The sequence below is a fragment of the Hymenobacter sp. genome, from assembly GCF_031398885.1.
In the GTDB taxonomy this organism is placed as follows: domain Bacteria; phylum Bacteroidota; class Bacteroidia; order Cytophagales; family Hymenobacteraceae; genus Hymenobacter.
Genome location: NZ_JANNOD010000070.1, coordinates 1 through 56,594, shown reverse-complemented (window position 1 = coordinate 56,594; position 56,594 = coordinate 1). Strand labels below are relative to the sequence as shown.

At 63.8% G+C, this 56,594-nt stretch carries 49 protein-coding genes and 1 pseudogene (1 of these 50 running past the window's edge); 21 read left to right on the top strand and 29 right to left on the bottom strand.

The features are described 5' to 3' along the window. The 4 genes from aroF to RMO51_RS14640 all read left to right on the top strand — a co-directional run. Positions 1-505: the 3' portion of a 3-deoxy-7-phosphoheptulonate synthase gene (aroF, locus tag RMO51_RS14655; RefSeq protein ID WP_310395810.1), read on the top strand. 500 nt of this gene lie to the left of the window's left edge; the window shows 505 of its 1,005 coding nt (coding positions 501-1,005); its start codon lies off the left edge, out of view; it ends in the stop codon at positions 503-505. Between the two features lie 231 nt (positions 506-736). Then, positions 737-1,453 carry a phenylalanine-4-hydroxylase gene (locus tag RMO51_RS14650; protein WP_310395809.1) on the top strand — a complete coding sequence of 239 codons (717 nt, stop codon included), beginning with the start codon at positions 737-739 and terminating at the stop codon, positions 1,451-1,453. A gap of 123 nt (positions 1,454-1,576) precedes the next feature. Continuing rightward, positions 1,577-2,881, top strand: coding sequence for a helix-turn-helix transcriptional regulator (locus tag RMO51_RS14645; RefSeq protein ID WP_310395807.1), 1,305 nt, complete (start codon positions 1,577-1,579; stop codon positions 2,879-2,881). Between the two features lie 95 nt (positions 2,882-2,976). Next, positions 2,977-3,825, top strand: a complete 849-nt coding sequence (locus tag RMO51_RS14640) for a DoxX family protein (RefSeq protein WP_310395806.1) — start codon at positions 2,977-2,979, stop codon at positions 3,823-3,825. 71 nt (positions 3,826-3,896) lie between these two features. Here RMO51_RS14640 and RMO51_RS14635 read toward each other — a convergent pair whose 3' ends face one another. From RMO51_RS14635 to RMO51_RS14610, 6 genes are all read right to left on the bottom strand, one after another. Further along, positions 3,897-4,367, bottom strand: a complete 471-nt coding sequence (locus tag RMO51_RS14635; protein WP_310395804.1) for an Mpo1-like protein — start codon at positions 4,365-4,367, stop codon at positions 3,897-3,899. Positions 4,368-4,479: 112 nt separating this feature from the next. Beyond that, on the bottom strand, positions 4,480-5,352 hold the full coding sequence (locus RMO51_RS14630; RefSeq protein WP_310395803.1) for a dienelactone hydrolase family protein: 873 nt from the start codon (positions 5,350-5,352) through the stop codon (positions 4,480-4,482). A gap of 185 nt (positions 5,353-5,537) precedes the next feature. Further along, positions 5,538-6,848, bottom strand: coding sequence for an AarF/ABC1/UbiB kinase family protein (locus RMO51_RS14625; RefSeq protein ID WP_310395801.1), 1,311 nt, complete (start codon positions 6,846-6,848; stop codon positions 5,538-5,540). A gap of 109 nt (positions 6,849-6,957) precedes the next feature. Next, positions 6,958-7,587: a TetR family transcriptional regulator C-terminal domain-containing protein gene (locus RMO51_RS14620; protein ID WP_310395800.1), complete on the bottom strand. Its 630-nt coding sequence runs from the start codon at positions 7,585-7,587 to the stop codon at positions 6,958-6,960. Between the two features lie 198 nt (positions 7,588-7,785). Beyond that, the gene (locus tag RMO51_RS14615) at positions 7,786-9,105 is read right to left on the bottom strand and encodes a deoxyribodipyrimidine photo-lyase (RefSeq protein ID WP_310395798.1); all 1,320 of its coding nucleotides are present in this window, start codon (positions 9,103-9,105) and stop codon (positions 7,786-7,788) included. Between the two features lie 101 nt (positions 9,106-9,206). Then, positions 9,207-9,923, bottom strand: a complete 717-nt coding sequence (locus RMO51_RS14610; protein ID WP_310395796.1) for an SDR family oxidoreductase — start codon at positions 9,921-9,923, stop codon at positions 9,207-9,209. 324 nt (positions 9,924-10,247) lie between these two features. On the opposite strand from RMO51_RS14610, the gene RMO51_RS14605 reads away from it, so the two are divergent. The 7 genes from RMO51_RS14605 to RMO51_RS14575 all read left to right on the top strand — a co-directional run bounded on the left by RMO51_RS14605 (position 10,248) and on the right by RMO51_RS14575 (position 20,303). Further along, on the top strand, positions 10,248-11,087 hold the full coding sequence (locus RMO51_RS14605; RefSeq protein ID WP_310395794.1) for a helix-turn-helix domain-containing protein: 840 nt from the start codon (positions 10,248-10,250) through the stop codon (positions 11,085-11,087). 109 nt (positions 11,088-11,196) lie between these two features. Then, entirely contained in the window at positions 11,197-11,694 is a 498-nt protein-coding gene (locus RMO51_RS14600) for a nuclear transport factor 2 family protein (protein ID WP_310395792.1), read from the top strand. A gap of 37 nt (positions 11,695-11,731) precedes the next feature. Then, complete coding sequence (locus RMO51_RS14595; protein ID WP_310395791.1) at positions 11,732-13,618, top strand: hypothetical protein; 1,887 nt, start codon at positions 11,732-11,734, stop codon at positions 13,616-13,618. Then, positions 13,569-13,946, top strand: a complete 378-nt coding sequence (locus tag RMO51_RS14590) for a hypothetical protein (RefSeq protein WP_310395790.1) — start codon at positions 13,569-13,571, stop codon at positions 13,944-13,946. The genes RMO51_RS14595 and RMO51_RS14590 overlap by 50 nt, the downstream gene beginning before the upstream one ends. A gap of 169 nt (positions 13,947-14,115) precedes the next feature. Next, positions 14,116-17,556 carry a pyruvate carboxylase gene (locus tag RMO51_RS14585; RefSeq protein WP_310395788.1) on the top strand — a complete coding sequence of 1,147 codons (3,441 nt, stop codon included), beginning with the start codon at positions 14,116-14,118 and terminating at the stop codon, positions 17,554-17,556. Between the two features lie 171 nt (positions 17,557-17,727). Further along, the gene (locus RMO51_RS14580; protein ID WP_310395786.1) at positions 17,728-18,663 is read left to right on the top strand and encodes a hypothetical protein; all 936 of its coding nucleotides are present in this window, start codon (positions 17,728-17,730) and stop codon (positions 18,661-18,663) included. Between the two features lie 233 nt (positions 18,664-18,896). Beyond that, positions 18,897-20,303 carry a M20/M25/M40 family metallo-hydrolase gene (locus tag RMO51_RS14575; protein WP_310395784.1) on the top strand — a complete coding sequence of 469 codons (1,407 nt, stop codon included), beginning with the start codon at positions 18,897-18,899 and terminating at the stop codon, positions 20,301-20,303. A 40-nt stretch (positions 20,304-20,343) separates the two neighbouring features. On the opposite strand, the gene RMO51_RS14570 is transcribed toward RMO51_RS14575, so the two are convergent. Together RMO51_RS14570 and RMO51_RS14565 are read right to left on the bottom strand one after the other, a co-directional pair. After that, complete coding sequence (locus tag RMO51_RS14570; RefSeq protein ID WP_310395782.1) at positions 20,344-20,829, bottom strand: META domain-containing protein; 486 nt, start codon at positions 20,827-20,829, stop codon at positions 20,344-20,346. 182 nt (positions 20,830-21,011) lie between these two features. Continuing rightward, a complete protein-coding gene (locus RMO51_RS14565; protein WP_310395780.1) occupies positions 21,012-21,830 on the bottom strand; it encodes a transporter in 819 nt (272 codons plus the stop codon). Positions 21,831-21,970: 140 nt separating this feature from the next. Here RMO51_RS14565 and RMO51_RS14560 point away from each other — a divergent pair, with 140 nt between their 5' ends. Further along, positions 21,971-22,900 carry an alpha/beta hydrolase gene (locus RMO51_RS14560; RefSeq protein WP_310395779.1) on the top strand — a complete coding sequence of 310 codons (930 nt, stop codon included), beginning with the start codon at positions 21,971-21,973 and terminating at the stop codon, positions 22,898-22,900. A gap of 53 nt (positions 22,901-22,953) precedes the next feature. Here RMO51_RS14560 and RMO51_RS14555 read toward each other — a convergent pair whose 3' ends face one another. Together RMO51_RS14555 and RMO51_RS14550 are read right to left on the bottom strand one after the other, a co-directional pair. Continuing rightward, positions 22,954-24,297, bottom strand: coding sequence for a leucine-rich repeat-containing protein kinase family protein (locus tag RMO51_RS14555; protein ID WP_310395777.1), 1,344 nt, complete (start codon positions 24,295-24,297; stop codon positions 22,954-22,956). Positions 24,298-24,357: 60 nt separating this feature from the next. Next, positions 24,358-27,870: a UvrD-helicase domain-containing protein gene (locus RMO51_RS14550; RefSeq protein WP_310395775.1), complete on the bottom strand. Its 3,513-nt coding sequence runs from the start codon at positions 27,868-27,870 to the stop codon at positions 24,358-24,360. Between the two features lie 60 nt (positions 27,871-27,930). On the opposite strand from RMO51_RS14550, the gene RMO51_RS14545 reads away from it, so the two are divergent. Continuing rightward, positions 27,931-28,158, top strand: coding sequence for a hypothetical protein (locus tag RMO51_RS14545; protein ID WP_310395773.1), 228 nt, complete (start codon positions 27,931-27,933; stop codon positions 28,156-28,158). 33 nt (positions 28,159-28,191) lie between these two features. Here the strand turns inward: RMO51_RS14545 and RMO51_RS14540 are convergent, their stop codons facing one another. After that, on the bottom strand, positions 28,192-28,605 hold the full coding sequence (locus RMO51_RS14540) for an acyl-CoA thioesterase (protein WP_310395771.1): 414 nt from the start codon (positions 28,603-28,605) through the stop codon (positions 28,192-28,194). 157 nt (positions 28,606-28,762) lie between these two features. Between RMO51_RS14540 and RMO51_RS14535 the strand changes: the two genes are divergently transcribed. Both RMO51_RS14535 and RMO51_RS14530 read left to right on the top strand, forming a co-directional pair. After that, the gene (locus tag RMO51_RS14535; protein ID WP_035564390.1) at positions 28,763-28,957 is read left to right on the top strand and encodes a cold-shock protein; all 195 of its coding nucleotides are present in this window, start codon (positions 28,763-28,765) and stop codon (positions 28,955-28,957) included. A 422-nt stretch (positions 28,958-29,379) separates the two neighbouring features. After that, positions 29,380-31,407, top strand: coding sequence for a DEAD/DEAH box helicase (locus RMO51_RS14530; protein ID WP_310395766.1), 2,028 nt, complete (start codon positions 29,380-29,382; stop codon positions 31,405-31,407). A gap of 209 nt (positions 31,408-31,616) precedes the next feature. Here RMO51_RS14530 and RMO51_RS14525 read toward each other — a convergent pair whose 3' ends face one another. The 3 genes from RMO51_RS14525 to RMO51_RS14515 all read right to left on the bottom strand — a co-directional run bounded on the left by RMO51_RS14525 (position 31,617) and on the right by RMO51_RS14515 (position 34,325). Continuing rightward, the gene (locus RMO51_RS14525; RefSeq protein ID WP_310395765.1) at positions 31,617-32,069 is read right to left on the bottom strand and encodes a PA2169 family four-helix-bundle protein; all 453 of its coding nucleotides are present in this window, start codon (positions 32,067-32,069) and stop codon (positions 31,617-31,619) included. A gap of 63 nt (positions 32,070-32,132) precedes the next feature. Then, a complete protein-coding gene (locus tag RMO51_RS14520; RefSeq protein ID WP_310395763.1) occupies positions 32,133-33,407 on the bottom strand; it encodes an NAD(P)/FAD-dependent oxidoreductase in 1,275 nt (424 codons plus the stop codon). Positions 33,408-33,446: 39 nt separating this feature from the next. Next, positions 33,447-34,325 (bottom strand): NAD(P)-binding domain-containing protein, encoded by an 879-nt coding sequence (locus RMO51_RS14515; protein ID WP_310395762.1) that lies wholly within the window; start codon positions 34,323-34,325, stop codon positions 33,447-33,449. A gap of 186 nt (positions 34,326-34,511) precedes the next feature. Between RMO51_RS14515 and RMO51_RS14510 the strand changes: the two genes are divergently transcribed. Beyond that, entirely contained in the window at positions 34,512-35,384 is an 873-nt protein-coding gene (locus RMO51_RS14510) for an SDR family oxidoreductase (protein ID WP_310395760.1), read from the top strand. An 8-nt stretch (positions 35,385-35,392) separates the two neighbouring features. On the opposite strand, the gene RMO51_RS14505 is transcribed toward RMO51_RS14510, so the two are convergent. The 8 genes from RMO51_RS14505 to RMO51_RS14470 all read right to left on the bottom strand — a co-directional run bounded on the left by RMO51_RS14505 (position 35,393) and on the right by RMO51_RS14470 (position 42,770). Continuing rightward, entirely contained in the window at positions 35,393-36,268 is an 876-nt protein-coding gene (locus RMO51_RS14505; protein WP_310395758.1) for a DUF1571 domain-containing protein, read from the bottom strand. Between the two features lie 51 nt (positions 36,269-36,319). After that, positions 36,320-36,619 (bottom strand): hypothetical protein, encoded by a 300-nt coding sequence (locus tag RMO51_RS14500; RefSeq protein WP_310395756.1) that lies wholly within the window; start codon positions 36,617-36,619, stop codon positions 36,320-36,322. Between the two features lie 315 nt (positions 36,620-36,934). Further along, the gene (locus RMO51_RS14495) at positions 36,935-37,468 is read right to left on the bottom strand and encodes a YkvA family protein (protein ID WP_310395755.1); all 534 of its coding nucleotides are present in this window, start codon (positions 37,466-37,468) and stop codon (positions 36,935-36,937) included. Positions 37,469-37,553: 85 nt separating this feature from the next. Beyond that, positions 37,554-38,744, bottom strand: a complete 1,191-nt coding sequence (locus tag RMO51_RS14490; RefSeq protein ID WP_310395753.1) for a hypothetical protein — start codon at positions 38,742-38,744, stop codon at positions 37,554-37,556. 30 nt (positions 38,745-38,774) lie between these two features. Next, positions 38,775-39,599: a glutamine amidotransferase-related protein gene (locus RMO51_RS14485; RefSeq protein ID WP_310395752.1), complete on the bottom strand. Its 825-nt coding sequence runs from the start codon at positions 39,597-39,599 to the stop codon at positions 38,775-38,777. 110 nt (positions 39,600-39,709) lie between these two features. Beyond that, a complete protein-coding gene (locus RMO51_RS14480) occupies positions 39,710-40,813 on the bottom strand; it encodes a carboxylate-amine ligase (protein WP_310395750.1) in 1,104 nt (367 codons plus the stop codon). A 112-nt stretch (positions 40,814-40,925) separates the two neighbouring features. Further along, positions 40,926-41,993 (bottom strand): hypothetical protein, encoded by a 1,068-nt coding sequence (locus RMO51_RS14475; RefSeq protein WP_310395748.1) that lies wholly within the window; start codon positions 41,991-41,993, stop codon positions 40,926-40,928. A gap of 72 nt (positions 41,994-42,065) precedes the next feature. After that, complete coding sequence (locus tag RMO51_RS14470; protein WP_310395746.1) at positions 42,066-42,770, bottom strand: alpha/beta fold hydrolase; 705 nt, start codon at positions 42,768-42,770, stop codon at positions 42,066-42,068. Positions 42,771-43,039: 269 nt separating this feature from the next. Between RMO51_RS14470 and RMO51_RS14465 the strand changes: the two genes are divergently transcribed. Further along, entirely contained in the window at positions 43,040-44,608 is a 1,569-nt protein-coding gene (locus RMO51_RS14465; protein WP_310395744.1) for an alpha/beta hydrolase-fold protein, read from the top strand. A 333-nt stretch (positions 44,609-44,941) separates the two neighbouring features. On the opposite strand, the gene RMO51_RS14460 is transcribed toward RMO51_RS14465, so the two are convergent. Beyond that, on the bottom strand, positions 44,942-45,568 hold the full coding sequence (locus tag RMO51_RS14460) for an ATP-binding protein (RefSeq protein ID WP_310395743.1): 627 nt from the start codon (positions 45,566-45,568) through the stop codon (positions 44,942-44,944). A gap of 107 nt (positions 45,569-45,675) precedes the next feature. Then, positions 45,676-46,098, bottom strand: coding sequence for a DUF3127 domain-containing protein (locus tag RMO51_RS14455; protein WP_310395741.1), 423 nt, complete (start codon positions 46,096-46,098; stop codon positions 45,676-45,678). A gap of 127 nt (positions 46,099-46,225) precedes the next feature. On the opposite strand from RMO51_RS14455, the gene RMO51_RS14450 reads away from it, so the two are divergent. Further along, positions 46,226-47,149: an isoaspartyl peptidase/L-asparaginase gene (locus tag RMO51_RS14450; RefSeq protein ID WP_310395739.1), complete on the top strand. Its 924-nt coding sequence runs from the start codon at positions 46,226-46,228 to the stop codon at positions 47,147-47,149. 138 nt (positions 47,150-47,287) lie between these two features. Here RMO51_RS14450 and RMO51_RS14445 read toward each other — a convergent pair whose 3' ends face one another. Both RMO51_RS14445 and RMO51_RS14440 read right to left on the bottom strand, forming a co-directional pair. Then, complete coding sequence (locus tag RMO51_RS14445; RefSeq protein ID WP_310395737.1) at positions 47,288-48,217, bottom strand: cyanophycinase; 930 nt, start codon at positions 48,215-48,217, stop codon at positions 47,288-47,290. Positions 48,218-48,326: 109 nt separating this feature from the next. Continuing rightward, positions 48,327-50,120 (bottom strand): M1 family metallopeptidase, encoded by a 1,794-nt coding sequence (locus RMO51_RS14440; protein ID WP_310395735.1) that lies wholly within the window; start codon positions 50,118-50,120, stop codon positions 48,327-48,329. Positions 50,121-50,569: 449 nt separating this feature from the next. Here RMO51_RS14440 and RMO51_RS14435 point away from each other — a divergent pair, with 449 nt between their 5' ends. The 3 genes from RMO51_RS14435 (at position 50,570) to RMO51_RS14425 (ending at position 54,554) form a co-directional block, all read left to right on the top strand. Next, complete coding sequence (locus RMO51_RS14435) at positions 50,570-52,315, top strand: L,D-transpeptidase family protein (RefSeq protein WP_310395733.1); 1,746 nt, start codon at positions 50,570-50,572, stop codon at positions 52,313-52,315. Positions 52,316-52,626: 311 nt separating this feature from the next. Then, complete coding sequence (locus tag RMO51_RS14430) at positions 52,627-53,319, top strand: helix-turn-helix transcriptional regulator (RefSeq protein ID WP_310395732.1); 693 nt, start codon at positions 52,627-52,629, stop codon at positions 53,317-53,319. 1,058 nt (positions 53,320-54,377) lie between these two features. Next, complete coding sequence (locus RMO51_RS14425; protein ID WP_310395731.1) at positions 54,378-54,554, top strand: hypothetical protein; 177 nt, start codon at positions 54,378-54,380, stop codon at positions 54,552-54,554. Between the two features lie 156 nt (positions 54,555-54,710). Here RMO51_RS14425 and RMO51_RS14420 read toward each other — a convergent pair whose 3' ends face one another. The 3 genes and pseudogenes from RMO51_RS14420 to RMO51_RS22615 all read right to left on the bottom strand — a co-directional run. Then, on the bottom strand, positions 54,711-55,208 hold the full coding sequence (locus tag RMO51_RS14420; RefSeq protein ID WP_310395729.1) for a hypothetical protein: 498 nt from the start codon (positions 55,206-55,208) through the stop codon (positions 54,711-54,713). A gap of 245 nt (positions 55,209-55,453) precedes the next feature. Then, positions 55,454-56,386 carry a helicase-related protein gene (locus RMO51_RS14415; RefSeq protein ID WP_409025048.1) on the bottom strand — a complete coding sequence of 311 codons (933 nt, stop codon included), beginning with the start codon at positions 56,384-56,386 and terminating at the stop codon, positions 55,454-55,456. An 18-nt stretch (positions 56,387-56,404) separates the two neighbouring features. Further along, positions 56,405-56,545: pseudogene (locus tag RMO51_RS22615) on the bottom strand (hypothetical protein); the annotation flags it as partial. Between the last annotated feature and the right edge of the window lie 49 nt (positions 56,546-56,594).

Below are 56,594 nucleotides of genomic sequence, written 5' to 3'. Positions count from 1 at the left end.
GGTGGAGGAAATGCACGACTATGTGGACGTGTTCCAGGTGGGCGCCCGCAACACCCAGAATTTTAACCTGCTGGACGCTTTGGGCGGCGTGGACAAACCCGTGCTCATCAAGCGCGGCATTTCGGGCACCATTGAGGAGCTGCTGTCCTCGGCCGAGTACGTGTTTTCGGGCGGCAACGAGAAGCTGATGCTCTGCGAGCGCGGCATCCGCACCTTCGAGACGGCCAGCCGCAACACGCTGGATTTAAACGCTGTACCAATCTTGAAAGAAAAAAGCCACCTGCCGGTCATCGTGGACCCTTCGCACGGCATTGGCTTGCGCGAGTACGTCTCGCCGATGGCGCTGGCGGCGGTGCTGGCCGGGGCCGACGGCATTGTGTACGAAACCCACGAGACGCCCGAAATGGCCGTTTCGGACGGGCAGCAGACGCTGGACTTTGACGAGTCGGCGCGGCTCATTCGCAATCTGCGGCGCGTGTTTGCGCTGCGCGGCGAGTTGGAGTAAGCTAAAAATTAACACGCCCAAGCGCTTGTTTTTCCAAAATCAAGTCTTAAATTCGTTTCATTCATGCGCCACCAACACGTCAACCGTATTGTGCTAGCGACTTGCCCCAAACAGGGCGGGAACGGGCTGCGGTTGGCGCTAAGGAAGGACAAGGCATGAAGCCCGACCTGCACTGAAACCTTCAAAAGCCCGATTCCGCCAGGATATCGGGCTTTTTTTTGCTCCACCGCTATGTTTACAACGCCTTACCCCGCCAACGCCCCCGGCCAGGACCAACTGGTCTGGAAAATACTGTTTGACCGCCAGACGGCGCTGCTGCACAAGCGGGCGGCCCCGGCGTTCTGCCAGGGCCTGGCCCGGCTGGGCCTGCGGCGCGAGGCCATCCCCGACATCGGGGAGCTCAGCGCCACCGTGCGCGAGCACACCGGCTGGCAGTTGGCGCCGGTGGGCCGACCGTTCGAGCCGGCGGCGTTTTTTGAGTTGCTGGCCGAGCGGAAATTCCCCATCGTGACCCGCATCCGGCTCATGCGCGCGTTCGACTTCAGTCCCGAGCCAGACCTTTTTCACGACCTGTTTGGGCACGTGCCCATGCTGCTCGACGAGGGCTTGGCGAATTTTCTGCACACGTTGGGGCTGGCGTACCGGGCGCAGCCGGTGGGCTCGCCGGCCCGGGCGCGGCTGTGGGCGCTGTACTTCTTCACGGCCGAGTTTGGGCTGGTGCAGCACGAGGGGCAGCCGCGGCTGTACGGGGCGGGCCTGCTGTCGTCGGCCGGCGAAATTCACCACTGCATCAACGAGCACACCCCGCGCCCGACTTTCAACCTGGCCACCGTGCTGCAAACGCCGGTGACGGGGACGCGCTACCAGGACCAGTACTTCGTGCTGCCCGCCTGGGAACAGCTCACCGATTGCGTAGCTGAGCTGGCCGGCCTGCTGGCCGCGGCGTAGCGGGGGGCGAGTCTGCGCGCCGGCCGGCCCAAGGCTTCGCCGCGGCCTGGCAAACGGGGCCGCGCTGCATTTCAGCCGCAGAAGGACGAGGCTATTACGTGGGGCCGGCCGTAGTTTCGCGCCATGCTGTTCGAATTCGGTCCCCGTAGCGCGTTGCTGTTGCCGTTTGTGGTACCGGGGGCGGTGCTGGCCGCGCACTTGCTGGGGCGGGCGGCCCGCCACGGGGCGCTGGCCGACGGCTTGTTGGGGGTGCTGCTGCTGCTGAACGTGCTGCCCGTGGCGCAGTGGATGCTGGGCTACGCCGGCTGGTACGACAGCCACGACGGCTATTCCACCGTCATGTTCTACGTGCCCTGGCAGCCCTGGCTGGCGTGGGGGCCCGTTTTCTACCTCTACTTCCGCAGCCTGACCAACCAGGAATTCTCGTTGCGGCGGCAGTGGGGGCACTTGGCGCCGGGGCTGCTGTACGTGGGCCTGTACGCCGGGGCCGCGCTTTATGACCTGGGCTGGGGCCGGGCCTTGCACGGGCAGCCGCTGCCGCACCATTTCGGTACCAAAGGCGCGGCGGCCCAGTGGCTCGATGGGCTGAGTCCGGCCACCGACCTGCTGAACTACGCCCTGATGCTGGGCTACGGCCTGGCCACGCTGCGGCTGTTCCGCCGCTACCGCCGCTACCTGGACGACAATTTCTCGGACACGGCGCGGCTGCGGTTTCGGGGGCTGCGCAACCTGCTGCTGGCGGCGCTGCTGGGGCTGCTGCTGTGGCTGGGCTTTGAGGTGCTGAACCGAGCCGTCGGCCCATTGGGGTACGACGGCTACTGGTACGCTTACCTGGCCAATGGCGCGCTCATTTATTACCTCAGCATCGTGGGCTTGCACGCCAACTACGCCGCCGTGGCGCCCCTCCGGTTCGAGCCCGAAGCCGAAGCCCCGGAAGTGTTCCGGCTGGCGGCCGTGCCGCCGCTGCCAGCTCCGGCCGCCGCGGCAGCGGTTTCGGCGGTTTCCGTCGCGCCCGCCGGGGCGGTTGCGCTTGGGGCCCCGGCTGTTGCCACGCCAGAAAATGCGCCCGCGCCGGACCTGGCCCCGGAGCTGCTGCCGTGGCGCGAGAAGCTGCGGCAGCTTATGGCCGAGGAGCAGCCCTGGCTGGAGCCCGAGCTCACCCTCGCCGAGCTGGCCCACCGCCTGCGCACCAACACTTCGCTGCTCTCGCACGTCATCAACACGGGCTGCGGGCAGAACTTCAACGACTTTGTGAACAGCTACCGCGTGGCCGAGGCCGAGCGCAAGCTGCAAGACCCGCGCTTTGCGCATTATTCGCTGGTGGGCATAGCGTTGGAGGCCGGATTCAACTCCAAATCCACGTTCAACCGGGTGTTTAAAAAGCTCACGGGCCGCACGCCGGGCGAGGTGAGCCGGCCCAAATCATAAGCCGGGACGGCCCAAGGCATAAGTTGAAGCGCGGGCGGCGGGGAAGTGGGGGACTTTTGGGGCATCGTCTCACAACTCCTCATTCTCCCTGCACCATGAAAAACGTCCCCCCTTTCCCGGCCGCCTGGCGCGGCCCCGCTGCCGCTCTGGGCATGCTCATTTTCCGGCTGCACCTCGGCGTGGTAATGGTCGAAGCCGGCTGGCCCAAACTGGAAATGACCGATTGGTTCACCAAGCAAGTGGCCGACCTCGGCTTCGCGTACCCCAGCCCGGTGCTGTGGGCGGGGCTGGCCGCCTGGGGTGAGCTGGCCGGCGGCCTCCTGCTCATCCTCGGGCTGGGCACGCGCTTCGCGGCGGCGCAGTTGGCCTTTCAGTTTTTCGTCATCTCCTTTCTCTGGTACGACAAGCCGGAGTTTTTCACGGGCATGTACGTGCAGCAGGAGCTGTTCTGGGGCTTCGTGCTGCTGATGGGCACGGGGGCGGGACGCTGTTCGCTCGATGCCTGGCTGCGCGGCAAGTCGCTGCGGAACCTAGTGGGGCGGCCGGCGCTGCGCAAGCCCGCCCTCACGTCCGTGGCCGTGCTGCTGCCCCTGCTGGCGCTGGCCGGCGATGTTCACTCCGTCTTGTTCATCGAGCCCGGCAAGCAGTTTATCCTGGGCGGCGGGCAGCGGGGGGCCTTCAGGGTAGTGGCCAAAAACATCGGCACCGTGCCCGTCGAAATCCGCGAGCGGCCCCAGGGCGGCGGCACGTTTGGCAAAGCCACCCTGGCGCCCGGCCAGTCGGGCGTGCTCAAATTCGCTGCCGGCTCCACGGCCGTGCTGCTCAACCCCAGCCGCGTCCAGGCCAACCTGGACCTGATTATCACCGGTGGCCGAAACCTGGCCATGACCTACGAGCCCGTGCAGGAATACGGCAAACCGGCACTGAAACAGAATGTGGAATGAAGAATGAGGAATTATGGGACCGTAAGCAAAATTCCTCATTCCTCATTCCTCATTCCTCATTAAGCGCAGCGTCAATACCCCCAGCCCAGGCGGCGGTACACGAAGTGCAGCAGCCAGAGCGGCCCAATGAGCAGAAACTGGAGGTCCTTGAGGAAGCTGGGTTTCTTGCCTTCCACCCGGTGACCCCAGAACTGGCCCACCCACGCCAGGGCAAAAACGATGAGGCAAATGCCCCACAGCGGCAGCACCGCCGCGCCCGCCACCACCCGCAGGGCCGCCGCCATGGCCGCCCACACCAGCACCATGCCCAGGGCCAGCCGGCCGCTCAGCCGCACGTAGTACACCAGGGCCAGGGCCATTACCAGGGTGCCCCAGTTCAGCCAGGGGCTGATGTTCTGGATGGCCGCTGGCACGGGCACGGCCCACAGCAGCCCGAGCAGCGAGAACATAATCAGGGGCACGCACACCCAGTGCACCAGCTTGTTGGTGGGGTTCTGGTGGCTTGCGCCGTATTCGGCAAGGAGGTCGGCGAGCGGGGCCATGGCGGAATGAGCTAGACGAGGAACGGAGTAGACGGGCTTGAAATTAACAAAAAAGCCTTCCCCGTCCGGGGAAGGCTTTTTGCGTTGAATACCAGCGTGCGCTGCGCGTCAGTTAGGCCTTCACCTTGAACTTGGTGCGCAGGTAGGTAAGCGCCTGGCCGTGGGCCTTGGCGGCGAATTCCTGGTTGAACTTGGGGTTCGAGGGGTTGGCGAAGGCGTGGTCGGCGTCGTAGCTCTCAACGGTTACTTTCTTGCCGGCCGCGGCCATGTCCTTCTTGAACTGGGCGGCTACTTCGGGGGTAATCCACTTGTCCTGCGCGGCGAAGATGCCCAGCACGTCGGTGTTCAGGGTTTTGAGCTTGGCCACGTCTTTCTCGGGCATGCCGTAGTACATCACGCAGCCCACGGTCTGCTTGCCGCCGAGCAGGGCTTCCTGCAGGCTCCAGCCGCCGCCGAAGCACCAGCCCACGCTGGCAAACTGCGCCTTGGGGCCGGCGTAGGCCTGCGCTCCTTTGAGAATGGCCACGGCGCGCTCGGTTTTCACCTCGCTCATGTACTTGCCGGCGTCCTCGGCGGTGGTGGCGATTTTGCCGTCGTACAGGTCCACGGCGATGACGTTCACGCCCGGCATCTCGGCGGCGAAGGTGGCGGCTTCCTTCTTGATGTAGTCATTCAGGCCCCAGTACTCGTGAATCACGAACAGGTACTTGTTGCTGGGCGTGGCGCTCTTGATTTCAAAGCCCTTGCCGGTGCTGCCGTCGGGGGTCTTGAACTCCACCATGGCGCCTTCGCCCTGGTAGCCGTAGGGTAGGGGCGCATCGTGGCCGCGCGAAAAATCTTTGTCGGTGCCCAGCATGGCGAAGGCCTCCGTGGCCGTGGCGCCGGAGTTGCCGGCGGGCTTGGCGCAGCAGCTGGCCATCTTCTGGGCCGCCGCCGAGTAGGTCAGGCCCAGGAACAGGGCGCCGAAAGTGAGAAGTTTTTTCATGAAAATGAAGACTTGTTAAAAATGAAACCGGTGTACCAACAGCAAAAGGATAAAAACTTCCTTGAAGTTGGCGAAAAAACCCAGCTGTATTCGCGGCGGCGCCGCCCATGCAAAGCGCAAGAGCCGGAAAGCCAGCCCGTTCAGAAGTTGCCAAACGAGCCGGCCTTTCCAGTTATGCCCGGCTGTTAGGCCACCACCAGGTGGGTTTTGATGGCTGCGCCCAGCTCGGTGAGCAAGGCAAACAGGCCCACGTAGGTCCGGTTCAGGTAAATGAAGTGCTCGGAGCCGCGGGGCTCGCGCTGCTTGCGCAGCTCGGGGTCGGCCATCAGGTCGTCGCCCAGCGCGTAGAGCGCCGCCAGGTAGGCGGGGTCGCCAAAGTCGAAGGTGGCCTGGCGGAAGGGGCGGCCCACCAGTTCCAACGACACGCGCATGGTGCGCAGGTAGAGCGTCCGCATGGCCGGCGCGTCGGTCGGACGCAACACCCCGGCTTCGGTGAGCAGCGCCGCCAGGCGGGCCTCATCGGCCAGGGTGTCGGCGGCCAGCAGGTCGGTGAAGAGTTGGGTTACGTCGGCGGGCACGTCCTTCACGCAACCAAAATCGAGCACCGCCAGCGTGCCGCCATTTTCGGCCCGCAGCAGGAAGTTGCCGGGGTGCGGGTCGGCGTGCAGCTGGTGCAGGGTGTTGAACTGGAACTGATAGAAGTCCCACAGCGCCTGGCCGAGCTGGTTGCGCACTTCCTGAGGAGGATTAGTGGCCAGGAATTCCTTCAAATGCTGGCCGGGCAGCCAGTCCATGGTCAGGATGCGGGCCGTGGAAAACTCGGGGTAGTAGGCCGGAAACTCCAGGTGCGGCAGGGCCGCGCACCGGGCCGCAATTTCCTGGCCGCGGCGCAGCTCCAGGGCGTAGTCGGTTTCTTCGAGCAGCCGGGTTTCGACCTCCTCCAGGTACGGCCGGACCTGGGCCTCGTTCAGGCCCATCACACGCAGGGCAATGGGTTTCACCAGGTTGATGTCGGACTTGATGCTGGCGGCCACGCCGGGGTACTGCACCTTCACGGCCAGCGCCTTGCCGTCTTTGCGCGCAAAATGCACCTGCCCGATGCTGGCCGCCTGCCGGGCTTCGGGCTCGAACTCGTCGAACAGCTGGTACGGCGACTTCCCAAAGGCATCCCGAAACGCCTTGACTACCAGCGGGCCGGAGAGGGGCGGCGTGGAGTACTGGGCCTTGGCAAACTGGTCGGCGTAGGCCGCGGGCAGCAGGTTTTTCTCCATGGCCAGCATCTGGGCCACTTTCAGCACCGAGCCCTTCATCTCGCTCAGCGCGCCGTAGAGTTCGGCGGCGTTGGCGGCGTGCAGGTCGTCGGTGGTCGACGCGGCGCCCACGGCCCGCTTGGCGTAGTGCTTCACGTAGTTGGCCCCCACGCTCAGGCCGGTTTTGGCAAAGCGGGCGGCGCGGGCCACCTTGGTGGTGGGCAGGGAGGTTTGGGGTTCGTCCATTAAATCAGTTATCAGTGAACAGTTATCAGTGAACAGTTATCAGTGAGCTGCTGAAACGAGGTTGTTCACTGCTCACTGCTCACTGCTCACTGATAACTGTTCACTGTAATTACCGCCGTACCAAAAAACGAACGAAGTCCACGGCCGAATCCAGGGTGTTGCGGCCCACCAGGTCGAAGCTGAGCGTCACGGCTTTTTCCACGGCGGCGTCGGTGCGCTCGAAGTTCACCGAGTCGTCCTTGGCAAAGAAGCCCAGCACAAACAGCACCTGCTGCCAGAAGAAGCGCGGATAGCCGTCCTGCAGTAACGGGCGGTTGGCAATTTCGCCGCTCACCCGACCGGCGCTCAGCAGGTCGCTCACGAAGTATTCGAAGTCCTGGCGGAAGTCGTCGAGCACGCGGGGCGAGAGGCCGGGCATGCGGCTGAGCGAGCGGCGCAGGCTCATCAGGGCGTAGGAGCGGTTGTTTTTCAGGATTTCAAGCAGCGTGTAGTAGAAGGCCAGCAGCTTCTCGCGGCTGCCGTAGCCTTCCCACACGGGCTCGGCGGCGGCCGTTTCGCGCGCCTGCCGGCCGAAATCCGCCCAAATCTCGCGGTCGATGGCCTCGAAGTTGGGGTAATGCTTGTAGAATTCCTGCTCGGCCAGCCCCAGCTGCTGGGTCAGCTTGAAAACGGAAGCGGGGGGGCGGCCTTCGTTGAGCACAAAGGCCAGGTATGCTTGTTTGATGCGGTCTTTTTCCATGCCCGTGTAACCGAAGCGAGGGGCGGTAGGTTCGGGCAAAGGTGGGACGCAGCCTTCGCCGCGTCGGGCGTTTCGGGGCAAGGGCAAAGGTGGGACGCAGCCTTTGCTGCGTCGGGCGTGCACGCTGTTACATGTCTCAGTGCACGATGACTGACTCAATGGTGCGGGTGCCCGACGCAGCAAAGGCTGCGTTCTACATCAGGCGTTGCGCGCCGCGCGGATGGCTTCCACGGACCGCTCGCGCGCAAACTTGTGGTCCACGATGGGGGCGGGGTACTCCTTCGTGCCCACTTCCGGCACCCAGCGCTTCACGTACTGCAGCTCGGGGTCGACTTGCTCCAATTGGCTTTCGGGGCTGTACACCCGGAACCAGGGCGCCGCGACGGCGCCGGTGCCGGCCATCCACTGCCAGTTGCCGGTGTTGTTGGCCAGCTCGTAGTCCAGCAGCTTGTCGGCGAAATACTTTTCGCCCCAGCGCCAGTCGATGAACAAATGCTTCACCAGAAAGCCGGCCACGGTCATGCGCACGCGGTTGGGCAGGTAGCCGGTGGCGTTGAGCTCGCGCATGCCGGCGTCGACGAGCGGGTAGCCGGTGCGGCCCTCGCACCAGGCCCGGAACTCGTCCTCGTGGTTGCGGTAGGGCACGGCGCGCATCTTGGGGTCGTAGGCTTCGGTGGCGGTGTGGGGGTAGTGCCAGAGCAGCATCATGAAGAAGTCGCGCCAGATAATCTCCGATAGCAGCTTGGGGTTCAGGGCTTTGGCCTGGCGCATGACCTGGCGCACGCTCAGGGTGCCGAAGCGCAGCTGCACCGAGATGCGCGTCGTGCCGTTCTGCAGGGCGGGGGTGTTGCGGGTCTTGTGGTAGTCGCGCACCACGGCCTCGGCCGGCAGGTCGGCGCTGGGCACGAACTGCTCCAGGCGCTCGAACCCCATGCTGGTCAAGGTGGGGCGCGAGCCGGCTTGCTCCTTGGCTATTACCGTCAGGTTTTCTTTTTTGAACGCGTCGGCGGAGCCATAAGGCAGCAAATGGTCGTCGGTGAGCTTGGCCAGGTAGGTTTTTTGGTACGCCCCGAACACCTTGGGCACCGTGCCCGACTTGGTCATGATTTCCTCCTTGGCGAAGATGACCTGGTCCTTGTAGAGCAGGAAATCCACGCCGTGCCGGGCCAGCATGGCGCCCACGGCGGCGTCGCGCCCGGTGGCGTAGGGCTCGTAGTCCTCGTTGGTGTGCACGGCGGCCACGTCAAATTCCCGCACCAGCTGCTCCAGCACCTCCACCGGCTTGCCGAAGCGGGCCAGAAAGGTGCCGCCGGCGGCGTCAGCGGCCTTGGCCAGCCGCTCCACCTCGTCGTAGATGAAGGTGAGCCGGGCATCGGCCTTGCTGGGCAGGTGGTCGAGAATGTCCGAATCGTAGATGAAGAGCGGCACCACGGGCAGGCCGCTGGCCAGGGCGGCGGCCAGGCCGGCGTTGTCGTGCAGGCGCAGGTCGCGCCGGTGCCAGAAGATGCAGATTTTCATTTTAGTTGTCAGTTGCTCGTTGTCCGTTGTCAGGGTGATGTTGAGCAGGTTGTGCAGAGGTCAAAACTAACAACTGACAACGAGCAACTGACAACTAAAACCTATTTCAGCTTCCCCATGCCGCCGTCCACGGCCAGGGTCTGCCCGGTCACGAACGAGCTGTGGTCCGAGAGCAGGAAGGAGGCCGTGTAGGCCAGGTCCTCGGGCTGGCCAATGCGCTGCAAGGGGTGGCGCTTGCCGCCGGCCTCCACCTTCTCGGGCGAACTGAGCAGGGCGGCGGCCAGGGGCGTGTTGGTGAGCGAGGGCGCGATGCAGTTCACGCGCACGTTGCTGGCCGCGTACTCGGCCGCCAGGGCGCGGGTCAGGCCCTCCACGGCGGCTTTGGCGGTGGCAATGCTGGCGTGGAAGCTCATGCCGGTGTCGGCGGCCACGGTGCTGAAAAGCACCACCGACGCCGTGCCTTCGGCCTTTTTCAGGCGTTTGATGGTGGCCTGCAGCACCCGCACGGCGCCCAGCACGTTCAGGTCGAAGTCGCCCAGGAAGTCCTCCACTGGAATCCGCTCAAACGGGCGCAGCTTGATGCTGCCGGGGCAGTACACCAGGCCGTGGAGCGCGTCGGGCAGCGCGTCGAAGGCGGCGCCCACGGGCTGGGTGGCGTCGTAGGTAACGTGCGTGGTGCCCAGGGCTTCCAGCTCGGGCGAGAGGTGGCGCGAGGCGGTGAACAAGCGGGCGCCAAGGCCGCTCAGCAAGGTGGCCGTGGCCAGGCCGATGCCCGACGAAGCGCCGACGAGGAGGATGTTTTTCTCAGTAAAATTCATGCCCGACTAACCCGCGGGCCGGGCGAAGGTTTGGCCGTGCCGCGGACACCCTTTCTCTTCAATCATGGGGGTAGGGTACTACCCCGCACTCACGAGGATGACCCCGCGAGGTAACCGAAGGTCAGCGAAGCCATTGCGGGAAAGAGCAACGAACGAGATTACGAACGTCGAAAGTGGGGTAGTACTCTATATTTGTTTTCACAGGAATTTATAGGCTTTTTTAGCGGCGGTGCGGCGGCCGGCCCGCTCACCAACGCGCGGGGCCGGCTTTGCGCGGGTTTTCAACCCTGACGCGGCCGGCGCCGGCGGCCGACCTCCCAGCTTATGGTATACGCACCTTTTGTCCCGCACCCGGCCCTACTCGAGTTCATCGACAGCGTGTTTGTCATCGATATTGATTTTCGGGCGCGGCCGGGGTTGTCGGCCATCTACCCGTTCGTGCCCTCCCACAACCGCTTTTTGTGCTTTTACCTGCACGACCGGGTGCGCGTCAAAAAGCAGACCGGCGGCTTTGTGTCCCGCGCCCGGTCCATCATCATCGGGCCGCAGCTCACGCCCGTTACCCTCGATTTGGGACAGCACCACCAGTCCGTCGTCGTCAACCTCAAACCCGCCGGGATGTACCGGCTGCTGGGTATTCCGATGGCCGAGCTGGTGGAGTGCGACTACGATGCCCGCCTGGTGATGGGCCGCGAGATTGACGAATTGCTGGACCGTCTGCAAGAGGGCCGGACCTCGCAGCAGCGCAACGACATCGTGCAGCGCTACCTGCTGGGCAAGCGCGCGCAGCTCCGGCCCGGCCTGCCCTTCGACCTGGCCATGCTGCACCAGGTGCGGGCCAGCGGCAACCTGTCCATCGAGCAGGTGGCCGCCCGCGCCTGCCTGAGCGTGCGGCAGTTCGAGCGCCTCTCCCACGAGCGGCTGGGCCTGCCGCCCAAAACCTACGGCCGCCTGATTCGCTTCTCGCACGCCTACAAATGCAAAGAAAGCGCCCCCCGCACCTCCTGGACGGAAATAGCCCACCGCTGCGGCTACTTCGACCAGGCGCACCTCGCCCGGGACTTCCGGTTTTTTGCCGGCCACCCGCCGGGCGGGCTCACGCCGGAAGCGCTGGCAAGCTCCGTGTTGTTGCGGACCATAGAGGACCTGTCCGTCGCGTTGTGAGCCGCCCGGCGGGGCGGGGCAAGATGTCGCGTTTGTACTAGGCGGCGGGTTTGGCGGCGGGTACTTTTGGGAGAAATTATTAGCTCATTTCTCATTCTCCCAAATCCTCATGAAAACTTTCTTGCTTTCGCTTGGTGCCGCGGCCCTTTTGGCGCTGCCGGCGGCCGGCCAGTCAACTGCCACGGCTTCGGCCCGGCCGGCTTCGGCCGGCGCCCCCGCGCGCCCCACCGCGGCGCTCTCCGCCGACGAGCAGCTCCTCACCGGGCTCGTCGACCAGGTGGCCACGGCCATCGAAAAGCACGACATGACGGCGCTGGGCAAGCTCATGGCCCCGGAGTACGTGCACCACAACCCCAATAAAACCAGCAGCGCCCGCGCCGAGGAGCTGGCCTTTCTCGACACCTGGGGCCCTACCCGGGTAAAGCGCCTTGTCCCCGTGCGCGTGAACCGCTACGGCAACACGGCCGTCACGGTCTCCACCCTTATCTATAGCGGCACCGAAGCGGGCAAGACCACCAGCCAGAGCGTCCAGACGATGGCGGTCTGGGTGCTGCGCGATGGGACCTGGCAGATGGCCGTGGTGCAGTCGAAAGTAATGCCCGCTTAGCCCGTCGGTCGCTTTTCCCGTCCGTTTTCCGTCGGCTATGCCCTACCGCTATCTGTTCCTGGCGCTCGGCTTCCTCTTGCAGCTGGCGGACCGCCGGCCGCTGTATGCCCAGGGGGTGGGCATTGGCACGACCACGCCCGCCGCCGCCGCCGCCCTCGACATCCGGGCCTCGGACAAGGGCCTGCTCATCCCGCGCCTCACGGCCGCCCAGCGCACGGGCATCGCGGCCCCGCCCCAGGGCCTGATGGTGTACCAGACCGACGGCACGGCCGGGGGCGGCCCCGGCACGGGCTTCTGGTACTTCGGCGGCAACCCAGCCGCTTGGGTGTTCATCAACCCGGCCGGGGGCGGGGCCGACAACCTGGGCAACCACACGGCCACGACCAACCTGAGCCTGGGCGCCAACGCGCTGACCGGCACCGGGGCCAGCATCGGGGCGGCCGTGGGGGTGGGCGTGCGGGCCGACGGCGGGCTGAACATCGGGCAGAACGGAGTGGGCAACAACGTCTTTGTGGGCTACCAGGCCGGGGCCGTAACGACAGGCGGGAACAATCAGTTTGTGGGCTACCAGGCCGGGGCGGCCAACACGACGGGTATCCGCAACCAGTTCGTGGGCTACCAGAGCGGGCTGCGCAACACGACGGGCGAACAGAATCAGTTCAGCGGTTTTTTCAGCGGCTTCACCAACACGACGGGCGACCAGAATCAGTTCAGCGGTTTTGAGAGCGGCCGCAGCAACACGACGGGTAACCGCAACCAGTTCAGTGGTTTTCGCAGCGGCTACTCCAACACGACCAGCAGTGGCAACTACTTCAGTGGCTTCACCAGCGGCTACTTCAACACGGAGGGCAGCAACAACTACTTCAGCGGCCACGAGAGCGGCCTGAGCAACACGGAGGGCGCGTTCAACCAGTTCACGGGCAACCGGAGCGGCTACTCGAACAGGACGGGCAACTTCAATCAGTTCGACGGCTACCGCAGTGGCTACGACAACACGACCGGCAGCCAAAACCACTTCAGCGGCTACCAAAGCGGCACCAACAACACCATGGGCCGCGGCAACACATTCAGCGGCCAAAACAGCGGCCTGGCCAACACCACCGGCAACGAGAACACGTTCAGCGGCTACCTGAGCGGCCGCTACAACACGACGGGCAGCGACAACACGGCCCTGGGCAGCAACAGCGGGCCGGCCAACGGCAGCGGGGCAATCAGCAACGCTACCGCCCTGGGGGCCAACGTGAGCCTGACCACCAGCAACACCCTCGTGCTGGGCAACAACGCCAACGTGGGCATCGGCACGAGCGCCCCGCTGACCAAGCTCAGCCTCACGCCCACCGCCCTGGAACCCAAAATCACCCTCTTCGACAACGGTAGAGCCCTCAGCCACCACGGCTTCGGCGTGAGCAACGGGCAGCTCAACTACCACGTCTTGAACCTCGGCGACAGCCACGTATTCTATATAGGGGGCAAGAACGGCGACGGTGCCGAGATACTGCGCATCCAAGGAAACGGCCGGGGAAATGGTCGGGTAGGCATCGGCACGAGCAGCCCCCAGAACGAACTCGACGTGGCCGGCACCGCCCGCGTCGAGGAAGTGAATACGCCCCGCACCGGCGCCGCCAACATGCTGCCCGTGGCCTACGGACGCCTCGACCGGAACGGCGCGACCGTCACCGGCTCGGGCAACTTCATCAGCCGACGGACCGACAACGACTTGTACACGATTGAGTTTACGACCGCCTCCCAGCTCAGCTCCTTCGACTTCACCAATGCCGTCGTAGTGGTCACCCCCATCGATTATGTTTCCTCCCCCCTCACCTATACCGACTTGGCGGGGCAGGTACGGGTCGTGTTCTACGAGGGAGGCATCTTTGGCGGACTCGTCCCCACCGCCTTCTCCTTCGTCATCTACGTGCCCTGAGCCGGGCGGCCGGCCTGCGGGTGGGCCTCCCGGCCCCGCTACCGGCCCAAGCGCCCGTGGCCTGCGCCGCCGGCCGCTGGGTCCCGGTGACCGGGCCGTCGCCCAAGCCCAGTTCGCCCGCACCGACCTGACCGGCGCCGAGCGCCGCCAGGAAGCCATAGAGATTAAGGCTCGCCACATCGTAGAGGCCGCCGCCGACGGCGCCGGCGCGGGCGGTGTAGAAGACTTCTTCGAAAACGTGGGCGCCGAGGAAATCGACCTGCTCACCCCGTTCCTGACCGCCACCATCGCCGCCGTGCAAACCCACCACGACGGCCTGCCGGCCTAGGCCAAGGGGCACCTGAAAGCGGAGACGCGTACCAGCACCGGCCAGGTGCGTGATAGCAGTGAAAAAGGCGGGCCGGTGGCCCGCCTTTTTTCGTGTGGGGCCCGTCGGGTTGCCCGTCGCCGGCCCTTGTGCGTACTTTCGCTGCATCCCGCCCACCCCTTACCCCTCCATGAACATCACCAAACTCCTGGTCGCCAACCGCGGCGAAATCGCCATCCGCGTGATGCGCGCCGCCACCGAGCTCAACATCCCCACGGTGGCCGTGTACACCTACGAGGACCGCTACTCGCTGCACCGCTACAAGGCCGACGAAGCCTACCAGATTGGCCGCGACGACGAGCCGCTGAAGCCCTACCTCGACATCGAAGGCATCCTGCGCGTGGCCCGGGACAACGGCGCCAACGCCATCCACCCCGGCTACGGCTTCTTGAGTGAAAACGCCACCCTCTCGCGCCGCTGCGCCGAGGAGGGCATCGTGTTCATCGGCCCCCGGCCCGAGGTGATGGAAGCCCTCGGCGACAAGGTGCGCGCCAAGCAGGTGGCCCAGCAGTGCCAGGTGCCCCAGATTGAGAGCAGCGAGGCCGACCTGGTTGATTTCGACACCGCCCGCGCCGAAGCCCAGCGCATCGGCTACCCGGTGATGCTGAAGGCGGCCAGCGGCGGCGGCGGCCGGGGCATGCGCATCATCCGCGACGACGAGCAGCTGGAAAAAGGCTTCTTCGAGGCCCGCAACGAGGCCCTGAACGCCTTCGGCGACGACACCGTGTTCCTGGAGAAGTTCGTGGAGCGGCCCAAGCACATCGAGGTGCAGCTCGTGGGCGACCAGCACGGCAACCTCGTGCACCTCTACGAGCGCGACTGCTCGGTGCAGCGCCGCTTCCAGAAAGTGGTGGAAGTGGCGCCCGCCCTGAACCTGCCCGACCACCAGCGCCACCTGCTCTACGAGTACGCCCTGCGCATTGGCCGGGCCGTGGGCTACGACAACGTGGGCACCGTGGAGTTCCTGGTGAACCCGGAGCACGACCGGATTTACTTCATCGAAGTGAACCCCCGCATCCAGGTCGAGCACACGGTGACGGAGATGATTACGGGCGTGGACCTGATTAAAACCCAGATTTACATCGCCGCCGGCCACCAGCTCAGCGACCCTGAAATTGGCCTGGGGCCCGACGTGGTGCCGCTGCGTACGGGCTTCGCAGTGCAGTGCCGGGTGACCACGGAAAACCCCGAGAAGGACTTCAAGCCCGACTACGGCACCATCGTGGCCTACCGCGCCGCCGGCGGCTTCGGCATCCGGCTCGACGAGGGCTCGGTGTACCAGGGCGTGGTGGTGTCGCCGTTTTTCGACTCGATGCTGGTCAAGATTTCGGCCCACGCGCCCACCCTGCACGACGCGGCCCAGAAGATGCTGCGGGCGCTCGACGAGTTTCGGGTGCGGGGCGTGCAAACCAACATCCAGTTCCTGAAGAACATCGTCGGCCACCCCGAATTTCAGGCCGGGCAGGCCACCGTCGACTTCATCAAGGACCACGCCGAGCTGTTCCGCTTCGACGCCCGCCAGGACCGGGCCACCCGCCTGCTCGGCTTCGTGGGCGAGGTGGTGGTGAACGGCAACCCCGACGTGCGCGACCTGCTCGACGCCCGCCACCGCCCGCGCCGGCCCGTGCTGCCGCACGCCGGCCACGCCGCCCCCGCGCCCGGCACCAAGCAGAAGCTGCACGAGCTGGGCCCCGCGGGCTTTGCCCAGTGGCTGCGCGCCGAGCCCCTGGTGCACTACACCGACACCACGCTGCGCGACGCCCACCAGAGCCTGCTGGCCACCCGCATGCGCACCTGGGACATGCTGAAGGTGGCCGGCGCCTACGCCCGTCAGCACCCCCAGACCTTCTCGCTCGAAGTGTGGGGCGGCGCCACCTTCGACGTGGCCCTGCGTTTCCTGCACGAAGACCCCTGGGAGCGCCTGGCCAAGCTGCGCGAAGCCGTGCCCAACATCCTGCTGCAAATGCTCATCCGCGGGGCCAATGGCGTGGGCTACAAGGCCTACCCCGACAACCTCACCGAGCGGTTCGTGGTGCAGGCCGCCGAAACCGGCGTCGACGTGTTCCGCATCTTCGACTCGCTGAACTGGCTCAAGGGCATGGAGGCCTGCATAGCCTTCGTGCGCAATAAAACCGACCGGCTGGCCGAAGCCTGCATCTGCTACACCGGCGACATCCTGGACCCCAGCCGCACCAAGTACAGCCTCAACTACTACCTCAAGCTGGCCAAGCAGCTGGAGGAAGCCGGCGCGCACATCCTCTGCATCAAGGACATGGCCGGGCTGCTCAAGCCCTACGCCGCCACCGAGCTCATTGCCGGCCTGCGCGACACCGTGCAGCTGCCCATCCACCTGCACACCCACGACACGTCCTCGCTGCAGGCCGCCACCTACCTCAAGGCCGTCGAGGCCGGCGTCAACGTCATCGACGTGGCGCTGGGCGCTTTGTCGGGCCTCACTTCGCAGCCCAACTTCAACGCGGTGGTGGAGATGCTGCGCCGCACGCCGCGCCACCGCGAGTTCGACCAGGCCTCGCTCAATGAGTTCAGCAACTACTGGGAGGCCGTGCGCGAGCTGTACTACCCCTTCGAGTCGGGCCTGAAGGCGGGTACCTCGGAGGTGTTCCAGCACGAGATTCCGGGCGGGCAGTACTCCAACCTGCGCCCGCAGGCCGCCTCGCTGGGCCTGCTCGACCAGTTCGAGGAAGTGAAGCAGCGCTTCGCCGACGTGAACCAGCTCTTCGGCGACATCGTGAAGGTGACGCCCAGCAGCAAGGTGGTGGGCGACATGGCCCTATTCATGGTCAGCAACGGCCTCACGCCGGCCGACCTGCTCGAACGCGGGGAGGGCCTGAACTTCCCCGAGTCGGTGCGCGAGCTGTTCCGCGGCGACATCGGCCAGCCCGAGGGCGGCTGGCCCGCGGAGCTGCAAAAGCTGATTCTGAAGAACGAGGCGCCCTTCACCGACCGGCCCAACGAGCACCTGGCCCCGATTGACTTCGAGCAGGAGTGGACGGCGTTTCAGGAGCGGTTTCCGGGGGCCAAGTTCACCGACCTGCTCTCGTCGCTGCTCTACCCCAAGGTGTTCGAGGAGTACTGGGCGCACCGGCTGAAATTTGGCGACGTGAGCAAGGTGCCCACGGCGGTGTTTTTCTACGGCCTGCAGCCGGGCGAGGAAACCATCATCGAAATTGCCCGGGGCAAGTCGGTCATCGTGCGCCTGGAGTCGGTGGGCACGCTCAACGAGGAGGGCATGCGCACCATTTTCTTCACCCTCAACGGCCAGACCCGCAACCTGCAGGTTCGCGACCAGGCGGTGGCCGTCACCAAGCTCAGCCACGCCAAGGCCGACCGCGCCAACCCCCAGCAACTGGGCGCCCCGCTCCAGGGCCTGCTGAGCAAGGTGCTGGTGAAGCCCGGCCAGGCCGCGCCCAAAAACACCCCGCTCTTCGTCATCGAGGCCATGAAGATGGAAACCACCATCACCGCCCCGCAGGACCTGACGGTGGCCGAAATCATCCTGCCCGAAGGCAGCCGCGTGCAGGGCGACGACCTGGTTTTGACCTTGGGGTAGCGGGCGGGTCCTTTCCGGGCCCGCACCCCGGCCCGGGGCGCAAGCGGTGAAACAAACCCGCTTTGCGGAGTCAGCGCCAATGAATTCGCTGGTATATAGAAATGAGTGGAGAATATGCGGAATAAAATGCCGAGCTTGCCGGCTCACGTTGTCCTCGTTTTATTTTCATTCATGACGAAATCTTTACTCTTGTTCGCGGCGCTCGTGCTCAATGCCCCGGCGACGTGGGCCCAAATGGGGTTTGGCAAACCCAAAGACGTGGCGGCCGTGAAAAGCCAGCCGCTGGTGGTGGCGCTCAAAGACGAAGACCCCAGCCAATTGAAAAAGCTGGCCAAAAAGCCCGACGAGCTGGCCGAATACAAGGCCTACATCGCCGATTACAACGCGCGGATGCAGGAGTTGGCCCCCAAGCTGTGGCAGTTTTCGCCCTCGGTGGAGTTCAAGCAGGAATCGGAGCTGCCCGCGCTGCGCAAAGCCAAGGGCCCCCAGCGGGGCGTGCTGCGGCATCTTAATTTCGTTCTATCGGCACACACAGGCGGTGTTGGTAACAGGTTAGGTGGATTTTCATACCAATCAGAGCAGGTGTCGGCCCTGGTGGTGGAGGTGATGGGCAACGGCGACCAGCACCAGGTGTGGCGGGTGCAACTCGCTCCCGGGCCCGTGTACACGAGCGACATTATTTTCAGCCTCAAGGGTATGCAGACCTACCTGCAAGCGCGGGCCGACGGCCGCAAGGGCGACGACATGCGCGAGGAACTAGCCAAAAACGGCAAAAAGCTGCGCACCAAAACGCTGCTATTCGACGAAGCGGACATTAAAGGCAAGCTCACGGCTGCCGACATCAAGCAGGCGTACCCGTTCCCCTCCCAGATTGTGCCCCGCGCCACCATCGAAGCCGCCGCCGCCAGTGCCGACGCCCGCTACGCCTGCGTGCGGCTGCTGCCCGCCACGGAAAGCATCATGGTGCAAGCCGTGTTCGACACCGCCGATGGCGCCCTATTGGGCATCTCGAAGCCGAACACGGTGCGCTTGATGGGCATCGGCGGGGGCACCGCCATCGGCAAGGGCAACCTCAAGGATTTTGCCGAAGCAGCGGGCGGCAAGTAGCCGGGTCGGGCCGCGGCCTTAGCGGGAACCAGGAACCAGCCCATTTCCCCCGAAGCTGTTCAGCGTAAAAGGACATTCCCTACGCTGACGCTATGACGGTTTCACCGTCCCCGGTTCCTGCTCCGCCACCCGAACACGCACTCCCGTCTCCCGTTCACTTCTTGCGCAAAGCCCGGGAAGAATCGAGCCGGGAGCTTATTTGGTATGCATAAAACAGCTTTATTTTGAACTGCATGCGAGTCACCCTATCCTTCCGCTTCGCTGTCGCGCTGGCCCTGCTGATGGCCGCGCCGGTTGCGGTGCAAGCCCAAACCAAGGTCAAAACCAAAACCAAGACCAGCGCCGGAACGACCAAATCCAAAACCGCCGCCTCGGCCGCCGCCAAGGCCCCCGTCGTGTCGGCGGCCACCGTGGCCCGCGTGGTGCGCGCCCTGGCCGCCGACGACATGCAGGGCCGCGGCACCGGCCAGCCCGGCGGATTGAAAGCCGCGCAGTTCCTGGCCAGCGAGTTCAAGCGCATCGGCCTGGAGCCGTTGCCGGGCGCCGCGGGCTTCGAGCAAACCTTTTCGGTTTACCGGTCCCAGCCGGGCCCCGTGGTTGCGGCGGTCAACGGCAAGCCCGCGGCGCCGGGGCAGGTCGTCGTGGCCTCGGGCCAGCCCTTCCTCACCTGGACCAGCGAAGATGCCCAGCCGGCCGCCGTGCTCGTGCTCGGGCCCGACCCGGCCGAGCGGCGCAAGCTGTTCGGACTGCTGCGGCCCACGGCCAACACGCTGGTGTTTGTGGACACCGCGCACACCAAAGCGTTTCGGCAGCTGGCTGCTTACGTGGCCGCCGGTACCCTGAGCGCCGAGCAGCCGGGGCCCTACTCCGCGGTGTTTGTGCTGGGCGCCGTGCTGCCTACCGCCAAGTACCGCATCAGCAGCTCGACGACCTTGCGGCTGGTGGAGCTGCGCAACGTGGTGGGCCTGCTGCCCGGCCGCCAGCCGCAGCGGGCCAAGGAGTTTGTTGTTTTTTCGGGCCACTACGACCACCTGGGCACCATCAAGCCGGTAGAAGGCGACTCCATCGCCAACGGGGCCGACGACGATGCCAGCGGGACCACCGCCGTGGTGGCCCTGGCCGAGTATTTCAAGAAGAAAAACGACAACGCCCGGCCCTTGCTTTTCGTGGCATTCGCGGCCGAGGAGGTGGGCGGTTTCGGCGCCACGCATTTCTCCAAGCAGCTCGACCCGCAGCAGGTGGTGGCCATGTTCAACATCGAGATGATTGGCAAAGTCGCCAAGTTTGGGCCGAACACCGCTTTCATCACGGGCTACGAAAAAACCGATTTTGGCCAGCTCCTGCAAGCCAGCCTGGCCGGCAGCAAGTTTCGCTTCGAGCCCGACCCGTATCCCGAGCAAAACCTGTTCTACCGCTCCGACAACGCCACTCTGGCCCGGCTCGGCGTGCCGGCCCACACCATCAGCACCGACCAGATTCCGACCGACAAGCTTTACCATTCCGTGGACGACGAAGTGGAGAGCTTGGACCTGGCCAACATGACGGCCGTCATCCAGGCCATTGCGCAAAGCGCCACCGGCATTGCCGCCGGGCGCCAGACGCCCACCCGCGTGGCCCCCGAGCCGGCCGGCGGGAAATAATGGGAACGTAGATGATTGGAAAAAGAAGCAGCCGGCCGTTTTATTCTTCCGGCGTGGCTGCGAGCCGGGCCAGGGGGGTGCCCAAGGTGTCGGCGGCGTACAGGCTGAGCGTGGTGCCGCTGATGCGGTAGTGCTGGGCCTGGTTGAGCGCCCGTAGGAAGGCCCCTTCGGCGGCCAGGTCGGGGCAGGCGCTGCGGGTGGTGGCCAACGGGCCCAGGCGCAGCGCACCCCCGGCGGGGGCGATGTAAGGCCCCGAAAATTTGTTGCAGCCCGCCCGGCCTTCAACGCGCGTCCGGCCTTCGCGCAGCACCAAGTACGGCGTTTGCTCCAGCGTAGGCGCGGGTCGGCCGGCCAGCTCGCGCAGCTCCCAGCGCACGTTGCGCAAGGGGGAGGGCCCCGGCGCGGTTCTTTCCACGGCATTGGCGCCGGGGCCGGCATTGGGGCGTTCGGCGGGGTTGAAGCTGCACCCGGCGATGGCCGTTGCTAGCGCGGCGGAGGCAAGGCGAAGGCAGGCGGGTAATGACATGGCAGCGGCGAAAAAATGAAAACCCGACCTGTTTACGTAACAAGTCGGGTTAGGGGCGGGGGCCTCCACTCGCTGCACTGAGTAGTGCCGGGGTCAGAGGGTTGGCGGACAAAGCGGGGAGCCGGAAGCCCGAAAGCTGCCTCACCCCGACAACCCGCAGGCGTGACTTCCCGGGCCGTGGGCTATTTGCCCGCCTTAAACGTCAGGCCGGCACCCACTAGTGACGTGCCGGCCGCCGGCCCGCCCAGGGCCCATCCGGCAGTCAGGTCCACGCGCAGCGCGGGCACGGGCCGCAGGTACAGGCCGGCCGTGGTGCCGGTGTGGAGGGCGGCGCGCCCGGTGCCGTAGGCTTCCACGAAAAAGCCGGCCTTGTCGCTGAGTGGGCCATGGAGGGCGAGGGTGCCCAGGAACTGGCCCTTCCGCAGGTCTGCCACGGCCATGCCCGGCTGGCTGAAGCCGAAGTTGGCCTCCAGCCCGAACCGCGGGCCCAGCTGCTCGCTCACCAGCAGGCGGCCGCCGGGGCCCCAGGTGCGGCGGCGCAAGCCCTGGCTGCCCGTGTTCGGAATTGCCGATTCGACCAGGACGGCGACTTGGGTGCGGGTGTCGTAGTGGGGCGACACCATGAATTTGGCGCCTATCACCACCGGTGCCCAGCCGCGGGCTGCCACGCGGCCGGTCTCGGTGAGCACCGCCGGCCCGTGGTGAAAGTACGGCTGGCTCACGCGCAGCTCCATGCTGTTGAAAAAGCCGATGCGCAAAGTGCCCGCGCTGGTGCTGCGGGCCGCCCCCGCGCCGCCAACCTGGCGCTGAAACCCCGTTTCGAGCTGGAAGCGGCCGGGGCGCAGCACCTGGGCCGTGACGGTCTGCCCGGGGCGGTCGGCGCGGATGTTGCGCACGAACGGGGCGTCGATGTTGGGGTTGTTTTCTTCCGGCGTGTTCTGGGCCAGGGCGAGGCCGGGGCTACCCAGCAGGGCGGCGGCCAGCAAAGTGGGTGTGGACATGCAATTTAGACTGCCCGGGCCCCGGCATCGTTCATTACCGGCTGCCCCGCGGGCGAAATTTACCTAATCGTAACCCCGTGTTCTGGGACAATGCCACGGCTCGGCGGTTGTTAAACCTTTTGCGTACAATTGCCCAACTTATGAGAACTCTTGTCATTCTTCGAATACTTGGCCTCGTGCTGCTAGCGGCGGGCCGCCTGCTGGCCCAGCGGCAAACTTTTCCGCTCTACACCGGCGTCGTGCCCAACGCCACCCCCAGCGCGGTGCAGGAAACCAGCGTCCCGCTGCCCGGCGGTGGGGTGCGCATTGCCAACGTGGTGCAGCCCAACCTGACGGCCTTCCTGCCCACGGCGGGCACGGCCAACGGCACGGCCGTCATCATTTGCCCCGGGGGGGGCTACACCAGCTTGTCCATCGACAGCGAGGGCAACGACGTAGCCAAGCGCCTGAACGAGATGGGCGTCACGGCCTTCGTGCTCAAGTACCGCCTGCCCAACGACCAAACCCAGCCCGACAAAGCCATTGCCCCGTTGCTCGACGCCCAGCAGGCCCTGCGCCTCGTGCGCCAGCAGGCCGCCAAGTACAAGCTGAACCCCGAGCGGATTGGCATCATGGGCTTCTCGGCCGGCGGGCACCTGGCGGCCACCGCGGGCACGCAGTTTGCCCGCCCCGTGGGCATTCGCCCCGGCCCCGAGCCGGTGCGGCCCGCGTTTCTGGTGCTGCTCTACCCCGTCATCAGCTTCCGCGACAGCCTCCAGTACGCCGATTCGCGCACCAGCCTGCTGGGCGCCAATCCGACCCCGGACCTGGTGCGGCAGTACTCCGCCGAGCTGCAGGTGAGCACCCGCACGCCGCCTACTTTCCTCGTGCACGCCCAGGACGATAAAACTGTGCCCGTCAACAACAGCATCGTGTTTTACCAGGCCTGCCTGCGCCACGGCGTGCCCGCCGAGCTGCACCTCTACCCGCAGGGCGGCCACGGCTTCGGCCTCAACAACGCGACCACCAAAGACGCCTGGACCGACCGCCTGCGCAACTGGTTCGACGCCAACGGCTGGCTAACGAAATAGCCCCGAGTGGTAGCCGGGTGCTTTACCGCTTCGCTTGGCGTTCCCGCCCGGCGCTAAGCCAGCACCGGGCCGGCCTGCAGTTGCGCCAGCGCCTGGTGAATCTCTCCAAACAACGGCCGGGCCGCCACTGCCGGCTGCGCGCAGCGGCGCTGCAGCTCCCGGAGCGCCGCCAAGGCCTCGGATGCGCCCGGCCGGGCTGCGCAATGCTTCAGCAATTCTGCCAGCAAGCAGGCAAACGCTCGGGCTTCGAGCTGCTGCAGGGCGGCGGCCGTGCCGGCCTCGTCGGGCGCAAAAAAGCAGGCGGCCCCGAAGTCCCCCAGCAGCGCGTCGCCCGCCGCAGTGGTGAGGATGTTGTGGGCGTACAGGTCGCCGTGCAAAACGCCTTGGGCGTGCAGGTGTTCGGTGGCGGCGGCGATTCCCCGCGCGATGCGCAAGGCGGTTGCCGGGCCGAAGGTGGTGCCGGGCGCGTACACGTCGCGCGTGCAGGTGGCCAGGCTGGGCGGGCCGGCTAGGTTCTGAAAACGCGGGTCGATGAGCTCCAGCACCAGACCTTCGGCGCCGGCGGGGTGGTGGGCCACCCGGCCCAGCACGGCAATGAGGTGGGGGTGGGCCCCGGCGCCGATGCAAGCCGCCATTTCGCTGTGCGGCAGCCCGTCGCTGGTCAGCGCCCCTTTGAACAGCTTCACGGCCACGTCGGCCGGAGCGGCGCCGGGGGCTTGCCACCGCGCCCGGTAAATCACCCCCGAGGCCCCTTCACCCAGCGGCTGCTCCACGGCCAGCTCCCGCCAATCAATCGTCCTGATGGGGCGGTGGGCCAGGGCCTGCGCTTCCGCCCGCGCGCAGAACGGGTTGCCCGCAAATGCCAGCCACGCCAGCCGCGGCAGGGCGAGCAGCCACGCCGGCAGCTCGGTCAACTGGTTGGCGGCGATGCGCAGCAGCTCCAGCCGGGTGCAGGCGGCCAGCGTTTTAGGCAGGGCCGTGAGCCGGTTGCCGGCCAGCATCAGCTTCTGCAGCTGCGCACAGTTCCCGATTTCGTCCGGCAGCGCTTCCAGCTGGTTATCGGTGAGGATGAGCCAGCGCAGTGCGGGCGGGAGCGCCGCGGCCGGTAGCGTGTGAATCCGGTTGGCCTTGAAGCCCACCATGCTCAGCCGCGGGCATTGCCCCAGCACGGCGGGCACTTCCGTAAACTGGTTGTCGGAGCAAAACAGCACGCGCAGCTTGTGCAGCCGGGGCAGGTCATCGGGCAAAGAGGCAAGGCCGTTGCCGGAGAGATTGAGCACTTCCAGCGTGTCGGCCAGGGTAAATACTTCGGGCGGAAATTCAGTCAGTTCGGCGGAAAGGTCGAGGCGTTGGCTGCCGTGGAGCAGTCCGGCCCGCAGTTGGTCGAGGGTGTGCATGGGGGCAAAGGTCGGCCGGCCCAGCTCGAAAGCCCTGGGTAAAGCGGGCAAAACCGTGCTTCACACCCCCACCACGTCCCCCGTCCCAAAGTAATAAATGAGCCCGCGCACCTCCGCGTACCCTAGCTCTTCGAACAACGTGGCGTAGTTCCGCAGCAGGCGCTGGTGCTTCTCCTGCGGCGGGGGCAGGCGGAAATCGAGCAGCGTGACTCGGCCGCCCAGGCGGTGATGTTCTTCGAGCGAGGGTTCGAGCACGATGCGGTCGGGCTTGTAGTCGCGCAGCTTCACGCCGCCCACCAGGATTTCGCGCTCCGTTTCCACGCTCAGGTGCGGGGCGAAATAGGGAGCCAGGCGCGGGTCGCTCACCAGCCGCTCCAGGCTCGCGACTAGGGCCGGGCGCTCGCGGGCGCCCAGGATGCCCTCGGCCACGAGCTGGCTGGCCACGCGGCCCACGTCGGCGGCCGTCAGCAGGCGGCGCAGGCCGTAGTGCAGCTTCCGGTCCCATTCGCCCTGCGCCTTTTGCTCCTCAAAGTCGAAGAGGGTGGTGGCGTGGCGGCGCAGCTTCAGGCGGTCCTCCCAGGGGGCGGCGGCGAGATTCGTTAACTCATAGCTATTAGCTAATGGCTGATAGCTAATAGCTTTTTTAGCGGCGGGGGTGCCTTGGGAGAGGACGAAGGAAACTTGCTCATCCTGCCACTCGCCGCGCCCCAGCAGGTAGCCGTGGAGCAGGTCGGTCACGGTGCGGGCGGCGGTAGTAGGTAGTTGTTGGTTGTCAGTTGTCAGTCCTTCTGCGCCCGAACCAACAGCTGACAACGAAGAACTAACAACTGCCGAAGGTTTCTTGCTGATGACGTACAGCCGGTGGCGCGGCCGGGTGAAGGCCACGTAGAGCGTGTTCAGCCCTTCGAGGAAGGTTTTCTCACGCTCCTCGTCGTACTGCGGCCCTAGCACCGTCTGCTGAATGCCTTTTTGCAGGCTAACCACGGCCACGTCCGGCATCTGCGCAATCGGTTTTTCGCCCGCTGCCAGATGCCCCCACAGCAGCGTGCCGCGGTGCGGCTCCAGGCTCCAGTCGGCGAAGGGCACGATGACCACCCCGTAAGCCAAGCCCTTGGCCTTGTGCACCGTGGTGATGGTGATGGCCGCCCGCCCGCCCGGCGCGTTGATGCTGATGCGCCCCTTGCGCTCTTCCCAGTGGGTGAGAAAATTGCCCAGGTTATTGCCGTATTTCAGGCTGTATTCCAGCGTCAAATCGAGGAAACGGAACAGGTAATCGCTCTCCCCGTTGCGCCCCAGCAGGCCAAACAGGCTCAGCAGCCGCTCGGCCAACTCGTAGAGGCCCAGGTTGCCGGTTTCGGCCTCCCGCACATCGTAGCCCAGCGCCCGCAGCTCATCAAAAAACACTGTGCCGCCCGCCGCGTTGGCCACGTCGGCAATGTGCCGGGCGCGGGCCGGGGTGGGGGCCAGCCCGCGCACCACTTTGTCCACGAGCAGCAGGGCCTCGGCCCGGGCCAGCGTGTCGGCCGGCTGGTGCAGCACCCGCAGAATGCTCACCAGCAGGTTCACCACCTCGGCGAATTCCAGTGCCAGCGAGTCGGCCGAAATAATGGCGTAGCCCCGTTCTTTCAGGAATTTGGCTACGATTTTACTGGCTCCGCGCGTGCGGCACAGCACCGCAATATCGGCCAGCTCGTAGCCGTCGCGCAGGGCCTGCTCCACCAGTTGCAGCGTGAGGTGGCAGGTGCTTTCGTCGTAGCCCAGCAGCGCCCCGGGCGCGTGGCCGGGCAGGGGCTCAGCCGTGTAACCGCCCACGCCCGGGTCGTAGAGCAGGGGGGGGGCGTCTTTTTGGGTGAAAAGGAGTTCGACGTGGCCGACGGGTTGAATTAAAAATGAAGAATTAAAAGTTAAAAATTGGGCATACGCGCCTTGTTCCTCCGCTTCATTCTTAATTTTTAATTCTTCATTTTTAATTCTCTCCCCCGGCACCTGCTGCCCAAAATGCGCGTCATAAATCCCCCCCACCAGCCCCAGCGCCGCGTGCCGCGCACTCACCGCTTCAAAAAACGAATTATTGAAATCCACAATTTCCCGCGCCGACCGGTAATTCACTTGCAGGGTCTTGGCCTCCAGCGCCCCGTTCAGCGTCTCGTACCGCAGCCGCAGCAGCTCGCGCAGCTCGGGTTCGCGGGCCCGCGCCACCAGCGCCGCCGTGTTGCCCTGGTGCAGGCGCATAAGCTGCTCCATCTCGCCCCCGCGCCAGCGGTAAATGGCCTGCTTGGCATCGCCCACCGCCAGGCTGGAGTGCCCGTTGGCCAGCGTGTTTTCCACCAGCGGCAGCAGGTTGTTCCACTGCAATACGGAAGTGTCCTGAAATTCATCAATTAGGATGTGCTCGTATTTCTCGCCCAGCCGCTCGTACAAAAACGGCACCGGCTCCGTGAGCACAATGCTGGCAATGCGCCGATTAAATTCCGAAATCAGCACCACGTTTCGCTCGCGGCTAATTTGCTCGACTATTTTATTTAATTCACTCAGCAGCGACGCGTGAAATAGGTACGGCTGCATCGCCGCCAGTAGTAAATAATTCGGCAAATAATCAGCGCGTAATTTATCCAGCGTCGCCACCAAATCCGTTAGCGGCTGGCGCACTGCATCCACGCGGGCTTTGTCGGCGGGCGTTTTAATTTTTCCGCCGTACCATTTATCCTCGGCCAGGGTTCTGCGCACGTAGCTATTGGGCCCGGCGTCGGCTTGCAGCAGCGTCACGCCCTTCTGCACGTACTGGCCGATGCCGCTTTTGCCGTAGTACAAGTCGTCCACGCGCACGTCGGCCTGCTCCAGAATGGCCGCGCCCACTTCCTGGGTCTGCGCAAACGCCGCCTCAATCTCCGCCCGCCGCGCTCGGATTTTTCGGTCCAGCCGCCGGAAATCGGCCAGGCTCAGCTTATCCAGCTGGGCCACCGCCTCCTGCACCGTTTCATTAAACAGCACCCGGCCAAACCCGGCCAGCTCTTCGGGCAGCCGGCTCCAGCTTTTGCCTTCCTCGGCCTGTCCCAGCGCGTACTCCGCCAGCGTCTGCGAGAGCAATTGGCTATTGGGGTCGCGGTTCACCTTGTCCAGCAGCGCGGCCACGGCGCTTTGCAGCACCGCGTCCGTGTCCAGCTCCACCTCAAACGTGGCCGGCAAGCCCAATTCCCGGGTAAACGCCGTCACAATCCGCTGCACGAACGAGTCAATCGTGCTCACCGCAAAGTCGGCGTAATGGTACAGCACCAGCCGAAACGTGGCCGCCGCCCGCCGCCGCACCTCCGCCGCTGGCAGCTTCAACTCCTCGGCCACTTCCGCTAGCAGCGCATCCGGCCGGCCGCTTTCCGGGTACGCAAACCGCCGCAGCGCCCCCACAATCCGCTCCTTCATTTCCCCCGCCGCGTCGTTGGTAAACGTGATGGCCAGCACCCGCTTGAAATACGCCGGGTCCTCCGCCCCCAGCGCCAGCAGCAAGTATTCCTTGGTTAATTGGTAGGTCTTGCCCGAGCCAGCCGAAGAGGAGTAGATGCGGAAGAAGGGCGGCATGATTAATCGTTTTAAATTACTTTCGAGGTTACGCAACCAATGCTATCAGGATAAACGCTTATGGCCCTATTCATCTTACCGATTTTATTTGCTGCCGCATTTGCGTTCTCGATGGTTATTCTCATTGTTGGTAGCTGGGTAGCAAGAATTCTCGGATTTATAAATGGAAATAGACCAAACCTATTCACACTTTTTTCTCAAATTTCAGCTGTCTTTGCAATCCTGTTTATGATAGGTTTTATTATTCGTTATGAGTGGCTTGCTTCACAAAACCTTTTGATAAACTAGCCCATTAACAGAGGAGGATAGTTTGACTCGACTTTATTTCTTTTCCGTTAGCCAGCTCACCATCTCCGCCGTCACGCGCACGGGCCGGCCGCTCCCAGGGTCGAGCAGCACCCAGGTCGTCTCCGCTTCGCACAGCAGCACGCCATCGGCGGCGCGGGTGAGGCGGGTGAAGCGCCGCGACGTGGCCCCGCTGGTTTCGCCCACCCAGGTGGTGGCCCGCAGCAGCTCGCCCGCGAAGGCCGGCTGCTGGTAGCGGATACGGTGCTCGCGCACCACCCAAATGTACCGGTCGCGCGCCGCGGACGGGCAGATGGCCAGCCAGTGGGCCCCGGCCACGTCCTGTACCCAGCGCACGTATTCCACATTATTGGCGTGGCCCAGGGCGTCGATGGCGCTTTCGGGAACCCGAAATTCGTGAGCGAAAGAATGGGCGGGAGCGTCGGTCATGCTAGCATTAGAAGGCGAAGAATGGGCAAAGGTCGCCAGCCATCGAAAAAATTATCTATGGACTTGGTCATTTGGAAATTCTGCCTATCTTTGACGCAACCTAAGAAACCAAGCCACGGTGGCCCAAAAGCTTAGGGAAACCCACAACACAACCACCATGCCCACCGGAACGGTAAAATTCTTTAATGAGACCAAAGGCTTTGGTTTCATCAAAAACGACGAAACTGGCGAAGACATTTTCGTTCACATCAGCGACCTGCAAGTAAGCTCGATTCGCGAAAACGACAAAGTGCAATTCGAAGTAGCCCAGGGCAAAAAAGGCCCGAACGCTGTAAAAGTATCGCTGGTTTAGTCCTGCTTTAGCTTTGTGTTAAGAAAGCCCGCCTTTGGTGGGCTTTTTTTTGTGCTTGCCAGTTTCCGGAAAAATGTAAAAGCAACGTCCTACTGAGCGTGGCCGAAGCATCTCGCTCGCTTCGTTGCAGTCGTATTGATTACTACCGCACGCGTTATGCTTCGGCTACGCTCAGCAGGACGTTGCTTTTGGCACGGCCTGGAACATTCTCTAGCTTTTACAAAATAAAAATTCTATCTTTGCACCCGCATTTGAGGACGGCCCTAAGTTCGCGCAAGCCTGAGAGAGGCATAACGCATTGGCCGCATAGTTTTTTGGTTGTTTTTCCCGCCTGATTGTGACAAGGTAGAAGGAGGGGAAACGTCGCTGAGTACGGCTGTTTTCGGAGCGAGTCTCTTACCCCCATACCTTTTTCCACATTCATGGAAGCTGAAAAAATTGTGGTTCGTTTCGACGAACTGAACCTCTCCGAGGAAGTACAACGCGCCATCACCGAGATGGGCTACGAGGAAGCCTCGGCCATTCAGGCCGCCGCTATTCCCGTGCTGCTCGCCGGCAAGGACGTTATTGGCCAGGCCCAGACGGGCACCGGCAAAACCGCCGCCTTCTCCATCCCCGCCATCGACGGCGTGGACGCCGAGAGCCGCGACGTGCAGGTGCTCGTGCTCTGCCCCACCCGCGAGCTCGCGGTGCAGGTGTCGGGCGAAATCCAAAAGCTGGGCAAATACAAGCGCGGTCTGATGGTGGTGCCCATCTACGGCGGCAGCCCTTACGACCGGCAACTGCGCGCCCTGGAGCGCGGCGTGCAGATTGTGGTCGGCACCCCCGGCCGCATCATGGACCACATCGAGCGGGGCACCCTGAAGCTGGAGAACACCACCAGAATCATTCTGGACGAAGCCGACGAAATGCTCGACATGGGCTTTCGCGACGACATCGAGTTCATTCTGAGCAAAATGCCCAGGGAGCGCCAGACGGTGTTCTTCTCGGCCACGATGAGCAAGCCCATCATGGAGCTCACCAAGAAGTACCAGCGCGACCCGCAGGTGGTGAAGGTGAACCACCAGACCATGACGGTGAGCAACGTGGAGCAGAGCTACTACGAGGTGCGCGGCCCCCAGAAAAAGGACGTGCTGACCCGCTTGCTCGACATGTTCAACCTGAAGTCGACCATCGTGTTTGCCAACACCAAGCGCATGGTGGATGAAATTGTGGCCGACCTGCAAGCCAAGGGCTATTTTGCCGAAGGCCTGCACGGCGATATGGGCCAGCAGCAGCGCCAGAACACGCTGGACAAGTTCCGCAAGTCCACCATCGAAGTGCTGGTGGCTACCGACGTCGCTGCCCGCGGCATCGACGTGGACAACGTGGAGGCCGTGGTGAACTACGACCTGCCCGCCGACGAAGAATACTACGTGCACCGCATCGGCCGCACGGGCCGCGCGGGCAAGTCGGGCAAAGCCTTCACGTTTGTGAGCGGCCGCGACATCTACAAGCTGCGCGACATCATGCGCTTCACCAAGGCCCAGATTAAGCTGGAGCAGGTGCCCTCGTTCGCCGACGTTTCGGAAGTGAAAACCACGCTGTTCCTGAATCAAATCAAGGAAATCGTGGAGAAGGGCAACCTCGACAAATACGTGGGCCGCGTGCAGCGCCTGCTCGACCAGAGCGAAGAAATTACTTCGCTCGACATCGCCGCCGCCCTGCTGAAGATGACGATGAAGGAGGACAAGAGTGCCCAGCAGAGCCTCGACGCCAGCAAGGCGGCCGGCACGGCGCGCCCTGGCTACACCCGCTTGTTCGTGACCATGGGCAAGAAGGACCGGATTCACCCCCGCGACATCGTGGACTTGATTTCGGAATCGAGCAACCTGACCGGCGCCAAAGTGGGCGACATCGCCCTCTACGACAAGTTCAGCTTCGTGGAAGTGCCCTCAGAATTTGCCGATGAGATTGTGGGCAAACTCGGCCGCACCAGCATTCAGGGCACGCCGGTTAGCTTCAGCATCGCCACGCCCGTGCAAGAGGGCGCCGCGAAGGAGGAAGGCTTCAGCCGCACGGGTGGCACGGGCGGTGGTCCCGGCGGCTTCGGCGGCGACCGGGAGCGTCGCCCCTTCAGCGGCGGCGAGCGGCGCGAGGGTGGCTACGGCGGCGGCTACAAGGGCGGCAACCGCGAAGGCGGCAGCGGCTACGGCAACCGCCCCAGCTACGGCAACAGCGGCGGGGGCTACAAAGGCAACCGCGACGGGGGCAGCGGCTACGGCAGCAAACCCGCCTACGGCAACCGCGAAGGCGGCAGCGGCTACGGCAGCAAGCCGAGCTACGGCGCCAACAAACCCAGCTACGGCGATAAACCCAGCTACGGCAACAAGCCCAGCTACGGCGCACCGAAGGAATACGAAACCCCGCGCCCGCCCCGCGCCCCGCGCAACGAGAGCTTCGACGAATAGCCAGTTGCTGCCTTCAGCTGGATTATTCAGTTTTGAGGGGAATATCTAGGCGAGTTTAGATTAGTTAAGAAGCAAAAAAGCCGCTCAATTAGAGCGGCTTTTTTGCTTCTTAACCCATTCGAAAAATAAATTAAACGTCCTGCTTTGTCTGGCATTTAGCAGCGGAAGTGCTTTTCGGGTAGGGTGTTAATAACCGGTTGCAGTCTTATTTATTTCGAGGAATCGCGCAGGGCCTTAATGGTGTTGTGCGCTTCCTGCACGCCCTGGTACTGCTTCTCGATGACCGATTTCAGGTTGCTGGGCAGATCCTGGGCCTTGAGGGCGGTTTGGTAGGCTTTGATGGCGTAGTCTTCGCCGCGCTCGCACTCGTTAAGCACTGCCTTATTGTCTTTGCTGGTCAGGGCTGCTTTGAGGTCAATCCAGGCGCGGTGCACTTTGCTGGTGGCCGAGGTGCCTTCGTTGGGGTCGGGATGCAGGTTCAACTGGAACATCTGGTCCTCGATTTCGGTGACGTAGCCGGCGCGCTGGGCGGCGTATTTCTTGAAGGTTTCCTTCAGGCTGGCGTCCTCGACATCGGTCATGGCGTCGGCGTAGCCTTCCTGGCCGTCTTTGAGGGTGACAACCAATTCGTTGAGCAGGGCTTGGGTGGCTTTGGCTTCCATGGGAAAGGGAGTAGTTTACGGTGAAAAATGACTTCCTCCTTTACTGGCTGACGGCGGCGAAGGTTACACCTCGACCGTGGCCGGGGCCGCCAGCGCCCGGCCGGCCAGGAAGCCGGTGGTCCACGCCGCCTGGAAGTTGAAGCCGCCCGTGATGCCGTCGATGTCCAGCACTTCGCCCGCAAAATAAAGGCCCGGCACGCGGCGGCTCTGCATGGTTTTGAGGTCGACTTCATCCAGGGCAATGCCGCCGCAGGTCACGAACTCCTCCTTGTAGGTGGTCTTGCCGCGCACGGCCAGCGGGGTGCGGAGCAGCAGCTCCAGCAGGCGGTTCTGGGCCTTGGCCGGCAAGTCGCTCCACCGGGTTTCGGCGCCGATGCCGGCCTGCTCGGTCAGGTTGCGCCACAAGCGCTGGGGCAGGCCGAACTGCGCATTGGCCGCCACGGTTTTCTTGCCGTTTTCCTGCCGGAACTGCTGCAGCCAGGGCCGCAAGGTTTCCTCCGTAAAGGCCGGAATCCAGTTGATGAGCGCCGTGCCCACGTAGCCCAGCTCGCTGAGGCGCCGGGCGCCCCAGGCCGAGAGCTTGAGCACCGCCGGGCCGCTCACGCCCCAGTGCGTCACCAGCAGTGGGCCTTCGTACTGGAGCTTTTCGCCGGCCAGCACCACGCGGGCCAGGGGCACGCTCACGCCCATCAGCTCGCTCAGCGGCGACTGGGGCACGTTGAAGGTAAAGAGGGAAGGCACCGGCTCGGTGATGCGGTGGCCCAGGGCGCGCAGCCAGTCGTAATTGGCGCTTTTGGGGTTGCCGCCGGTGGCAATGAGCAGGCGCGTGGCGCGCAGGGTGGGGCCGGAGCGGGCGGTGCCGCTGCCGCTCAGCTGCAGGTGAAACCCGCCGGCGGGCCGGGGCTGGATTTCGTCGACGCTTGTGTTGGTGAAGATGCGGACCCCGGCCCGGCGGGCGGCTTCTTCCAGGGCGTGGGCAATGGTCTCGCTCGAATCGGTGGTGGGAAACATGCGGCCGTCGGCCTCGGTCTTGAGCGCCACGCCGCGCCGGGCAAACCAGGCAATGGTGTCGGCCACCCCGAACTGCTGGAACGCGGCTTTGAGCTGCTTGCTGCCGCGCGGGTAGTGGGCCACGAGTTGCGCGGCGGTGCCGCAGGCGTGGGTCACGTTGCAGCGCCCGCCGCCCGACACGCGAACTTTGCTCAGCAGCTTGCCCGTCTTTTCCAACAAGACGACCTGGACGGTTGGGTCGGCCTCGGCGCAGGCAATGGCGCCGAAAAAGCCGGCCGCGCCGCCGCCGAGCACGGCCACCAGGGGTTGAGCTGCATCAGTATTCACCCGGCAAAGGTACGGCCGCGGCCCCGGGCCGCGGCTGGATTAGCAGTGCGCCAAGGCCGCAAATACGTCGTCGTGCTGAAACTGATAGGGCAGAAGGTTGCGCACCAAGCTGCTATCGATGGTTTTGCCGCTCACGCCGTGCTCGTCCTTGAACGTCGGTGATTCCAGCTTCAGGTATTGGGCCGCGGCGGGGTAGAAGTCGCGCCGGGCGGGGTGCTCGGCGGCACACACGTTGAACGTGTGGCCCCAGGCTTCGTGCTGAATGATGGCCGACAGCACGCCCACCGCATCGGTGAGATGGACCAGGTTGACGGGGGCGTTGCCCTGGGCCAGGTCGCGGCGGCCGGCCAGGAAACGGCCGGGGGCGCGGTCGGGACCGATGAGGCCGCCCAGGCGCACCACGGTGCTTTTCCACTGGCCGTAGCGGGGCACAAAGTGGCCCTCCGCGCGCAACACATCCGAGGCGGCGTCGCGGGTGCTCACGGCGTCGGTTTCGCGCATGAGCCGGGGCTCGTCGGGGTACACGCTGGTCGAACTCACGAACAGGACGTGCTTGGTGCCGGCCGTGGCCACCGCCCGGTGCACGGGGCGCAGCAGGGTGGGGTAGGCCCCGGCCGCGGCGGCCCGGGGCGGCACGTTCAGTACCAGCACGTCGGCGGCGCGCAGCAGGCGCTGGAGTAGCTCCTCGGCCGGGGCGCCAAAATCGGACCCCAGGCGCAGCAGATTTGGTTGGATGCCGGCGCTTTCCATGGCCGCCATGTGCTCGGGCGAGGTGGTGGTGCCCAGCACCGTGTGGCCGGTGGCAGCCAGCGCCCGGGCCAAAGCCAAACCCAGCCACCCGCAGCCGAGCACCAACACAGTTGGGGATTCCGCCCCCGGAGCTGTGCTCGTGGAGCCCCCGGAAATGGAACTAGTCATGTAAAATCAACGCAATTATCTGCTTAGCACCACGAAGGTGCGAATAAAATGCCTAACCCTATATTCGACACCCAAAATAACCAAGCTGGAGCGTAAGCGGGCCTGGCCCGCCATTCGGCCCGGTGCCCTAGTACCTTCGGCCCGCGGTTCGGGCCGCGCTCACCATTTCCACTTCCTTGCCCTCGCATGAACACTCCCTACACCCAGCCCATGCTGCGCGATAACGCGCTGGCGGGCAAAACCATCATTGTCACCGGCGGCGGCACGGGCCTGGGCCGGGCCATGACCACCTATTTCCTGCAGTTGGGCGCCAGCGTCACCATCACCAGCCGCAAGCTGGCGGTGCTGGAAAAAACCGCCGACGAGCTGCGCCAGCAAACCGGCGGCAAGGTGCTGGCCATTGCCTGCGACGTGCGCAAGTACGACGAAGTGGAGGCCATGCTCGAACGCACCGTGCAGGAGTTTGGCGGCGTGGACGTGCTGCTCAACAACGCGGCCGGCAACTTCATCAGCCCCACCGAGCGGCTCTCGCACAAGGCGTTCGACGTGATTGTGGACATCGTGCTGCGCGGCTCCTACAACTGCACGCTGGCCGTGGGCAAGCGCTGGATTGCCGATAAAAAGCCCGGCACCATCCTCAACATTGTCACCACCTACGCCTCGGTGGGCTCGGCCTACGTGGTGCCCTCGGCGGCCGCCAAGGCCGGCGTGCTGGCCATCACCCGCTCGTTGGCGGTGGAGTGGGCCAAATACGGCATCCGTTCCAACGCCATTGCCCCCGGCCCGTTCCCGACAGAGGGCGCGTGGAGCCGCCTCTTTCCCGAACCCCTGGCCAGCCAGCTCGACCCGGCGGCCAGCGTGCCCCTCAAGCGCGTGGGCCAGTACCAGGAGCTGGCCAACCTGGCCGCGTACCTCGTGTCCGACTTCTCGGCCTACGTCAACGGCGAAGTCGTGACCATTGACGGCGGCGAGTGGCTGAACGGCGCCGGCGAATTCAATAAACTGGAAATGCTGACTCCCGGGATGTGGGACCAAATCGAAAAAACGATGCGCCGCTGAACCTGCGGCTACAGTTTGTAGCCGTTGTAGTCCCTGGTAAATTCCTCCGGGGGAATGGATAGGTTGGGGACTACCTCGGAGAATTCGAATTTTTCGAACAGGCCTCTATCGTCGTTCACCTGCACCATGGTGGGCAGGAAGGTCTTGGGGTCGACGCAGACGATGGTGCGGCGGCCGTAGGCGTTGGGCACTTGCAACAGCTTGCCTTCGGGAATTTGCTCGCCGATGCTGAGGGCGTTGCGCTCAATGATTCGGAATTCGCCGCAGCCAAACCGCTCGGCCACCGTGGCCACGGTTTCGTTCTTCCCGGCTTTGTAGTTGACGTACCGAAACTGGGGAAAGTCGGAGCGCAGCACGTGGCTGGGGCGGCCTTGCAGGGTGGTGTCGCCCACGTAGCGGAAGGAGCGGCTGTAGGCGTTGTCGTGGCGCAGGCCGGTGGTGCGCAGCAGGTCGGCAATGGTGCCGAAACCGGCTTGCAGCGCGGTGTGGTGCTGGTTGCCGCGCATGAGCCTGCCGTTGGGGTCGAGGCTCAGGGTGACGTAGGGAAAGCTGGCCGGGTACACCCAGGCGTCGCCATCGTTCTGGCCCGCCACCCAGAGCACCTCAATGCCTTTTTGGTTCTTGATGTAGATGCGCAACGGCCGGTAGGTGAGCTTCATCAGGCTGTGGGCCCGGTTGATGTGGTTGCCAATGCGCTCCTGCGCCTCGACGGTGCAACGCAGGGTTCTCAGGCTTTCGATGGCGACGCTGAGCCGGGTGGTGAGCTGCTCGGTGGTAATGGTGCCGGGCGGGGCCGCGGAGCTGGCGCTGGTTAACAAAGCGGCCGCCCCCAAGGGCCACACCGAACGAAGGGGCGAAAGATAAAACTTATGCAACGATGCCATAAAATAAAGTGGCCAAGCGACTAACAACCAATCAAATCGGATTAAAAACAGTTAATTCAAACTAATGCGGGGAAAGCGCGAAGCCGCGCTATCAAAAATAAACAGCTCATCAATTTCCACGCCACGCAGGTAGCGGAAGAGGGGAAATTGTTCGACCACGGCTTGCACGGCCGCGGCGTCGTCGCCGTTCATGGTGACCCACCCCCGGCTGCGGTCGCTGCTGATGGCGTAAACTTCCACCACTTTCTCGGCGAGCAAGTGGTTGATAAAAGCCCGGTGCGAGGGAATGAGGGCGATGAAATCCTCATCGTAGGCGTCGGGCAGGCGCAGGGTAACAACGAACGTTGGCATAAAATCAGGGTAGCAGGGCCGGGTGATTTAACGCCCGCTGCCGCCGGAAAGTTGGGGGAATTACGCGTGGCTCCCAGTCAGCCGCCCCGCATAAGTCCCCGCCCAAACCAGGGCCTAAAAGGCGCTGCAAAACGAGGAAACGAGCAAAAGTGATTCTGGGAAGCGGCTCGCAATTTACGCATTCCTCCGGCCCGTACGCGCTGGTACCACGCTTGCTGCTGGTGTGAAGCAGCACCCACCCGGCGACGAAAAAAGCCCTGACCAGGGCCAGGGCTGCGGCGCGGAAACGATTGTTTCGGCGAGGGCGTGACCGGTTTAGGAATGGCCGAGCTCGGCCACGCTGGGTTGGGCCCGGTCGCCGCGGGCGGGCTGGGCGGCCGCATCGGGGCTGGCGTTGGCGCCGCGACCAGCAACTGCAATTGCCCGGCCGCGCCCGGTGTCTTCCCATTCCCGAAACCGGGTGATTTCGCCTTGAAACTTGCCCACGAACCAGCTAACGAGGCTCAAATCGTCCAGAAAACCAAGCACGGGGATGAAATCGGGGACCAAATCAATGGGGGAGAGCACGTAAAGCAGCACCGCCAGCCCGGAGATGATGGTGCCCGTGGAGATTTCGCGGTACTCGCCGCCCACGTAGCTGCGCACCAGCCGGACGAGCGTGAGCGCGACTTCAAAGAGCTGGCGGAATTTGTTGGTTTTGCTCTCTTTGGAAGCCAGCTTGGTGGCCACCTCGTTGAGCACGGACACGACTTTGAACGGGCGGCCCAGCAAGCGCGTGGCCCGGCCGATGAAGACGTTGAAGAGGGCGTTTTTGGAAAGCTGGAGGCCTTTGTCGGAGAGTGAGGACATGCGCAGGACGGGAAAATGGTGTGGGCCAGGCTTACGGCTAAGCCTGACCCCGCGTTGTTCCGCCGGGCGGAAGGCCGCGCCACCGCTAGCGCTCGAACAGGGGCGTGGTGCCGCCCACCCAGTCTTTGTCCTTGTTGAAATCCACGCCAATCATTTCGCCGCGGCTCAGCCGGGCCAGGCCCGTGAGCAGTTCCGGCCGGGCCTCGCCGGGGGGCCAGATGTAGAGCAGGCGAATTTCGCATTTCACCAACCCGTCGGGGGCCTGCACCACGGGCGCGTACGTGACTTTGCGCTGGAGCAAGTAGTTGTGTTTGTCGGGCAAGGCGTCTAGTTCCGCGGCCGTCACGTGCAGGCGCACGCCGGCCCCGGCAAAGGAGAACAAGGGCTTGAGCACGTACTGCGATAAGTCGGTCGGGTACGTGGTCAATTCTGGTAAGTAGTAGCTGGGCGGCACAAAAGGCCCCTGTAATAACGGCAGGGTGTATTTGCTGATGCGGAAAAACCAATTCGGATGCCCCACCCACGTCACGTCCACGTCGTCCACTAAATTAAATTCGGGGTTTAACTCGGGATAGCGCGCTAATTCGTCGAAAATAACGCGGTTATAAATTCGGGTAACTCGAATTAGTCGCCCGGCTTTCTCATAAAATAACTGCCGCCCCAACTTCTTAATTTTAGTCAGGCAGACGGCTTCGATTCCCCACAATTGGTGGGATAACGCAAAGTCGATTCGGGTTTTTTGCCGCTCGGGAAATAGCTCCAACAACACCACGTTTTCAATGGGCTGGTCGGCGAGGATAAACGCCCGCATTCGCTGTTGGTAATCCTCAAAGTCGCCACCGGCCAGAAAAGGAGTGACCGAATCAGCAATGGGAAAATGCTGCCGGAACACGGCGGGCAGCCAGGACTGAAAGGCGTACAGGGACGGAAAGCCTTGCATCTCAATCAACTGGGGCTCCAGCTCACCGGCGGCATCGCGGCACACGGCGAAATCAAAAGTCAGGAACTCCGGCCGGCCCTCGTTGCCGGGCACGCGCTGGTGCGCCGGAATGGCGGCGGCGGTTAGGTCCTTAAAATTGGGTTGCTCGACAACGCGAATGATGCTTTCGCCGGCCGCAACCAATTTGTCGCGCAGTCCCGCGGGCACGAACACCGGCGTCTCGGCCACCCGAAAGTCCAGCTGGCCGGGCAACTGGCGGTCGATGTCGGCCAGCATGTCGAGGTAGCGGGCCGGGCTGAACGCGGCGTTGAACGTCTGGCGGTGTTCGGTAATCATGGGCGGGGCGCGGCGGCGAAGGCCGACTGGTTAAGCGGCCGCGAGCTGGCCCAACCGGGCCACGGCACGCCGCAAAAAGGTGGGCACGATGACGGACTCGGTGCGCTCGATGGTGCTGGGGTCGGCCAGCAGCTCCACCATTTCGTCGTATTTGGCCTCGCCGTAAGTGGTGACTACTTGCTGCTTACGCTCATCGGTGCGCATGTAGCGGAGCATGCCGTCGCCGTCGGCTTCGGGGTGAAACTGGGTGCCGAAGACCTCCGGCGTGAAGCGGATGGCCATCACGGCCCGCTCCAGCAGCACGTGCGGCCGCTCTTTTTCCAGGCACAGCACTTCGGCGCCGAGGGCGGCGAGCCGGGCCGGGTCGAGCAGGGTGAGCTGGTAGTCGCGCGAGTCCACGATGTAGAAGGGGTCGGGCAGGGCGTGCAGCAGCGGGTCGGCCTGCCCGGCGGGGGTGAGGTGGACCGGCAGCACGCCGAACGACGTGGACTTGCGGCGGCTCACTTCGCCGATGCCCAGGTGCCGGCTCACCAGCTGAAACGAGTGGCAGATGAGCAGCAGGTGCTTCTTGTGCTCGTGGCCCCGGTTGTGCGCCAGCAGCGAATCGATGAATGCAAAATAACGCGGCTCCCAGGCTTCGCCCGAAGCCAGCGGGCTGCCGGGGCCGCCCGTCGAAATGTAAATGTCGTAGTCCAGGTCGGGCAGCGCGTTTTCGGCTCGCACGTTAAACGTGTCGACGTGGAAGGACACGTCGTTTTCGGCGGCGCCGCGGCCGAGCAGCTGCCGGATGCAGCGCAGGCCTTCGTTCGGCGCGTTGTTGTACATATCCAGAATGGCAATGCGAACAGAATCCATGAATGAAGCAGGCCGGGGGCCAATCAATAAAAAAATTACGCCGTGGCCGAGGCCTAAAAAGAAGCAACGCCCGCCGGGCGGCGGGCGTTGCTGACACAAAGGTAATTCGCTTACAGTCCGTGAGCCGTTTCGGCCAGAATGTGGTCCACCACCTTGCTCAGGTCATTGGTTTCGCGGAATACCCGGAGCTGCCGGTCGGCGCCGGTGCCCATTTCCAGCATTTGCAGCACGTACTCCACCTCGTGGCGGCTGCCGAGGTCGTCCACCACGTCGTCGACGAAGTCGAGCAGCTCCAGAATCAGGCTGCGGGTGGGCACTTCCTCCTGCTTGCCGAAGTCAATCATCTGGCCATCGAGGCCGTAGCGGGCGGCGCGCCACTTGTTTTCCTTAATCAGGGCGCTGCGGTAGATGCGGAAGTTAAGGTTCTGCACCTTGAGCTTGTAGATTTTGGCCACCAGGGCCTGCATCACGGCCGCCACGGCAATGGTCTCGTCGGCGCGCATCATCATGTCGCAGATGCGGTATTCGATGGTGTCGAAAAAGGGGTGCAGGCGCAGGTCCCACCAGATTTTCTTGCCGTTGTCGATGCAGCCGGTTTGGATGAGCAGGGCGATGAACTCGTCGTAGTCGCTGGCGCTGTGGAAGAAGCCCGGAATGCCGGTGCGCGGAAACCGCTCGAACACCTTGGTGCGAAACGACTTGTAACCCGTCTCGCGGCCTTCCCAGAACGGTGAGTTGGTGCTGAGCGCGAATAAATGCGGCAGGAAATACCGCAGCGCGTTCATCATGTACACGCCAATGTCGCGGTTCTCGATGCCGACGTGCACGTGCATGCCAAACACGAGGTTGGAGCGGGCGGCCTCTTGCAGCTCCTCCACAATTTTGTCGTAGCGCACGTCGGGCGTGATGGGCTGGTCTTGCCAGCGCGAAAACGGGTGCGTGCCCGCGGCCCCGATTTTCAGCCCCTGCCGGTCGGCCAACTCGATTACCTGGCGGCGCAGGTGCAGCACCTCGGTGCGGGCCTCGCCGATGTTCTGGCAGATGTTGGTGCCCACCTCCACCACGGCCTGGTGCATTTCGGCCTTCACCTGCTCGCGCAGCGTCACCTTGCCGCCCTCCACAATCTGCGAGAGGTGCGAGCGCAGCTCCCGGGTCTGCGGGTCGATGGTTTGAAATTCCTCCTCGATTCCGAGCGTGAACTTGGGCGTAGACATAAGCAGCGGGGCTAGGGAGCCTGGCCAGTGGAGGCAGCCGGGTCCAATTCAGTCAGAAAAAAGTAAGTCGTGCCGGCAACCACGGGTGGCCCGTGGCGAACCGGAGCGCCAGCTAGTCGTTTTTTGCGGCGCTTGACGCATTGGGTTTGGCCGCTGCTTTGGTGGCAGCAGGCTTTTTAGCCGCGGAAGATTTGGCGGCGGCCGTTTTAGCAGGGGCCGCCTTGGCCTTGGCCGCAGCGGTGCTGGGATGCACGAAGGTGCCCCAGGTCAGGTTGTCCCGGCCGGGCTTCTGGGCCTTGGCGCGGGCGATGGCCATGGTGGCGGCGGCTTCCACTACCCACTCAAAGTTTTGCTGGCCCACGGAGTGCACATCGGCGTCAGGGGCGGGGTTGCCGAAGTCAATGGCCAGCGGCACGCCGTCGCGCACGGCAAACTCCACGGTGTTAAAATCGTAGCCGAGACCTTTGTTGAGCCTGAGCACGTAGTCTTTCATGGTGGCCAGCAGCTGGCGGCCGGCGGCGCCGGTCGTTTTCATCTCGGTGGCGTAGCGCAGGTGGGGCTCGTGGCGGGGCTCGTAGGGCATGATGAGCACCTCCTTGCCGCCGATGCAGTAGCAGCGGAAGTAGTCGGTGAAGTCCACCGCTTCCTGAAAAAGCATGACCAACTGACCAGTTTCGGCGTAGGCCCGGAAAAAATCGTCGGGCGAATCGAGCTTGTACACGCTTTTCCAGCCCCCGCCGGAGTGCGGCTTCATGTAGGCCGGAAAGCCGATGTGCCGGAAAGCCGCGTCCCAGTCCATCATGGCCAGGTTGCGGAAGCTGCCCTCGCTGGTGTCCGTTGGGCGCTCCTTGCTGGGCAGGAGCAGGGTTTTGGGCACGGGCACGCCGAGGCGCACGGCCAGGCCATTGTTAAAGAACTTCTCGTCGGCCGACCACCAGAACGGGTTGTTAATCACGGCCGTGCCCATCAGGGCCGCGTTTTTGAGGTAGGCCCGATAAAAAGGAACGTCCTGCGAAATCCGGTCGATGATGACGGCGTAGTCGGAATCGACGTGTTGCTCCACCTGGTCGATGCGGACGAACTCGGCCCGGATGTCGGCCGGAGCTTTTTCGTTCACGCGGTCGACGAAGGCTTGGGGGAAGGTGTTTTCTTGTCCGAACAGGATGCCGATTTTTTTCATGGCGAGGGGTGTGTTGGAAGGTGGTGAGGAGGAGATATTCAGCAAGAAGCCGTGCTTATCTGGCATCCGCTACTAAATCGTGCTCAGGTACTGCGGGAACATTTCGCGCCACACGGGCCAGTCGTGGTCGCCGTTGGGCTTCACATCCAAAGTGTAAGGAATCCCTTTTTCGCTGAGAATCCGCGCCATGTCGAAGGTGGACGGCTTGCAGAAATCGTGCTCCGCGGTGCCGAGGATGATGTTCATCCACTGGAAATGCTCGTTCTGCGCGCCCGGCAGGTACTCGGGCGGGTTGTTGAAGTACACGTTGTCGTCGTGGTAGCCGTCCACAAATCGGCGGATGTCGAAGGCCGCGCCCATCGTGAAAAGGTGGGCCACCTGGTGAGGATGGCGAAAAGCAAAATTCAAGGCCTGATAGCCGCCGAAGCTGCACCCGGCCACGCCAATTTTGTCCACGTGGCACTCGCGCTGGAGCATCGGCACCAGCTCGTCGCTCAGGAACTGGTCGTAGAACACGTGGTTTTGCACCCGAATCCGGGGCTCCAGGTGCTTGGCGTACCACGAGTGGCGGTCGATGCTATCGATGCAGAAGAGCTTCATCCGGCCGGCCTCCACCAGGGGCCGGGCCGCCTCGATGAGCTTGAAGTCGCGCGCCTCGTTGTCGTGCCCGCCGGACGTTGGAAAAATCACGACCGGGTAGCCCCAGGTGCCGAACACCAGCATGTCGATGTCCTGCCCAAGGTGGTGCGAGTAAAAGCGGCGGTGTTGTTCCTGCACGGCAATAGGGATGAGGCGATGCGTTGAATGGAAAGCAGTACGGCAAACTAGCGAAAAATAACGGACTCGTCCATTTGGGGATGCGGGGAGCGGGCGGCCAAATAGTTATTAGGTACCGTCCAGCATAGTTCTGCGCCGGTTTACTTCTTCAGTCACGTGCTGAAGCATAGCCATTTTGCACGTGGCCCGGACTCCCGGCTGGCGGGCTTGCTCCGGCCAGCGCCGCACCATGGCGCATCATGCCGCTGCGCTCCGTTTAACTTTGTCCGATGCTTTTGGAAATTGCCCCGCCACCTATTGCTTCCACCGGCACCCTGCTCCGCCGCGAAGTGCTGGCGTCCAGGTTTTTGGCGCGCGACGTGGAGCTGAGCATCCTCTTGCCACCAACGGACACGGCTGCCCCGGGCCCGTACCCGGTTCTGTACCTGAACGACGGCCAGGACCTGGCGCGACTCAGTTTGGCAGCCACGCTCAATGGCCTCTACGCCAGCCGGGCCGTTCGGCCTTTCTTGCTGGTGGCCATCCACGCCAACGAGCAGCGCGTGCAGGAGTACGGCACGGCCGCCCACGCCGACTTCAACGGCCGCGGCAGCCGCGCCGGCGCCTATGGCGACTTTGTGCGGCAAGAACTGCTGCCCTTCGCGCAGGCCAACTACCAGGCATCAGCCGACCCGGCCGACGCCGTGGTGGCGGGCTTCTCGCTCGGGGGGCTGTCGGCTTTTGACTTGGTGTGGCACCATCCCGAAGCGTTTGCGCGGGCCGGCGTGTTTTCGGGCTCGTTTTGGTGGCGGCGGCGGGCGGTGGGGGCCGGCTACACGCCCGCCGACCGCATCATGCACGGGCTGGTGCGGGCCGGCCGGCCGCACCCCAGCCACCGGTTCTGGCTGCAAACCGGCACCCTCGACGAGCGCCACGACCGCACCGGAACCGGCGTTATCGACTCCCTGGAAGACTGCCTGGATTTAATCGAAGAGCTCATCGGCCGTGGGCTCGATGCGCACCGCGCCATTCGCTACGTGCAAGTGGAAGGCGGCCACCACCACCCCGATACCTGGGGGCGGGTGATGCCCGACTTTCTGGTGTGGGCCTTTGGGCGGGAAACAGCGGCCGCTGAGTTGCCCGCGCCGCTGCCGGTGGTGCGCCTGCAATTCGACCCCGCTTTGGGCCCCGCCATCCTGCCCGTGGCGCCCGCGCCGGCGGGGCCCGCGCCGCCGCTGGTGCTGCCAACCACCACTGCCATTTCAGAAACGCAACCCCGGCCCGCCGCTCCCGACCTTACAGCCCTTCAACCTTCATTGATGCTTATGTCCACCACCCGCCCCGCCGATGGCGACTTTCTGCCCTACGCCGGCAGTTACATTGACCTCATGCCCGCCGGCACCGACCCGCGCGAAGCCCTGCGCGCCCAGCCCCGGGAAATCCACGCCGCCTTCGCCCACCTGAGCGAAGCCCAGGCCGAGCAAGCGTACGCGCCCGGCAAGTGGACGCTCAAGGAAATGCTGCTGCACCAAATCGACTCCGAGCGGGTGTTTGCCTACCGCGCCCTGCGCTTTGCCCGCGGCGACAACCAGGATTTGCGCGGCTTCGAGCAGGACGACTACGTGGCCCACAGCGGCGCCAACGCCCGCAGCGTGGCCAGCCTGCTGGCCGAGTACGACGCCACCCGCGCCGCCACGGTGGCGTTGTTCGAAAGCTTCACCGAAGAGCAGCTGGCCCGGCGGGGCTCCGCCAACGGCGGGCCTGCCACGGTGCGGGCGCTGCTGTTCATCATCCCCGGCCACGAGCGGCACCACCTCAACATCGTCCGCGAGCGGTACCAGCCCGTGCTGCGGGGGTGAGGGAAAATTTCTACCTTCGCCCGGCACAACATGCCGGCCCAGCCGGGCGTTGACAACCGCGCAATCCTCTTCTCAACTCACTTAACCTTCTTGTCAATCATGGCCAAAGCCCAGGATGCCCGCAAAGAGAAAAAGAAAGAACCCGTCAAATCCCTGAAGGAGAAAAAGGCGGAGAAAGACGAGAAAAAAGTGGCCCGCGCCCGCAAGCAGGAGTAGCGCCCGGCCCGCACCGACCACCTAAATGCTTCCCGGCCGCTGGCCGTGGAGGCATTTGTTTTTTAATCCAGGCGCCGAACAAAAGAAAAGCTGCGGAACCGACTGGCCAATAGAGCGCTACAGCGTGTAATACGGCTCCTTCTCCTTGTCGTGGTGGCGCAGGTAGCCGTGCAGCACCAGCTTTATCAGCGTCTGAAAAGCGCGGCGCTTGCCGAAGTTCACCAGCTGCATGAACTGCGCCAGCGTGATGCGGGGGCGGGTTTTGAGGTAGTCCAGCACGGCCAGCTCCGGCTGGCTGAGCGGAATTTTTTCGAAGCGGGCCTCGGGCGGCTGGCGGGCCAGCACTTTCTCGGTGAGGCCGCTGGTTTGCACGCTGGCATCGCGCACGCGCACGTAGCCGCGCCAGTCGCCGGGCGCCACCTGGGCGCGGTGGGGCTTGGTTCGGCTTTCGGGCACGGTCACCACCAGCACGGTGCGGCCGTCGGTCTCCACTTCGCGGAAACCCAGGGCCGTGAGCGGCGGCGCGATGTAGTGCTCGGCGGCTTCGCGGAGCACGAACAGCTCTTCCTCGGCGTCGCGCACGCCCACCACGCGGCCGGCGTCGTCCACGCCCACCAGCACCTGTCCGCCCCGGGTATTGGCCAGCGACACCAGCGTGCGCGAAATCCGGTGCGGGTGGGTGGTCTTCTGCTTGAATTCCAGCTCCTCGCCCTCGCCCCGCGCTATCAGCTCGTGTATGTCCATGGCTATTGGTACAAAGGCCCGCGCGCAAAAATGCCGCTTCCGAAGGACAGAAGCGGCATTTTAAGCAAGTTGTTTTGCAATCAGGCGGCTAAACCCGGCGTGTTGCCCTAGAAGGGCAGGTCGTTGTCGTCGTCGCCCGCGATGGGCGCCGCCGACGGCTGGGCGCGCAGCGTGGGGTTCTGGTTTTGGGCCGCCGGGCGCGGGGCCGCCTGCTGCTGGCCGCTGCCCCCGCCGTAGCTGCCGGTGCCCCCGGCCGCCGCCTCTATCTTCCAGGCTTCGAGGTTGGTGAAGTAGAGCATCTGGCCGTTCTTGTTAAAGCCGCGGCCGCGCAGGTTGAAAGTTACCTTCACCTCGTCACCCATTTTGTAGGGGTCGATGAGGCTGGTTTTGTCCTGCACCATTTGGAACTTGATGTGCTCGGGATACTGGCCGTCCTGGACCTCGAGCACGAACTCGCGCTTGCGGAATTTCTCGCTTACCTGCTGTTCGTCAAATATTTCGTGCAGCCGGCCGGTTACGTCGTATGCCATAAAAGTAGGTGTTTGGGTAGTAAAAATCTTGAACATCAAACCTACGAAAAAAAACGCGAGCCACCGCCCACCCGTTCCCTCCGCCTACCTTTGGGGACGCTTTTTTCCGCGGTTCATACCTTATAATATGTTTGCGCTTGCCATTCACGGTGGGGCCGGCACCATTGCCCGCGCCTCGCTCACGCCCGACGACGAACGGCAGTACCGCGCGGCCCTGACCGCCGCCCTCGCCCTGGGCCACGACTTACTGCGCGACGGCGGCGCGGCCCTCGACGCCGTGGAAGCCGCCGTGCGCAGCCTCGAAGACTGCCCCCTGTTCAACGCCGGCCGCGGGGCCGTGTTCACCCACGACGGCCACCACGAGCTGGACGCGGCGGTAATGACCGGGCACAACCGCTTGGCCGGGGCCGTGGCCGGGGCGCGGCAGATGCAAAACCCCATCCGGGCCGCCCGCCTGGTGATGGAGCGGACCGACCACGTGCTACTGGGCTACCCCGGCGCCGACGACCTGGCCCGTGAGCACGGCCTGCCCCTGCAACCGGCCGAGTACTTTTTTACCCAAAAACGCTACGACCAGTTGCAGGACGCCCGGGCCTCGGGCCGGATGCAGCTCGACCACGCTGCCGACCCCAACTGGAAAAAAGGCACCGTAGGCGCCGTGGCCCGCGACGTGCACGGCCACCTGGCCGCCGCCACCAGCACCGGCGGCATGACCAACAAGCGCTACTCCCGCATCGGCGACACGCCCCTCATTGGGGCCGGCACCTGGGCCGACACGCGCTGCGCCATCAGCTGCACGGGCAACGGCGAGTATTTCATCCGGGCGGTGGCGGCCTACGACGTGGCCTGCCTGCTGGAGTACAAGAACCTGACCCTGGAAGAAGCCTGCCGGGTGGTGGTGCACGACAAGCTGGCGCCCGTCGGGGGCGAAGGCGGCCTGATTGCCGTGGACGCGGCCGGCCACGTCACGCTGCCCTTCAACTCGGAGGGCATGTACCGCGCCAGCCAAATTGCGGGGGGCGAGGCGATGGTGGCCATCTATAAGGAGTAGCAACGCGCAGGAAAAAAGCGGCTCTTTGTTTTACAGGCTGTAAGCAACAGCTTTTTTGGACGGCCCTGGGGCCACGCCGAAAAAAGCCCGCCCATCGATGCGATGAGCGAGCTTGCTTTTTGCAAAAACCAGGGCGGCCTACCGCTGCACTGTCGCCGAAGTAGCCGCCGCGTCGATGGGCGCGGCCAGTTGGGCGTCCAGAATCTCCTTGCTGGCGTAGAATTTCCGCTCGCGCATGTCGTACACGTTGCCCTTGGCCAGCACGTGCATGGTCACGTTCTCGACCGATAGCACCGTGCCTTTCTTGGCGGCGGCGGCGTTGTTGTGCTGGATGTTGTGCCCGTCGAGAATGATGACCAGGTTGGAGCCCACGGTTTCCACCAAATTGCCCTCGGTGATGAGCACGCCCGTGTCCTCGCCCAGCCCGATGCCGATGAGCTTGGGGTGCAGCGCCACCGCCTCAATCAGCCTTCCGAACCGGCCGCGCTTCACGAAGTGCGAGTCGACGACGGCGGCCGGCAGCAGGCCCAGGCCGGTGCCCATCTTCACGGCGCCTTTCAGCAAGGCGTCGGGCACCGAGCCGCCCCGAATCATGTACTGCGACATGGCCATGGCCCCGGCGCTGGTGCCGGCAACCACAAAGCCGGGTTCGGCGTGGTACCGCTGCAGCAGGCGGTCCAGAAACTCGGTTTCGCCGAACATCTCGCGCAGCCGCGACTGGTTGCCGCCCGAGAACATGACGACGTCGGCGGCCAGCAGGCGTTCCAGATACGCCGGCTGGCGGGCGTCTTCGGGCGTGCGAATGTCCATGATGCCCACGTTCAGGCAGTTGAGCATGGCATAGGAAGAAGTGTAAATCGGGCCAACCTCCTCTGGAATCATCGACGCCGTGGTGATGACTTCGATGCGCGGGTCGGGCTTGCCCGTTTCCAGCACGATGCGCTTGAGGATGCCTAGCTCAAAAAAGTTGAGGTAGTACTTGCGGCGGGTCCGGGGGTTGGGGTAAGTGCCCTTGTCCTCGTTGCCGCCCACGGCAATGAGCTTGCCGAGCGGAATAATATTTTTCAACGGATAGCGGTGATGGTGGTCATAAAGAAGGCAAGCAAAACGGCCCGCGCCAGTGGGCGTGGCCGCCAGGCGGGAGCGGAGCCCCCGGCAAAGTTCGGGCCGGACGGGCTCATGTCCGCGTGCCCAGCAACGCATCGAGCGTGCCGGTGGCCACGGAGTGGTAGTTGGCCCGCGCCCCGGCGTAAATGCGGCGGGCGCGACTTGTGCCCCCGGGCGTGGCCAGCAGTGCCCGGTACAGCGGCACCAAAAACTTGCGGCGGCCCACATGCCGCAGAAAATTTTCCAGGGCCGGCGTGGCTGCCGCGTAGCCGGCCCGCACGGTGTGCGAAAACCAGGCCGTGAGGATTTCAGCGTTGCCCGAAGCCGTGAACCCAAACGCGGCGTCGAGGTCCGCCAGCTGCCCGGCCGTCAGGGTGGGCGGGAGGCCGTGCAGGAAATGCACCCATTCGTGGCTGCTCCAGTCGGTGGCCCCCGGTACGAGCACGTCCGCGGCCGTCCCGCTTTCCAGCCCGGCCAGCGCATGGTCTACGGCCGCGAACCGGCGCGAACTCACGACTGGCGCGTTGGTCGGCAGGCCGGGGCCGTCTACCCAGTCGGCCAGGCGCAACTGACTCTCCAAGCCGGGCTCCCGGTCCAGCAGGGTTGCGCGGAGATAGGCAAGGAAAGTGGCCGTGTCCATGGCCTCAAAGCTGAACCGGGCGAAGTACGCTTTGATGAAGGCGTCCAGCCGGGGCCGGCCGATGAGGCCTTCCAGCGTGAGCAGGAGCGCGCAGCCTTTTTCGTAGGCTATTTCGGTAAGGCCCTCGTCGGGGTCGCGTCCGGCCAAATGCAGGCGCAGGTGGGTATCGGAACTGGTCGCCCCGATTTCCTCAATGGTGTGACACAGCGCTTCGCGGCCCAGGACCTGGAGCATGTCGGCGTAGTCCTGGCCATACAAATGTTCCATGATGCGCCGTTCGAAATACACCGTAAAGCCCTCGTTCAGCCAGAAATCATTCCACGTTCCATTTGTAACTAGGTTGCCGGACCAGGAGTGCGCCAGCTCGTGCGCCACCAAACTGGTCAGGCTGCGGTCCCCGGCCAGGATAGTTGGTGTAACAAATGTTAACATGGGGTTTTCCATTCCGCCGAAAGGAAAGCTGGGCGGCAACACCAACAAATCGTACCGCTCCCAGCGGTAGGAACCATAAAGTTGCTCGGCGGCGGCCACCATGTTTTCCAAGTCGGCAAACTCGTGCGTGGCCCCGGGCAGTGTGGGCAGCTCGGCGTAAACGCCCGTGCGTCCGCTGAGCGGGGCAAAGGCCAGGTCGCCCACCGCCAGGGCCATGAGGTAGGCCGGAATGGGCCGGGTCATGCGAAAATGGTAGGTGCCGCTGCCGTTGCGCTGTTGCGGGTTCTCGGCGCTCATCAACGCCAGCAGATGGGCCGGCACGCGCACGGTGGCTTCGTAGGTGAAGCGGATGCCGGGCGAGTCCTGGCAGGGCAGCCAGGTGCGCGCCAAAATGGCCTGCGACTGCGTGAACAGGAACGGCTGCGTGCCCGCCGTTTGGGCCGGCGCCAGCCACTGCAACGCCGCCGCCGTGGGCGCGGTGCGGTAGCGCAGGCGCAGGGCCGTGGTATCAGCGGCCAGAGCTACGCGCAGCGCCTGACCAAGCACGGCGTCCGGCGGGCCCGTGGCATGGTCCGCCGGCGCGGCATTGCCGGCCGCGTCGAGCCGTTCCACGGAGTCAAGAGTAAGGTCCCGGACGTCAAGCACTACCTCGCGGCCGGCCTCGGGGTTGGCCAGTTGCCAGGTGGCGGTCCCGGCTAGCGTACGGCTCTCAAAATCAACCGCCAAGTCGAGGGCTAAGTGGCCAACCCGCACCGGGCTGGTGCCGGCGTGGCTGTGCGGGTCGGGGGACAAGGGGGACGGGACAGCAACGGAAGGAGCCATAGCCAAGCGAGCAAGAGAAGTACACGGACTACAAAGAATAAAAAAATCGCCGCGCGGATGAAACCCGTCGGGCGTAAGCCCCAAAGCCGATGCGGGCCGAAGCCGCAGAACCTGGGGCAAGTTCTTCTGGGCTTTCTGCTTCGGTCCGCGACGACTGGCCGGGCGGACCTGGTGGGAACCCGGATTCAAGCCATTTACTGGGCCGTCGCGCCGGCCCGCGCCGCCAGTGGGAATACGAAGTTGGCACGATTGCGGCCGGCGTGCGGCTTGGCTCCGTTCTCGAATGGCGTACTTTGCCACCGGGTGGCCCGCAGACCGTCCGCCGCAACCTCGCCTGCCGCTTGGCAGTACAACGCCCGCCTTCCGGCAACTGCCCAAGATTGCCCAAGGCTTTTATTTCGTTTGCCTTACTTCGCTCAATGCCTTTTCTGTTTCGTTACACCTCCCTGCTGTGGGTGCTGTTGGCGGCCCTGGGCTGCGCCACGCTGCCGTCCTGCGGCTCCGATGGCGGCTCTAGCGCCGGGGAGCGCCTGGCCGCGGCCGTAACGGCCGGGCCCCAGCCGCGGCTCGACAGTACCTACCTCGTTAACACCCTGCGCGCCGAGCCCCGCTTCAAGCCACAGCTGCTGGCCGCCCGTCGCTTCTACCGCGAGCGCAAGTTCCAGCTGGGCTGGTTCAAGAACCACCAACCCGTGGCGCAAGCCCGGGCCCTGCAAGCGGTTATTGCTAAAGCCCAGGATGAAGGACTCAACCCTAAAGATTACCAGGTTAAGAACTTTAAACAATTATTCGCCGACCTCGAACAGGCCCGGCCCGACTCCGCGCGCCGCAACGCCCTGGAGCGGAAGATTGACGTGGCCCTCACCGGTACGTACCTCAACTGGGCTTCCGACTACTACCGCGGAGTAGCCAACCCGCGCGATTCTAAAAGCACCGCCTGGCAGGTCAAGCCGAACAAAATCAAGCTCCACAAGGCCCTGCTTACTTTCCTGGGGGAGCGCAAAAGCCGGTACAACTACTACGAGTTTGCGCCCCTGCACCCCGAGTACGACCAGCTCAAGAAAGCATTGGCGGCCTACCGGGCTCAGGAACGGGCGGGCGGGTGGCTCCCTTTGCCGGCCACCCTCAACCTCCGGCCCGGCCGGTCGTCGCCGGCCGTGGCCATCCTTCGCCAGCGCCTGTTGGGCAGCGCCGGTGGCAACGCCCCCGGCGCCCCGCCGGTTGTGACGGCGTCGCTCGGCGGTCAGTCCGGCACCGCTCCCGCGCCACCTGCCGCACTAGTTTACGACCCCGAATTGGTGAATGCCGTGAAACTATTTCAGCGCGACGCCGGCCTCAAGCCCGACGGCATCGTGCGCGGTACCACCTTGCGCCAGCTCAACGTGCCCATCGGTGCCCGCATCGACCAGCTCATTTTGAACATGGAGCGCTGGCGTTGGCTGCCCAAGCGGTTCGAACCCAACTACCTGCTCGTCAACATTCCCGAGTACACCTTGCACGTCATCGAGAACAACCAGGAAGCCTTCGCCATGCCCGTCATTGTGGGCAAGGCGCTGCACGAAACGCCGGTATTCAGCGATAAAGTCGAGTACGTCGTGCTCTCCCCTTACTGGAACGTGCCTTTCAGCATTATTGAAAACGAGCTGCGCGCCAAGCTCGTGGCCGACCCGGGCTACCTCGACCGCCTCGATATGGAGGTGGTCGAGGGCGTCGGCCGCAAGGCCGAAGTAATTGACCCGGCCTCCGTCGACTGGGCCACCGTGACCCCTGAAACCTTCAAGTACACCCTGCGCCGCCGGCCGGGGCCGAAGAATGACCTGGGCGACGTGAAGTTTATTTTCCCCAATTCCAACGACATCTACCTCCACGACACGCCCAACGACGAGCTGTTCTCGCAGAGCACCCGCAGCTTCAGCCACGGCTGCGTGCGGGTCGCGGAGCCCATCAAACTAGCTACTTACCTGCTCCGCAACAAGGCTGGCTGGGACCAGCAAACCATCCTCGACAGCATCGCCACGCGCCGCGAAAAGTACGTCACGCTGAAAGAAAAGCTCCCGGTGTACCTGGTCTATTTCACCGCCTGGGCCGACGCAACTGGTCACCCCCACTTCCGGGACGACATTTATGGCCTCGACAAAACGTTGGCACGCGAGTACTTCGACTGACCCCGCTTTGGCGCAGTAACCCCTGCCACCGCAGTGACAAAAGCGGCTCCCCCTCAGTTGTCCTGCGTGTTTCTACCCAGGCCCCGCGACTCACAGGTTGCCGGGGCTTTTCTGCGGGCAGCGCGTAATGAGGCACAGGCTTAAGATTACAATTGTATAAATTAAGTAATGGTGGATAGTCTACGTACCTAAAAATACATTTGTATTCACATAATGAGAACTCGAAGTTTCATTTGTAAATAGAAGCAGTAAGCTTTAACAGCTCAAGCATCTACTAACTGAGTGCTACATTTGTAATTAAATAAATTACAATGGTTGAGCGCATTCGGTTACTGCTGGAAGCCCGGCAGTTCACACCCACCCAATTTGCTGACGCTATCGGCGTAGCCCGGCCCATTGTGAGCCACATCCTTTCGGGGCGCAACAAGCCCAGCCTGGAAGTGGTGCAGCGCATTCTGGCGGCTATGCCTGATTTGTCGATGTCTTGGCTGCTCAACGGAACTGGTCCCATGCATGCTGCCCCTGCCGCCCCGCTGCCACCGACTCTGCAGCCCCCCAAGGCAGCTCAACTCATTCATAACGAGTTGATTTCCGCCTCCGTGCCAGAACAGGCTGACCGGGCGTCCATCCCGGCAAGCGCCTCCACCTCCAAAGGCCAAAAGATTACGGCGACCCCGGGCGCGGGAGCCGGTCCCGCCTTATCTGTTCGGTCATCTCCGCCATCGCCCGGGCGTTTCAAGACCCAAAAGCTGGAATCAGCCTCCGTTGCAGTTCCAAGTCCCGGGCCTTCCGAGCCGTCCTCCCTGCCGCTCGCCGCGCCAGCCGCCGCGCCAATCTCCGGGCAGGCATTCGAAACGGCAGCCCCGGCCGGCAGCCCCGCGGCGCTTGATTCCCGCCTCACGAGCCCCACCGCTACCGCCCTCTTTTCCGGGGGCGAAAAGCCAATCCGGCGGATTGTCATATTCTATCGGGATGGCTCTTTTGCTGATTACCAGCCCGAATAGTTTGTTTCATAGCGGTTCTGGGGTCAGTGTATGGGTCGCTTGTGGGGTGCGGGGCTTGCTGCCGCCCGTCGGCGCGGTATCGGCACCACTTGCTCAGCGACGAACGGAGGCAAGCCCCATACCCTCTGTGCGGTGAACCTGAGAACTCCTCTAAACCCCGTGTGCTTGGATTCATTGCGGCCTGCAAGCATCAGGCAAGTAACGAGCACGCGACTCTTTTCTTGTCGTCGAGTCGCCTCTTTCTGGCAATGGTTCAAGTATGTGCGGGCCCGCTTTGCACCCGGTCATCAGCTTCTCCAGGCGACGATGTTCCGGCGCCCATTGGCGATAAGCTCAAGCATTAAATGCCTGTCAGTCTCTGACCAAAGCACAATTTGGCAGACTGCTGTGTCGGCTTGCTTTCTGCCCCCACCTATAGCTAACCACACTATCAGCTCTTACTTTCAAATGCCATACCTGTTTCCATCGGATACTAATATGCGTAGAGCCAATACGGAATATTGTATTCAATTCTATTTTTCTTATAAACATCAGTATTTCAATTAAATGAATGCTACTAATGAAAGTAATGAATTATTAAATTACTGCTTAAGATAACAGGGATTCTGCTATGGTTTAGTTCGTGGCTTTAGCTAAAAAAAGCCTATACCAGACATAGTTTAGGGGATTTAACTTTTGTCATAGTGCTAACTAAGTTAACATTCAGAAACCTCATAATAATCTTAAGTTGGCAAGCATAATTTTTCTGCCGGTACTAACACTATGAGCGGTGAACTGAGGCGGTTATTTGACCTGCGTTTCTTAATCTTCAGCCGGATTAGATGATTTAGCCGAATCATGTGGGATAGCGTAGCCACGAAGAGGAGAAAGCCTTTCTTGCGCAGTTAGCAGAGCTTAGTTATCATTTGTAAATCGTACAGGAGTCGGATTAGAAGCGGGGCGGCCCGGGCCCAGAATCAGTTGTGGCTCGAAACTCCTGACGGGAGAATGGTGCCCGCGCACGGGGAGTAGCAACCTCAACGGTTGCGCGTTTGGAGCTCAGGGGCTAACTTTGCGGCATGAAACTGACCCGCACGAATCTTTGGTTGGCTGCTGTAGCGGCTGTACTCCTGACGGCCTCTTGCGCCCAGGCTCCCGACGCCGAAAAAGACCCCGCCGCTGATGCCGCTTACAAGCGTCAGCACCGCGCCGAGGGCTACCGCGACGCCCAGCGTTCCAACGTTACCCGCAACTAAGAGCGGCCCCGCCACCCGCTGCTATTCCTTGAACGCGGGCGGTATTTATAAAGTCTCAACGCAGAAGGCCCCCGCCCAAATTGGGGCGGGGGCCTTCTGCATTGGGGCGTGTCATACGTTGAAAAAATAATTCGGCCTCCAGAATCCCAAACCGTGCTAGGCGGCAGGGGCGGCCTCGGCCAGGACCAGGGTTGGCATTGGGGGCGTGTTAAAGCTGGGCAGGGTGATACCGGCCAGCAGTTCGTGTTCCAGCAAGTCGGCCCAGGTGCGGAGGTAGAGCACCACGTCGTCGCGCTGATTGTGGCGCAACGCATCCCGTCGCTCGAAGGGAATGGCGGCCCGGATGCCGGGGTCGGCAAGGCGTTCGAGGTGGGTGAGGTCGGCGCGGGTGAAGCCCAGGGCCAGCATCTCGTCGATGGTCTGGTCGATGGGCAGGCCGCTGGTGGGGCAGTAGTCCACAATCTGCCGCTCCCAGTCGCCGTAGCGCTGCATGGCGCGGGCGTGGATTTCGGCTTTGGTGAGGCGCGTGACGGTTTGGGCCAAGTGGCCGCAGTTGCAGCTGCCCATGTGGCCCCACTGGTAGGGCGCTTGGGTGGCGAGGCGCTGGGCCGTGGCGCGCAGGGCCTGGATAACGGGAAGCGTGGGCTGAGCCATAAAGGAGAAGGGAATTATTCGCGGATAAGGCAAGTAATCAGCCCTAAAAAGCAGCAGGACCCGAAAAAAGTTTTCCGGGTCCTGCTGCTTTTTGGATCAGACTTTAACGCGTCAAATCAAGCGTCGTGCCGAGCGCGGTCGAAACCTCTCTACCTCAATACCGATTCAATCAATTGAGGTAGTTGTGCTGTAAAGATGCTTCGACTGGGCTCAGCACGACGTTCTGTTAGTCAGCGCCAAACGCTCTAAAACGAGCCGCGGCGCGAGCCGCCCGCATCGCCGCGACGACGGCCGCCTTGGTCGCCACCTTCGCGGTTGCCGCCCACGTTCACGCGGGCCCCGCCGCTGCCAAAGCGACGAGCGGTATCCGACTGGCCGTTACTGGTCGGAGCCGCCGGCCGGCCGCGGTCACCGCTGGGGCGCCCACCGCTTTGGCCGCCGGAGCGGCCGCTGCTGGGGCTGCCACCCGCACGACCGCCGCCACCGTTGCCGCCTTCGCGGGGGCCGGAGCGGGCCGGGCGACCCGCCGGGCCTTTGGGGCGGATGATGCGCTCGTTGCCGTGCAGCAGCACCGGCTTCACGTGCGAGGTGGTGAAAGGATGGTCGCCTTCGATGTCAATCTGGCGGCTGATGAGCTTCTGAATGTCCTGCAGGTAGGCGCGCTCCTCGTCTTCCACGAAGGAATACGCGGTGCCGAAGGCCCCGGCCCGACCGGTGCGGCCGATGCGGTGCACGTAGGTTTCGGGCTCGTTGGGAATCTCGTAGTTGATGACGTGGGTCAGCTCGTCCACGTCGATGCCGCGGGCGGCGATGTCGGTGGCCACCAGCACGCGGGTGCTGCCGGCTTTAAAGTTGGACAGGGCGCGCTGGCGGTGGTTCTGGCTCTTGTTGCCGTGGATGGCTTCGGCCGGAATCTGGTGGGTGGCCAGGGCTTTCACCACTTTGTCGGCCCCGTGCTTCGTGCGGGTGAACACCAGCACGCGCTTAATGGCCTTGTCCTGCAGGATGTGGCGGAGCAGGGCGGGCTTGTCGTTATTCTCTACCAAGTACACCGACTGCGTCACCGTTTCGGCGGTGCTGCTCACGGGCGTCACGGCCACGCGCACCGGGTTGGGGCGCAGAATGGTGCTGGCCAACTCCTGACAATAATCCCAGTACACCTCGGGGACGATAAGCAAGGGAGAATGTTCGAAATTGCGTCGCAATTGGCTGGCGTTTGCCGCCTCGCGCAATAAGTCCTGTTCGTATTTTAAATGTTTCGCAAACTCGCCGATGAGTTGACGCAGTTTTAAGTGGCGGCCTTGCGCCCACAGGGTTTCAATAAGCGCAGCGCCCATATTCATCAGCGCGAGGTCTTTATCGATGACGGCAGCAATCCCAGGACGT

Bases quoted from the DNA above. Each gene is read 5' to 3' on its own strand.
- RMO51_RS14490 (WP_310395753.1), bottom strand. From the start codon at position 38,744: ATGATTACCGAACACCGCCAGACGTTCAACGCCGCGTTCAGCCCGGCC.
- RMO51_RS14640 (WP_310395806.1), top strand. From the start codon at position 2,977: ATGAAAAACGTCCCCCCTTTCCCGGCCGCCTGGCGCGGCCCCGCTGCC.
- RMO51_RS14650 (WP_310395809.1), top strand. From the start codon at position 737: ATGTTTACAACGCCTTACCCCGCCAACGCCCCCGGCCAGGACCAACTG.
- RMO51_RS14585 (WP_310395788.1), top strand. From the start codon at position 14,116: ATGAACATCACCAAACTCCTGGTCGCCAACCGCGGCGAAATCGCCATC.
- RMO51_RS14460 (WP_310395743.1), bottom strand. From the start codon at position 45,568: ATGGACATACACGAGCTGATAGCGCGGGGCGAGGGCGAGGAGCTGGAA.
- RMO51_RS14550 (WP_310395775.1), bottom strand. From the start codon at position 27,870: ATGCCGCCCTTCTTCCGCATCTACTCCTCTTCGGCTGGCTCGGGCAAG.
- RMO51_RS14645 (WP_310395807.1), top strand. From the start codon at position 1,577: ATGCTGTTCGAATTCGGTCCCCGTAGCGCGTTGCTGTTGCCGTTTGTG.
- RMO51_RS14610 (WP_310395796.1), bottom strand. From the start codon at position 9,923: ATGAATTTTACTGAGAAAAACATCCTCCTCGTCGGCGCTTCGTCGGGC.
- RMO51_RS14635 (WP_310395804.1), bottom strand. From the start codon at position 4,367: ATGGCCCCGCTCGCCGACCTCCTTGCCGAATACGGCGCAAGCCACCAG.
- RMO51_RS14570 (WP_310395782.1), bottom strand. From the start codon at position 20,829: ATGTCATTACCCGCCTGCCTTCGCCTTGCCTCCGCCGCGCTAGCAACG.
- RMO51_RS14480 (WP_310395750.1), bottom strand. From the start codon at position 40,813: ATGTCTACGCCCAAGTTCACGCTCGGAATCGAGGAGGAATTTCAAACC.
- RMO51_RS14600 (WP_310395792.1), top strand. From the start codon at position 11,197: ATGAAAACTTTCTTGCTTTCGCTTGGTGCCGCGGCCCTTTTGGCGCTG.
- RMO51_RS14545 (WP_310395773.1), top strand. From the start codon at position 27,931: ATGGCCCTATTCATCTTACCGATTTTATTTGCTGCCGCATTTGCGTTC.
- RMO51_RS14580 (WP_310395786.1), top strand. From the start codon at position 17,728: ATGACGAAATCTTTACTCTTGTTCGCGGCGCTCGTGCTCAATGCCCCG.
- RMO51_RS14630 (WP_310395803.1), bottom strand. From the start codon at position 5,352: ATGAAAAAACTTCTCACTTTCGGCGCCCTGTTCCTGGGCCTGACCTAC.
- RMO51_RS14425 (WP_310395731.1), top strand. From the start codon at position 54,378: ATGAAACTGACCCGCACGAATCTTTGGTTGGCTGCTGTAGCGGCTGTA.
- RMO51_RS14525 (WP_310395765.1), bottom strand. From the start codon at position 32,069: ATGGAAGCCAAAGCCACCCAAGCCCTGCTCAACGAATTGGTTGTCACC.
- RMO51_RS14530 (WP_310395766.1), top strand. From the start codon at position 29,380: ATGGAAGCTGAAAAAATTGTGGTTCGTTTCGACGAACTGAACCTCTCC.
- RMO51_RS14430 (WP_310395732.1), top strand. From the start codon at position 52,627: ATGGTTGAGCGCATTCGGTTACTGCTGGAAGCCCGGCAGTTCACACCC.
- RMO51_RS14475 (WP_310395748.1), bottom strand. From the start codon at position 41,993: ATGAAAAAAATCGGCATCCTGTTCGGACAAGAAAACACCTTCCCCCAA.
- RMO51_RS14515 (WP_310395762.1), bottom strand. From the start codon at position 34,325: ATGACTAGTTCCATTTCCGGGGGCTCCACGAGCACAGCTCCGGGGGCG.
- RMO51_RS14565 (WP_310395780.1), bottom strand. From the start codon at position 21,830: ATGTCCACACCCACTTTGCTGGCCGCCGCCCTGCTGGGTAGCCCCGGC.
- RMO51_RS14500 (WP_310395756.1), bottom strand. From the start codon at position 36,619: ATGCCAACGTTCGTTGTTACCCTGCGCCTGCCCGACGCCTACGATGAG.
- RMO51_RS14485 (WP_310395752.1), bottom strand. From the start codon at position 39,599: ATGGATTCTGTTCGCATTGCCATTCTGGATATGTACAACAACGCGCCG.
- RMO51_RS14535 (WP_035564390.1), top strand. From the start codon at position 28,763: ATGCCCACCGGAACGGTAAAATTCTTTAATGAGACCAAAGGCTTTGGT.
- RMO51_RS14435 (WP_310395733.1), top strand. From the start codon at position 50,570: ATGCCTTTTCTGTTTCGTTACACCTCCCTGCTGTGGGTGCTGTTGGCG.
- RMO51_RS14505 (WP_310395758.1), bottom strand. From the start codon at position 36,268: ATGGCATCGTTGCATAAGTTTTATCTTTCGCCCCTTCGTTCGGTGTGG.
- RMO51_RS14465 (WP_310395744.1), top strand. From the start codon at position 43,040: ATGCTTTTGGAAATTGCCCCGCCACCTATTGCTTCCACCGGCACCCTG.
- RMO51_RS14560 (WP_310395779.1), top strand. From the start codon at position 21,971: ATGAGAACTCTTGTCATTCTTCGAATACTTGGCCTCGTGCTGCTAGCG.
- RMO51_RS14495 (WP_310395755.1), bottom strand. From the start codon at position 37,468: ATGTCCTCACTCTCCGACAAAGGCCTCCAGCTTTCCAAAAACGCCCTC.
- RMO51_RS14615 (WP_310395798.1), bottom strand. From the start codon at position 9,105: ATGAAAATCTGCATCTTCTGGCACCGGCGCGACCTGCGCCTGCACGAC.
- RMO51_RS14450 (WP_310395739.1), top strand. From the start codon at position 46,226: ATGTTTGCGCTTGCCATTCACGGTGGGGCCGGCACCATTGCCCGCGCC.
- RMO51_RS14605 (WP_310395794.1), top strand. From the start codon at position 10,248: ATGGTATACGCACCTTTTGTCCCGCACCCGGCCCTACTCGAGTTCATC.
- RMO51_RS14575 (WP_310395784.1), top strand. From the start codon at position 18,897: ATGCGAGTCACCCTATCCTTCCGCTTCGCTGTCGCGCTGGCCCTGCTG.
- RMO51_RS14625 (WP_310395801.1), bottom strand. From the start codon at position 6,848: ATGGACGAACCCCAAACCTCCCTGCCCACCACCAAGGTGGCCCGCGCC.
- RMO51_RS14540 (WP_310395771.1), bottom strand. From the start codon at position 28,605: ATGACCGACGCTCCCGCCCATTCTTTCGCTCACGAATTTCGGGTTCCC.
- RMO51_RS14510 (WP_310395760.1), top strand. From the start codon at position 34,512: ATGAACACTCCCTACACCCAGCCCATGCTGCGCGATAACGCGCTGGCG.
- RMO51_RS14455 (WP_310395741.1), bottom strand. From the start codon at position 46,098: ATGGCATACGACGTAACCGGCCGGCTGCACGAAATATTTGACGAACAG.
- RMO51_RS14620 (WP_310395800.1), bottom strand. From the start codon at position 7,587: ATGGAAAAAGACCGCATCAAACAAGCATACCTGGCCTTTGTGCTCAAC.
- RMO51_RS14555 (WP_310395777.1), bottom strand. From the start codon at position 24,297: ATGCACACCCTCGACCAACTGCGGGCCGGACTGCTCCACGGCAGCCAA.
- RMO51_RS14420 (WP_310395729.1), bottom strand. From the start codon at position 55,208: ATGGCTCAGCCCACGCTTCCCGTTATCCAGGCCCTGCGCGCCACGGCC.
- RMO51_RS14595 (WP_310395791.1), top strand. From the start codon at position 11,732: ATGCCCTACCGCTATCTGTTCCTGGCGCTCGGCTTCCTCTTGCAGCTG.